The organism is Barnesiella sp. An55 (assembly GCF_002161555.1).
GTDB classification, from domain to species: domain Bacteria; phylum Bacteroidota; class Bacteroidia; order Bacteroidales; family Barnesiellaceae; genus Barnesiella; species Barnesiella merdipullorum.
This window is the reverse complement of record NZ_NFHZ01000014.1, coordinates 57,672-108,270: the sequence shown is the minus strand read 5'-3', so window position 1 is coordinate 108,270 and position 50,599 is coordinate 57,672. Positions and strand designations below refer to the sequence as shown.

Sequence of the window (50,599 nt, the reverse complement as noted above, 5' to 3'; positions counted from 1 at the left end):
TTTCGGTGATCATAGCGATTATTGTTTGTAATTCTTTGTAATTCAGTACTATAAAGATACAACAATTTTCGCTAATCACCAAATTTACAAACACTTACAATTCGTCGAACTCACGTTAATTAAATAAAAGTGTCTTATGTATTTATATGTTTTTCATTTTTTATTTGCCCCATAAAAATATGTGTTACAAATAACCTTTGCAACAAAAATTATCCTACTTATATAATATATAACCCTTATGCGATAAATTTCCCTAGTGAAAAAATAAATTTATTTTGCGATTTTTTTTTTTGTAAAAAATGGGGGGTAATTACTTAATAGATTTTATTGCAATGTAGAATCATTTATTTTATAAATGAAAGATGTTTTAGTGATAAAAAATATAAATTAATTTATATTTTGTTTATATCTTTGGCTTTTGCAAGTGAGGTTGAACCATTAATCTGATCTATATTATGGTAACTGATTTAATTAAGAGTGTAGCCGATAGGATGGAGTTTATTCGTTCATCTGACGACTTCTATTATGCCAAGGCTCAAGAAGAGTGGATGGCTTGGAAATCAACAAATATTTCACCTGATTTACTCAATAATCTTTTGGAATTGGCATCGAACTATGATTCGTTTTGTGCAAGTACTGATAGCCAAGTTGTAGCAATTCGGAATCAAATATTTCGTATGGTGGCTTATTGTGATTCTAAGGCAAAGGATAAAAATGAGTTGAATCAATATCCCGACAAGAGAACAATTGCGCGTTCGGGTATTCGTCAAAATTTATGGATTAGACTCTTGTTGGAGTATAAGAAGAAGGGAGAGGCCTCGATGACAGAGGGCTTTGGAAACTTTGTTAAGTACATGGAAGACCCTTATGATAATTTCCCTATTTTGAAAGAGGAGCATAAGCGATTGGCTTTTTGTTTCTTCGTTGGAAAGCCATATAGTCCTCAGATGTTTACGTCTGAGATGAAACGGGTGTTTAGACCTTTTTCTCTGTGTAAAAATCCGATTAACGAAACCGTGTGTATAATGGCGATGATTTATGCTTTGGAAGAAGAGTGGAATAAACAGGAGATTCAAGGCATTTTTGTTCATGATAATACCGGCTGGCAGGATAATGCTGTAGTCGATTCTGCAGGAAGGGGTATTTGCTTGTGGTGGCATAAATTACCGAAGAGAAAAGAGATAATGGCATCGCTGCGAAGTATAGTGGATGATCAGCGTACGTTTGATTTCTATTTTGTACAAAACAATCAGGCAGTCTATAAAGCTACGATTGTCGATTTTTCTATGCGAGAAGAGTATGATTCTAAATATCCCGATTGGGCCAAACAAAATCCTGCATGGATTAAAGAGCGATTTGACGATTATGAAGATAATGATGGAGCTAGAAAAGCCTCGGTTGTGTTTTTGGCCTCGAAATTCGAGCGATTGACGCATCAAATACCCATAAAGAATTTTGTCTTGTTTCAAAACATGAATTATTTGGTGCGTGGCGGTGTTGCAGCCTATACGAATATTTTGACCAATACTGAGTTAAAACAACAAGATATGATAGATGAATATTGCCAGTTAATTGAAAAGAATAAAAATTTGATATTGACGGGTGCTCCGGGCACTGGCAAAACTTATTTGGCTAAACAGATAGCCAAGCGATTGATTGGTGTAGAATCGGATGAGGAGCTTATAAGTAGTGGACAGTATGAGTTTGTACAGTTCCATCCCTCTTATGATTATACCGATTTTGTAGAGGGGTTACGCCCCACCGCTCCCGATGAGCACGGTAATGTAGGATTTGAGTTGCGCGATGGAATATTTAAGCAATTCTGTCAGCGGGCAGCCAAAAATTGTATTGATAGCGAAAAGAGTCGGGGTGATATTTCATTTGAGAGATTGTTTGAACAGAAATACAATAGTCTCATAGAAGCCATTCAAAACGAAGAGGTTGATAGGCTGCCGATTAAGACTCCCAACAAATATGCCGAAATTGGTGATGTTTCGGATAATGGTAATATTTTGTTTAAGACTACTACTGGGCTTTTGAGCCAGAATAGAGTGTCATTCAATCGATTACGGATGTTAGCCGATCGATATAAAACCTTAGGCGAATTGAATGATATGGCCAATATAAATCAAAGCATCAGAGAAGTGATAGGCGGTTGTAACTCTACGTGGTATTGGGCCGTGTTGCATTATATATATAGTGTGTATGGAGATATGTCGGTCAATGATATGGATGAAGAGCCGGTAACTCTTAAAAATTATGTGTTTGTAATCGATGAAATCAATCGGGGAGAAGTATCTAAAATCTTTGGAGAACTGTTTTTCTCGATTGAGGTAGGGTATCGAGGTAAGAAAGGCGGTGTAAATACCCAGTATGCCAATATGCATGAAACCGATGAAAAATTCTATGTTCCCCAGAATGTCTATATAATTGGAACCATGAACGATATAGACCGCAGCGTGGAGAGTTTCGATTTTGCCATGCGCAGGCGCTTTATATGGCGAGAGGTTACGGCCGAGGAGAGTGCCAGGAATATGAATCTGCCTCAAGAAGTGGTGGATAGGATGGAAAGACTGAATGCTGCGATTTCGGAAATCGAAGGGCTGAACTCGTCGTATCATGTTGGCGGAGCTTATTTCCTGTCCCTTCAGGATAATTGTAATTTAGGTTTTGTCGAAATATGGAATTATCGATTGGAACCTTTGCTGAAAGAGTATATGCGGGGTATGCCTAATATACAGGAGAATTTGGCCCAATTGAAACTTGCATATGAATCTGAATCCAACAACAGATAATAATCAGGGTAATTATTTGGTACCCGAATGCGATGAGCATCTTGAAAATCTTCGGGCGATAGGGAATTGTAGTGTGGCGGAATTGTGTAAGCACAATCCCGATTTCCTTGTATTTCCACAATCGTTTAGTATATATCATGATGATATAGAGAATAACTCTATATTCTCGTTGCAGGATGGGGTTTTGACCACTCGTAATATGATGGGGTTTGTGGGGCGGAATGAAACGCAGTTGACCATATCGTCTCGCTTTTCCAAGGAGGAAAAGAACGACTACTTTTTGCACTATATGTTGCAACGTGTATTTTCGATTAACATATTCAAGTTTGACCAGACTCCCGAGAAAGAAAATATTTGGGATTTCCTGTTGTATCTGTTTCCATTCTTTCTTAAGAAGGCATACTCGCAGGGAATTTATAAAACCTATTTGAGAAATAGATATAACGATTCCCATCTGAAGGGAAGTCTCGATGTAAATCGTCATCTTCGATTGAATATCCCTTTTTGCGGGCGTGTAGCCTATTCAGTGAGGGAATACAGTTATGATAATCCGGTTACACAGTTAATCAGGCATACTATTGAGCATATAAAATCACACCCTTTTGGTAGCGGCATCTTATCGTCGGATAGTGAAATACGGGATATTGTTGAGAAGATATATTCAATAACTCAAGCTACATATAACAGGAATAATCGTCGGCGGGTTATTGTCGATAACTTGAAGACTGTATCTCATCCCTATTTTACCGAATATCGATCGTTACAAAAAATCTGTTTGAGAATTTTGAATCGAGAGAAACTTACATTTGGAATGCAATCCGATCTGGTCTATGGGTTATTATTTGATGGAGCCTGGCTTTGGGAAGAGTATTTGAATACAATTCTTGCACGTGATTTTATCCATCCAGAAAATAAGACAGGAAAACATCGAGAGTATCTATTTGAGAATTCTCAATCGATATTTCCCGATTTTATAAGTAAACATCCTCCCATGATTGTGGGTGATGCCAAATATATACCTTTGGAAAGAACTTCATGTACGGAGAACTCGGAGCGGGCCTTGAATCTCTATTATAAGACGATTACCTATATGTATCGTTTTAGTTCGAACTGCGGACTGTTGCTGTTCCCGCATCCCGATACGTTATTTGAAAAAGAACTGAAGATAAAGAATACGAAGGGAGTCTTGAAAGAAGTAGGTTTGGCTATACCCCAGCATGCCAATAGCTTTAAGGAGTTTCAGTCTTGTATGTGCCGGAACGAAGAAGAGTTTCGCAGAAGCATTACGAATTGGAACCCCGACAAGTGAATAAAAAGAATAAAGGCCCGCTTCGATGAAGCGGGCCTTCGCAGCGTTGGCGGAAGGAGGGGGATTCGAACCCCCGGTACCCATTCGAGTACGTCAGTTTAGCAAACTGGTGGTTTCAGCCACTCACCCATCCTTCCAAGATGGTGCCGTGTTGAACGGCGTTTTTCCAAACGCAGCGCAAAGATAAGTCGAATATTTGAAACCGCAAATTTTTTCGCACTATTTTATTTCGTGAATATTCTGTATTTTTGTCGTCCCTATGGATTTTATTCACGTAGTATGACCTGTTGTTTATGGCAAATGTAAAGAAAAAGAGAAGGATAGGAATATGGATTGGGGCTTTGGCCATTGTGGCCGTGTTGGCGGTGATAACTTTGTTCATGACTCATCGATATGTATATGACACGGTGGTGGAGAAACAGTCGATGGTGTATGTGCACCGGCAATGGAATTCGGCTCAGCTCGACAGTGCCTTGCTGGAGGTATTGGGCGATAAACAGGTGGTGAATCGGGTAGAGCGGCTGCTCTCGTATTTCGATTTCGATGCGACCGCTCGCGAGGGGGTCTATCGGCTGGAGCCTGGGATGAGTGTATGGCGGGTGGCCTTGAAGTTGGCCCGGGGTAGTCAGACTCCGGTGCGGGTTACCTTTAACAATGTGCGCACCATCGACCAAATGGCCGAACGTATTGCCGAGCAGTTGTGTTTCTCGAAAGCCGATTTGTTGACTGCCTTGCAAAACGATAGTGCCTGTGCGGCCATGGGTTTTACACAGGCCACGTTGCCGGCGTTGTTCCTGCCCGATACGTATGAGTTTTATTGGACGGTGACTCCTCAAGCTTTTGTGCAAAAGATGGAGCGGGAGTATCGTCGCTACTGGCAGGACAAGCGTGAACAGCAGGCCGAGGCGTTGGGGTTGACCCCGATCGAGGTGGCTACACTGGCGTCGATTGTGGAGGAGGAGACCAACAAGCCCGATGAGATGGGCATGGTGGCCGGGCTCTATATGAATAGGTTGCGCAAGGGGATGCCTTTGCAGGCCGACCCTACGGTGAAGTTTGCCTGTGGCGATTTTGCGTTGCAGCGCATCCTCAAGAAACACCTTGCCGTCGAGTCACCCTACAATACCTATCGAGTGACGGGGTTGCCCCCGGGTCCTATACGCATTGCGTCGAAGCAGGTCATCGATGCGGTGCTGAATCATCGGCCCAACGATTACCTCTATATGTGTGCCCGCGAGGATTTCTCGGGCTATCACAACTTTGCCGTTACGCTGGCCGAACACCAGCGCAATGCCGCGCGTTACCAGCGGGAGTTGAACCGGCGGGGAATACGCTGAACGTTTGACAAGCGTTGGTTACTCGAATGGTCTAAAATAATAAAGCCTCGTCTCACGACGGGGCTTTATTACTTGAAATATATCAAAAACAAGAAAGAGGATAATGTTTATTACAGAAAATAAACAAAGGATAATATAATACCAATGAAACACACAAAAAACAAGAATATTATCGTATAAATCAAACTCTTTTGAATTTGGTTCCCAACCTTTCTCCATCGGGTAGCGACGCTTCGCTTTCCCGGGGTGGAGGGGCTCTTTGGGGGCCGCTTTCGATAATAAAACAATGCTGGGGGGAGAAATGTTTCGGCTGTCGCCTGTTTTAACTCTCATTAACTATTTACGCTTTGTTCGGTAGTGGGCAGGGCCGAGGCTTCGGGCTCGTCGTCGATCCAGATAGCCAGTGTAAGCCAATACAATAGCAGGACGATAGCAATGGCCACGCCTATTGTCGTCCAGATTTTTTGTCGTTTTTGTCGTTTGTTTTCCATACGTAGCTGTTACTCGGTTGGTTTTGGTAGAGTAACAGTCGCAGAGGGATAAAGTTCGCTGCCTCAGAAGGGTAAATTTTCGTTCTTGCCGGAGGTGAGGAAGTCGGTATTGCCGGGCAGAGGAGCGGCAGAAGCCTCTCCTGCGGGGGCGGCATTGAACTTCGAGGTGACCGGTGCGCTGAGGTCGGAGAGTCGGGTATCCTCGTCGTAGTTCTGGAAGCGAGCCAGGTAGGAGACGAACTTGAGGTTGATTGTATCGGTGGCACCGTTACGGTGCTTGGCGATGATAAATTCGGCCAGGCCCTCGATGCTGTTTCCGTTGGCATCTTCTTTGGAACGGGTGTAGTACTCGGGGCGGTGAATGAAGCAGACCATATCGGCATCCTGCTCGATGGCTCCCGATTCACGCAGGTCGGAGAGTTGCGGCCGCTTGCTCTCTTTGCTGTCCTTGTCGTTGCCTCGCGACTCGACGCTACGGTTCAACTGCGACAGGGCGATGATGGGTATCTGTAACTCTTTGGCCAACTGCTTGAGCGACCGTGATATGGTGCTCACCTCTTGCTCTCGGCTGCCGAATGACATGCCGCTGGCGTTCATCAACTGCAGGTAGTCGATGATGATGATTTTGATGCCGTGCTCGCGTACCAGCCGGCGGGCTTTGGTTCGCAGCTCGAATACCGACAGGCTGGGGGTATCGTCGATATAGATGGGGGCATTTTGCAGGATCTCGATACGCGACATGAGGCGCTCCCACTCGATGGGGCTCAACTGTCCGCTCTTGATTTTGTCGCCCGGGATATCGCAGGTGTTGATGATAAGACGGTTTACGAGCTGGACATTCGACATCTCGAGCGAGAAGATGGCTACCGGGGTGTTGTAGTTGACGGCCATGTTTTTGGCCATGGAGAGAACGAAGGCCGTCTTACCCATGGCCGGTCGGGCAGCGATGATAATCAGGTCGGAGTTCTGCCAACCCGAGGTGATTTTGTCGATGCCGTGGAATCCGGTTTGCAGACCGCTCAAACCGTCGGTACGGTTGGCGGCTACCTGTATCTGTTTGATGGCCTCGCTGATGACAGGGGCAATTTGCACCACATCTTTCTTGAGGTTGCGTTGTGAAATCTCAAAGAGTTTCCCCTCGGCCTCCTGCATGAGGTCGTCCACATCGTTGGTCTCGTCGAAGGCCTTGTTGAGGATTTCGCTCGAGAACTCAATCAGTTCGCGGGCCAGGTATTTCTGGGCCACGATGCGGGCGTGATACTCGATGTGAGCGGCCGAAGCCACACGCCCCGTCAGCTCCGAGATACGCAGGGCACCACCCACCTCGTCGAGTTTGCCGTCGAGGCGCAGCTGCTCGGTGACGGTGAGCATGTCGATAGGGCGTTGCTGGGCACCCAGTTTGGCTATGGCACTGTAAATCGTTTGGTTGTTGGGCTCGTAGAAACATTCGGGTTTCAGGATATCGCACACGGTAGTGTAGGCATCCTTCTCGAGCATGAGGGCCCCCAGTACGGCCTCTTCGAGCTCGGTGTCCTGAGGTTGCAACTTGCCTTGTTCCGAAACTTTCGGGGCATAGGTTTTCTTTTGTCGGCTTGTATAATTTCTGCGAGGTTCCATATTATCTCCTTTGGGGGTACAAAGATAGCGAAAGGTGAGAGCAGAGACAAACGGAAAACGAAGTTTTCGACGTTTGACTATGCCGAACCGCCTCCTTTCTTCTGGAAAGATAGCGAAAGGTGAGAGCAGAGACAAACGGAAAACGAAGTTTTCGACGTTTGACTATGCCGAACCGCCTCCTTTCTTCTGGAAAGACAGTGAAAGGAGAGAGCAGAGACAAACGGAAAACGAAGGACTTTTCCCCTTGCCCCGCCGGGAGACAAGGTTTCGCCTTGCCTCGGGCATTCCCCTGTTGGCTTTTGTAATTTGTAAGCGGTGAAAATTTTTATTCTTTGGGGGTAGTAGGGTTGGCTATGTGGAGGAGAATGGTTAATTTCGCCAAGAATCTCGAAAAACAGACAAGACCATGATACGGTTTCCCAATGCCAAAATCAACCTGGGGTTGCGCATCGTTTCGCGTCGCCCCGACGGGTATCACAATCTCGAAACGGTCTTTTATCCCATACAGCTGCAAGATGCGCTGGAGTTGGTGCCGACGTCCGACCAGGCTACGAGTCTCACGCTGTCGGGAATTGTCATCGACGGCGACAGCCGCGACAACCTGGTGATGAAGGCGTGGCGTCGGTTGAGCGAGCGATTCGACTTGCCGCCGGTGTCGATACACCTGCACAAGGCGATACCCTTCGGGGCCGGACTGGGCGGTGGGTCGGCCGATGCCGCCTTTCTGCTCTCGATGGTGCGCGACTATTTCCACCTGCCGCTGAGCGACGAGGAGCTCGACCGCGAGGCGGCCGCTTTGGGAGCCGACTGTCCCTTCTTTCTTCACAACAAGCCGTTGCTGGCCAAGGGAATAGGCGACGAGTTCGAGCCGGTAGCTCTCTCTCTGAAGGGGTACCGGCTGGTGCTGGTGAAGCCGGCCGTGGCGGTGCCTACGGCGGTGGCCTATTCGCTGGTGACTCCCGCCGAGCCCGATGAGCCGGTGAGCGTGACCATCGCGCGGCCGGTAACCGAGTGGCGAGACCGTTTGGTGAACGATTTCGAAAAGAGTGTCTTTGCCCGATTCCCCGAGGTGAAGGCTATCAAAGAGGGACTCTATGAGGCGGGGGCTGTCTATGCCTCCATGTCGGGGTCGGGGTCGTCGGTTTTCGGACTCTTCGACCAGGATGTCGATGTAGCCGACCGCTATCGCGACTGTTTCGTGTGGAGCGGCGAGTGCGAGGTGTGACGAGCAACCGAGGAGGAGCCCGATAGAATTCAATGCTTATGATGGATGTAGTAATAGCGAAAATCAATGCGTCGTATCCGCTTTCGGCCGAGACGGAGCAACTCCTAAGGGAGAGTGTGACCGAGTGCCGGTTTCCCAAGCGGTACCAATTGGTGCGGGCCGGTGTTTATTGCAAATATGCCTATTTTATCGAGCAGGGTATGACCCGTTCGTTCTGGCTGGTCAACGGCGAAGAGATTACCACCTCGTTTTCGTGCGAGGGAGGCATCGTCTTCAGCATGGACGAACTCTACTACGACAAGGTGAGCGAGGAGTATGTCGAGACTCTCGAGGAGGTGTTGGCCTATCGCATTGCCTTGTCGAGGTTGCGCGAGCTGTTTCAGACCAATATCGAGCTGGCCAACTGGGGGCGCATCATTCACCAGGACGAGTACCGTCGGCTGCACCGCTCGCACAAGGAGCGGCTCACGCTGTCGGCCCGTGAGCGTTACGAAGCCTTCCAGCAACAGTTTCCGCAGGTGTGCCAGCGGGCTCAGTTGGGCTATATAGCCTCCTATCTGGGTATTACCCTCTCGACCCTCAGCCGGTTGCGCCGGGTAAAAAAGTAGGACGTCGCGTCGCGTTTTTGATGTAGGACAAATTTCGCCTTGGCCAAGTGCTGTACCTTTGTCGTTGCCGTGCACGGGTTACAGGAAACAACACATTTATTTATCGTAAAATCATTATCATGCAAAATATCTCTTCATCGGCCTTCTCCGATACCAAGCCTCACTATGAGTTGCTCGACGGGTTGCGGGGAGTGGCGGCCCTCCTGGTCGTGTGGTATCACGTGTTCGAGGGGTATGCCTTTGCCGGAGGCACGCTCATCGAGAGTATCAACCATGGCTATCTGGCAGTCGATTTCTTTTTCATTCTCTCGGGGTTTGTTATCGGTTATGCCTATGACGACCGCTGGGGCAGGAGCCTGACGATGAAAAACTTTTTCAAGCGCCGGCTCATTCGCCTTCATCCCATGGTGGTAATGGGGGCGGTACTGGGAGCCATCACCTTTTGCCTGCAGGGACAGGTGCAGTGGGACGGTACTCATGTGGCCACCTCGATGGTGATGCTGGCTCTGTTGTGCGCCCTGTTTTTTATACCGGCTGTTCCCGGTGCCGGTTACGAGGTGCGGGGCAATGGCGAGATGTTCCCCTTGAACGGGCCCAGTTGGTCGCTCTTTTTTGAATACATAGGCAACCTGCTCTATGCGCTGGCCTTGCGCCGACTCTCGACGCGACTCCTTACCGTAGTCGTGGTGCTGCTGGGGGTGGCTCTGGCCGGTTTTGCCCTGTTCGATGTGTCGAGCTATGGCAATATCGGGGTGGGGTGGACGCTCGACCCGGTCAACTTCGTGGGCGGTCTGTTGCGTATGCTCTTCCCCTTCTCGATGGGGCTGTTGATTTCCCGCCGCTTCAAACCGGTGCGGGTGAGAGGTGCCTTTTGGATTTGCTCGCTCGTGTTGCTGGTGCTGTTTCATGTGCCCTATCTGCCCGGTAACGAGACCATTTGTTTGAACGGTCTGTTCGAGGCTATCTGCATCGTCATGATATTTCCCGGGCTTATCGTGCTGGGAGCTTCGGGCTCTACTACCGACACTTTTTCTACCCGGGTATGCAAGTTCCTGGGCGATATCTCTTATCCGCTCTACATTACCCACTACGCTTTCATGTATCTGTTTTATGCTTGGCTCATCGAGAAGGGCTACTTTACATTCGGCGAAACCTGGCAGGTGGTCCTGTGCGTGTATGTGTGGAATGTGGTAGTGGCCTACCTCTGCTTGAAACTCTATGACGAGCCGGTGCGCCGCTGGCTGAGTCGCCGTTTTTTGAACAAACGCAAATAATGCTTATCTTTGGCTGGAAATAGGGCTCGTTCCGACCCGTGAAAAACATTAGAAACCCAAAAATATGATAAAGTGTAGCAAAGTATTGACCGCATGGGCTGTCGCAATGTTGGCCTGCGGTAGTGTGTGGGCTCAGGAGGCCGAGTTCGATTTGTCGAGCCAGCGTTCCGAGTCGCAAGATGTGTTGGCCGTCCCCGGTAAGAAACTCGATCACGGCGGTATCGTGGTGAATCCCACGCCGCAACAGATGACCCTCGACCGGGCTCACACGCTCGACCTCTCGAAGGGGGTCAACCTGAAGGACTTGCAAGGCAAGTTTTCGGCCGATGTGCCGTTCCTTACTCTGAATAAGAAGGGGGTGAAACTCTCGGTCGATTTTGGAGAGAAACCGGCGGCCCGGCATGGTGTGAAACAGGTGGCAGGTGCCTACCGGTTGGAGGTCAACAAAAAGGGTATCACCATTGTGGGGTATGACGAGCGGGGAGCCTTCTATGGCTTGCAGACCCTGCGTCAGCTGGTCGAGAGCCCGGCTGTGACCAACGGCCATCTGCCCTATGTCGAGATTGACGATTATCCCGACCTGAAATACCGTGGTGTGGTCGAGGGCTTCTATGGTACTCCCTGGTCGCACGAGGTGCGCATGTCGCTGATCGATTTCTATGGTAAGTTCAAGATGAACAGTTACCTCTATGGCCCCAAAGACGATCCCTATCACAGTTGCCCCAATTGGCGCTTGCCCTATCCCGAGAAGGAGGCCGAACAGATTAAGGCGCTCATCGAGGCGTGCCGCCGCAACCGGGTCGATTTCGTTTGGGCCATTCACCCGGGGCAGGATATCAAATGGAACGAAGAAGACTACCAGAATCTGGTGAATAAATTCAACTGGATGTACGATTTGGGCGTGCGTGCCTTTGCCCTCTTCTTCGACGATATATCGGGCGAGGGTACCAATCCCGTGAAGCAGACCGAGTTGCTCAATCGCTTGACGACCGATTTCGTCAAGGCCAAAGGCGATGTGGCCTACCTCACGGTTTGTCCTACCGACTATTCCAAACTGTGGGCCAACCCCACACCGCAGGGTCCCCTGGCTATTTATGGCCAAACGCTCGACCCCTCGGTCGAGGTCTTCTGGACCGGCGACGTAGTGTGCAGCGACCTCACACCCGAGACGATGGAGTGGGTCAACAGCCGCATTAAACGGCCGGCCTACTTCTGGTGGAACTATCCTGTGAACGACTATGTGCGTCACGTCATTCTGCAAGGTCCCGTTTATGGTCTTGACACTACTCTCACGGCCAATGACCTTTGCGGTATTGCCAGCAACCCCATGGAGCATGGCGAGGCCTCGAAACTGGCCCTCTATGGCGTGGCCGACTATACCTGGAACGTGGCCGATTATAACCCCATCGACAACTGGGAGCGTGGCTTGGGCGTGATGATGCCCGAAGCTCGCGAGGCCTACCGTACTTTTGCCATTCACTCGTGCGACACCGAGAACGGTTACCGTCGCGACGAGTCGTGGGAGACCCGCACCTTCCATCTGGCCGACTGGGACGATGCGGCAGCCGATGCCCTGTGGCAAGAGTTTGACCGGGTAGAGAAGGCTCCCGCTACCATAGAGAGCAACTGTGCCAACCGGGGGCTGGTCAAGGAGCTGACCCCCTGGCTCAAGGAGTTTGAGAAGTTGGGCGCGCGGGGTAAACGGGCCATTGAGTTGGCTCGTCTCTACCGCACCGGCAACGACGACGAGACATTCTGGAATAGTTATGTAGAGAACCTCATGAGCCGCGACGACCGCGCTGCCTACGAAGCTCACAAGAGCGGCACCATGAAACTGCAACCTTTCTATGAGAATATCATGGACGATATGGCCCACGGTTTCCTGGCTCGGATATGGGGCGAGATACCGATCTATTACAAAGGCATCGGGACCTTCAGCACGATTAAGACACCCCAGGCCAAGCTCATGCTCGACCACGATACTGCCACCTATTATACCTCGGGGATTGCTCAGAAAGCGGGCGACTGGATAGGTCTCGACCTGGGTAAAGTCGAGGCGGTGACCGAGGTCTCTATTCTGCAAGGCCGCAACTCGGTCGATGATGTCGATTACTTCGATCATGCCGTAGTGGAATATTCGGCCGATGGTAAAACCTGGACACCCCTCACCGGAGAGCTGAAGCAACAGTATGTCATTGATTGGCAGGGCGAGCCGGTACAGGCCCGGTACATTCGGTTGAAACGGCTCGAGTCGGCTCGTACCAACTATGCATCGGTGCGCTCGTTCGAGGTGAATCCGCCCCGTGCCGAACGGTTGGGCTTCGCCCTGGAGGCCGATAATCTGCAACAGGCCCTCTATCTCTTCGACGGACAACTGGCAACGAGCTATCACAACACGGCTACAATCTCCTTTGGAGCGAAACCCGGGGTGAGCGAATATATCGTGTTGATGAATAAACAGAAGGATAACAAGCCCCTGGCTATGAAGGTGACGCAGCTGGATGCCAAAGGTTCCATTGTCGATAGTCGTGAGGTGACGGGCCCCTTCGGTAAGATAGAGGTGAAGCCCAATGTCACCCGGATAAGCCTTGCTGGCGACGCCGAAATCTTCGAAATCGTACCGGTTGCGAAATAGAAAACAGGCAGAGGATTAAAGATAGTGGAGGGGCGGCCTTGTTAAGGTCGCCCCTTTGTCTTGTCGAAGCACGACTCCCGAGGTGACAACAGCCGGGGACGATAGTGACAAAAATACAGTCATCCCTGGTTTGGCAGTGTTTTTGATACTATATAAATGCTTGTTGAAGATCATTCTTCGAGGAGGCAGAATATGAATCGTAAAAAAAGAAAAACTAAAGATATGGCTGAAGAAAAAGAACGCGAGAAATCGCAAGTAATTGAGGACGAGGCTCCTGAAAAAGACGAGAAGGAGGCCTGTGAGCAACAGCCCCAAGATGCGGAGACGGGCGAACCCGCAGCCGAAGGGGGTGAAGCCGATGAGGCTGCCAAATTGTCAGCCGAGCTGGATACGTTGAAAGCGACCATCGAGAAGATGCAGAAAGATTATCTGCTGCTCATGGCCGAGTTTGATAACTTCCGTAAACGGACATTGCGCGAGAAAGCCGATTTGATTAAAAACGGCAATGAAAATTGCATGAAGGCGATTCTGCCGGTAATCGACGATTTCGAACGAGGATTGGCCGCTGTGGAAGAGAGTAACGACTTGAACGGCGTGAAAGAGGGTATGAACTTGATATACAATAAATTCAAATCATTCCTCGAGCAGAACGGCGTGAAAGAGATTCCTACGAAAGATGCCGATTTCGATACCGAGTATCACGAGGCCGTGACCACATTCCCGGCTCCCGACCCTGCCCAGAAAGGCAAGGTAATCGATACCGTTCAAAAGGGCTATACACTTAACGACAAGGTTATCCGATTCGCCAAAGTAGTCGTGGGAGAATAAAACAGAGAGGGATAGAGAGCAATGGAAAAGAGAGATTATTATGAAGTGCTGGGCGTCGCCAAAAATGCGACACCCGAAGAGATAAAGAAGGCATACCGTAAAAAGGCTATTCAATATCACCCCGATAAGAATCCCGGTAATAAAGAGGCCGAAGAGAAATTCAAAGAGGCAGCCGAGGCCTACGAGGTGCTGAGCGATCCCGACAAACGGGCTCGTTACGACCAGTTCGGGCATCAAGGTTTGGGCGGTTCTGCCGGCGGCGGTTTCAGCGGTGGCGGTATGTCCATGGAAGATATTTTCTCGCATTTCGGCGATATCTTCGGAGGCAGTTTCGGTGGCTTCGAAGGCTTTGGCGGAGGCAGCAGCAGTTCGCGTGGCGGCCGTCGTCATGTCAACAAGGGCTCCGATTTGCGTGTGAAAGTAAAACTCTCCCTTAAGGAGATTGCTACCGGAGTCGAGAAGAAAATCAAGGTGCCCAAATATGTAAGCTGTTCCTACTGTAAAGGAACGGGTGCCGAGAACGGTACGGCCTATACCACTTGTTCGAAGTGTAACGGTTCGGGCGTGGTGACTCGGGTTCAACAGACATTCCTCGGGGCCATGCAATCGACCACCACTTGCCCCGATTGTGGAGGCGAGGGGCGCATCATTACCAAGAAATGTCCGCACTGTGCAGGCGAAGGTATCGTGCGCGAAGAGGAGGTAATCACCATCAACATCCCGGCCGGTGTATCGGAGGGCATGCAGCTCTCAATGGCCGGTAAGGGTAATGCCGCCCGTCACGGTGGTGTGAACGGCGACCTGCTCATCCTCATCGAAGAGGAGCCGCATCCCGACTTGGTTCGTGATGAGAACGACTTGATTTATAATCTGTTGCTCGACTTGCCTACGGCTGTGCTGGGTGGCTCGGTCGAAGTTCCCACGCTCGACGGAAAAGCTCGTATCAAGGTAGAACCGGGAACCCAACCCGGCAAGATTTTCCGCTTGCGGGGTAAAGGATTGCCCTCGGTCAACCGTTATGGTGTGGGCGACTTGATTGTGAACGTGTCGGTCTATATCCCCGAGAACCTCAATGCTGCCGAGAAGAAACACTTCGAGGAGTTGAAGACTTCGCCCAACATGCAGCCTACGCTCACGACCAAGCAGCGTATATTCAGCAAATTGCGTCACATGTTTGAGTAATAACAGAGTTAACACATAGGATATAATCAAAAGGAACCGTCTGGTGCATCGTCAAGGATGTAGCGGACGGTTTTTTTGTACTCGGTCAATTCGTTCTCGATACGGGGATGGCTTACCCTTGAAAAGATCACGGCCGTTTATCGGCAGGGTTGGGTGATGGCTCGATAGATGATGCGGGTAATCTGGGCAATGAGGTCGGCATTGGTGGCGTCGCTCTCGCGGGAGTCTTTGACAAAGACAGTCAGGTAGCATACTCGGCCATCGGGCAGAACGATAAAGCCGGCGTCGTTGTCGGCAATCGTCACTCCGTCGGTCACCTTTCCCGAGCTGCCGGTCTTGTGTCCCAGCGTGATATCAGAAGGTAGTCCGGCCCGTATCTTATTGGTGCCGGTCGAGATCTCGACAAGGGTCGAGCAGATGAAACGGGTATGCTCCTCGTTCAGCAAAGCGCCATCGTGAATCTTTTGCAACAACTGCACGACCGACGAGGGGTGGCCCCAGTTGCGATAACAGGCCGGTATATTGGCATGCATCGAGGCCTCGGTTTCGGTGAGGTCGTAGCCGGTGATACCCGCCCGGTCGATACAACTTTTTACTGCATCGATGCCGCCGGCACGGGCGATGAGCAGGTCGCAGGCGTTGTTGTCGCTCAAGGCGAGGGCGTAGTGTAGCAGTTGGGCATAGGAGATGTCGAAACACCCCGAAGGGTAGCGGTCGAGTAGCGGGCTGTAGGTATCGCGGCGCATCTGAGTAGAGTCGATGTGCAGTATCTCGTCGAGTCGGGTACCGTCGGCTTCCATGCGTTGCAGGACTGCCACGGCTACATGCAGTTTGAACACACTCATGAGCGGGTAGCGCACCGTGTCGTTGAAGGCAAAGTTTTGTCCGTTGATCGAGCAGGCTACCCCCACGGTTGCCGACTTGTCTTGCAAGAGCTGTTCGATGCGATGCGAGACGGTAGCCGACGCCTCGGGCAAGAGGGCGTGTGCCGGCAATATGGAGGAAAAGAGGAGTAGGAGAGTTGCCGAAAGAATTTGACGAGTAAGCATGATGTTAGGAGGTTTGTTTCTTTTATATCTCAAAGGTAGATATAAAAAGCGAGAGCAGAGTTCGAAAGGCTTCAATTTTAAACGGTCGTTCAATAAAAAGTGCGAGTAAGTTTGGTTCCCTCCCCCCGATTGTATTACTTTTGTTTCCATGTCACTACCCGTCTATTTTGCACCGTTGCAAGGTTATACCGATGCGGTTTACCGTGCTGCCCATGCCTCGCTCTTCGGTGGGGTCGAGGCCTATTACATGCCATTCGTACGACTCGAAAAGGAGGAGCTCCGGCGTAAAGATTTGCGCGATATCGAGCCCGAAGCCAATCGGGGTGTGGCGGTTGTGCCGCAGTTGATTGCCTCGCTTCCCGATGAATTGTGTCGTCTGGTCGATGGCATAGCGGCCTGCGGTTATCGACGCATCGATATCAATTTGGGATGTCCGTTCCCGCTGTTGGCTCGCCGACACAAAGGGTCGGGCATATTGCCTTATCCCGATGAGGTAGAGCGGTTGTTGTGTCCGCTCGAGCGATACGGAGATATTGATTTCTCGGTAAAGATGCGGTTGGGGTGGGAGTGCCCCGACGAATCGCTGCGGCTGTTGCCCATCCTTGAGGGTGGACCTGTGCGGCAGATTACCCTCCACGCCCGGCTGGGAAGGCAGCAATACAAGGGCAATCCCGATATTGATTCCTTTGCCCGGTTTTACGAGGCGTGTCACCTCCCATTGGTCTATAATGGCGATCTTGTTGCGGTGGAAGAGATGGTGGCAATCGAAGCGCGTTTCCCCCGGTTGGCCGGTTTGATGGTGGGGCGCGGGTTGTTGGCCCGTCCCTGGCTGGCCGAGGCTTATGCTTATGGGGGCGACCCCGGGCCTCTACGCTACGAGCGGGTGGCTCGGCTGCACGAGCAGGTATTCACCGGCTATGCCCGGGTGCTGCAGGGGGCTCACCAGTTGCTTGCGCGCATGGCTGCGTTTTGGGAATACTTGTTGCCCGATGTCGATAAGCGCATGAAGAAACGGGTGTTGAAGGCTCGTTCGCCCGAGGCTTATACCGAGGCTGTGCGGGCGCTCTTTTTTTCTTTGCAAGAAAAGGGGTAGGGGTGTAGGGGTGTAGGGATTTTCCCTGTTAAACGCGTTATGATAATAGCGTGTGGTGAGATTCGTCCGGCAGAGTCTGAAACTTCTGTGATTCTATTTGCTTTTTTGGTGAATTTTACCTATATTTGGATTATGGGATGCGGCTGGCAGTGCCAAACTGGAAAACCACGTTTTCATTTGCCTCTGCTCTCGCCTTTCGCTATGTTTGGATAACTACCTAAAATACCCCTATTATGGAAAAAGAGATTGTGTTGTATCGTACGTTCGACTCGTCGGTCGAAGCGAATATCGTGAAAGACGTGTTGGAGACCAACGGAGTTCCCTGTTTCTTGTCGAACGAAATCTTCTCCAGCGTATTGCCGTTGACCAACTCGGAGGTAGGAGCCATTCGGCTGAATGTCTTTGCCGACGATGTGGCCAAAGCCGATACCATCTTGAGTAACACGACGACTCTCTCCGAAGAGAAGGAGTGAGAGGAGAGACTGACCTCGGTCATTGCTCTCGAGCCTTGTGTGCGATGAGGGTCGAGGGTGCTATCTCTATTTTTTGAGTGCTGCGAAGTTACCCGACGAGAATACGGGCGGAGCATTGTGCGTGCCTTGCGTGGTCTCGCTTCCTTGAGTTGTGAATGGAGCGAGGCTTTGTTTTATCTTGAACCCGGTGAACACGACGAGTATCGACATGAGGGGACTCAGCAGATTGAAGAAGCAGTAGGGTAGATAGGTGAGTGTTCCCACTCCCAACACGGTGGCCTGAGTCATGCCGCAGGAGTTCCAGGGAATAAGTACCGAGGTGACCGTGACCGAATCTTCTACGGTGCGGCTGAGCAGTCGGCTCTCCATCCCGCGGTTGTGATACAACTCCTTGAACAGATTTCCCGTGAGTATAATCGACAGATACTGGTCGGCGGTGCAGGCGTTGAAAAAGAGCCCAGCCCCTACGGTCGAACACACGGCGCTTTTGGGTTTTTTGACAAACCGAACGAAGAGGTTGGTGATGCTGCGTATCATGTGACTGGCCGACATCACTCCACCGAAACACATGGCGCAGATGATGAGCCAGATGGTATCCATCATGCCCCGCATGCCTCGGGTGGCTACCAGGGCATCGATTTCGGGGTGCCCCGTCGATAGAGCGGTACTGCCGAATACCGAGGTCATCAGCCCCTTAAAACCGGTGGCGAAGTCGAGGCTCTCGCTTGAGGCGATTTGCAGCAGAATGTGGGGCTGGAATATCAGAATACAGATACCTGCTATCACCGACGAAATGAAAAGGGTGATGATAGTGGGGAGCTTGGCCAGAATAAGAACTCCCGTGATGAGGGGAACCAGCAGCAACCAGGGCGAGAGATTGAATTTCTGAGCCAGCGTGTCGGCAAAGAGGGCACTTTGCGCACTGTCGGTATGGCTCATCGAGAGCCCGGCCACGGTAAAGATAATGAGAGTGATGACCATCGAAGGTACGGTGGTAATCAGCATGTAGCGTATGTGGGTAAACAGCTTGGTGCCTGTGGTGGACGAGGCGAGTACCGTGGTGTCGGAGAGGGGTGAGATTTTGTCGCCGAAGTAGGCCCCCGAAATGATGGCTCCGGCAATCCATCCGGCATCGAATCCCATGGCTTTGCCTATTCCCAGCAGAGCAACTCCTATGGTGGCGATGGTCGTCCACGAACTACCCGTTATAATCGAGACAATGGCGCAGATGATGCAGCACGAGGCCAGGAAGAATCGGGGCGACAGAATGTTCAACCCGTAGGAGATAAGCGTGGGGACCACCCCGCTGAGCATCCAGGTACCCGAGATGGCACCGATGAGCAGCAGGATGATGATGGCCGGTGTTACCTTCTTGATGTTTTTGGCCATACCTTCCTCGAGTACACTCCACTTGTAGTTGTAGCCTCCCATGGCAATGGCCACACACACGGCCGAGGCGACAAGCAGCGACACCTGGCTGCCGCCCAGCAGGGCGTCGCTCCCAAAGGTGGGGATGACCATGGCCAGTAGCCCTACGAGTACGACCAAGGGAATGAGTGCAATAAGTGGAGCAGGTATTTTGGTTTTTTCGTCCATGATGATTCTGTTGTAATTTGACCCTGCAAATGTAATAATAATGCAGATATACCCCCACTAAATTCCGCTAAATTTGAATAAATAAACGCATTTTATCGAATTATAGAATAAATATTCATATTTAAGATGCATAAAGAAGCCGGATAGAAATCGAATGTTTCTATCCGGCTGAGTCGTATGAACAGGTATTTTAGAAGTGGAGCATTACCCCGGCCGAGAAGCTGCGCATTTGGGGTGCCCGGCTCTGTTGCATGATGTTGAAGGGCGACAGTTTCACATAGAAACCAAACGTGCCATATCCGCCTTGAGCCATAATATCGAGGTTGATGGGGTTGGGCTTGATGTTTTTCTCGAATAGTTTTACCTTGTTGCCGTCTGTTTTATAGATAGTCTTTGTGCTGCTGTAGGTTTTGATGCCGATAACCGGGCCCAGCGAGAAGAATATCGGGCCGTGCAGGAACTTATGAGTTTGCCATTCGACGAGCAGAGGCACGGTGAGATCGACGGTCTTCAGGCGAGAGAAGTCGAGGTCGGCACCTTCGGGGCAAGGCACGATGCTGATCTTTCCGTCTTGTTTGACGAAGTAGCGGTTTTCGTTCATGACATAGTTGCGCCAGTCGATACCCAGTCCGGTAACAAAACCCCAGTTATTACTGTGGATTGGGGTGTAAATCGTGATGAAGTTCCAGAATATCTCGAACGACCCCGAGAAGTCGAGCGAAATGCCGTTGGGGTTGTTGAGGAATCGCAAGCCGTTGCCCATGCCGTTGCAGAATCCGAACCCGACTCCCGACCAGTGCGGGTCGAAGCGTTTGCGTTTCTCTTTTTTCTTCCCGGTGATGAGGTCCGAGAAGGGGAACGATACCGATTCGGATAGCTCCCACGAGGTTTGTCGCTTGCCGTCGATAAAGCGCGACTCGTAGAATTTAGTGTAGGGCTTCTCTCCCTCATATACCGAGACCGAGACGATATCGGCCGAGTCTTTGATGAGAATCTCTTTTTGGTTAAAGATGACTGTCGTGTCGCACTCGGCAGCCCCAAGGGGCAGGGCGAGTAACATGGTGGGCAAAAGTGCAAGGATAGGTTTCATATAGTTGTTTGTTTTTATTGTTTCTTGTTGATAAACAGGTTGATAAGCCGGTCGAGCTGGGTGCGACCTTCGAGATAGATGAGCGTGGCGTCGCCGGGCGACAGCTTGCGGAAGAGGATAAAGCGGTTTTCACCCCCCGGCGAGGCTGGTGGCAGTTGGTAATACCCGGCTATGGTATTGTCGCCCGATTTTACCGTTTCGCTGTTTTCGGCTTTGGAACTATCGACGCGCACGGCCGCTTCGAACAGGGCCACATCGTCGGGGCGGTCGGTGATGGTGAGGCTGTGGAAGAGCAAAAGGTTATAGGGTTTCAGCTTCTTGCCTTTGATAAGTACGACCACTGCCTGCTTATCGTGGTTGTACTGCCCCGAAAAGAGGGGAGCGACGGCCAGCCCCTTTTGAGCCATAGACACAGGTATATACCCGAGGAGCAGGCAACCGATGAGAAGTATTCTGTAAAACGGTTTCATCATGACAAACGTTTTAAGGTTGGTTTTCAAGAGGTGAGAATATGGCATCGAGCTGGCTCTCTACGGTCACGTCGTCGGTCGAGGCAAATTGCGATACCGATTGTCGCATCTGCTCGATTACCACCTCGGGGTCGGTCTGTTTTTCGCCATAGACATAGGCGACACAGGTGTTTCGGGGGACAGTCATATAGGCGATGCTCCCACCCAGTACAAGGGCGATACAGGCGGCTGCACTCATCCAGGTGTGCAGTGCGACACGACGACTCTTGTGCATCGGTGGGCGTGGCGTGGCGATGCGTCGGCCGGTCTCGGTAAACGAAAGCACGGCCCGGGTGTCGTTGTAGCGGTCGCCCGACTCTTTCGAAAAGAGGTAGCGGCGCAGTTCCTCCTCTTCGCGCAGCGAAGTCTCACCGGCGTAGTATCGCTCGATAAGTTGCTCCCAGTCGTGGGGGGTGCGAGGGTGGAGTTTCGATGGTTTACCGGTCATGGTTATTCAGTTTTTTTATATTGTTCACGAATGGTTTTCCGAGCTCTCGACAGGTTCATGCGCACGGCTGTCGGTTGCATGTGCAGTTGCGAGGCAATCTCGTCGATTTCGAGTCCGCGAAAGTCGCGCATCTCGAGAATGGTCCGTTGGTTCTCGGTGAGTTCCTGGTCGATGAGCCGTTTCACCGCAGCGAATCGTTCGCTCACGGCATCGCTTTCGACCGTCGTTTCTTCGTCGCAGAGATCGTAACTTTCGGGGTCATACTCGGTAAATCGCGATTTCTGCCGCACCCGGTCGATACAGAGGTTTCGGGTGGTAGTGACGGTCAGAGCCGACGCCTCCCTCTCGTCCTTGATTTTACCCCGCAGGGGCCACAGGCGGCAAAAGGCGTCCTGGACGGCATCGGTGGCGTCGTCTTCGTCTTGAAGAATCCGACGCGACATTGAGAGCAGATTGTCTCGCAGACGGGTAAAGGCCGATAGCAGCGGTTCCTGTTTCATGAGCGGGTCGTAGGACGGGGTTCGTTTCTCTTTCTATTTCTGTAAAAGTAACGAACGACTATCGGCTTTGTAACAAAAAAAGTGGGAAATATTTTTGACCTTCGGGTAAGCCGTTTGACTTGCAGTTCGTTAGAAGTCGAATCGTAAACCGCCTTGCAGGTTGATGTTGAAGGGCTTTTCTTTGCGGATGGTCGATACTTGCGATCCGTCGTCGAAATAATAGACAATGCCCGGCTCGGCATAGAGGTTGACGTGGGGTGCCAGTTTGAGGGTGATTCCCACTGCAGCCGATACCGACCATTGCAGCGGGTCGATGCTCAGGGTTTCGTCTTGCGAGAGTGCCGCCTGGGGGGCTACATCGTAGCGGGCCGACAACTCGCCATACACGCACTTTTCGACCATGCCCCCCCCGGCCAGGTAGAGGTTGAAGTAGCGCTTACGCAGGAAATTCCAGTTGAGCTTCAGGGGGATACCCAAGTAATGCAGTTGTTGTTTCTGCGTATAGTAGGTGGCGTCGCCGGCCGTGAGGTCAGAGGCCAGGTAGGTATATACCACCCCCGTTTCGAGGGCGAGTACCGGGTTGAGCGACTTCTGTACCGTAATACCCACCGATACGGGGAAATGGTGTTTCACATCGGTGGTAGGCTGGGCATTGAGGTTTTGCAGCATCACGTGCTGGTAGGGCGAGGCCTCCTTCTCGTTTACCGGGTTGCTGCCGGCACTTGCGGGGAGACTGGCCATATCGGCTGCAGCATAGGGTGCCAGATTGCCGAATCCGTTGCGGTTGTCGGCTGCGGTAATCAAGCTGTTGCCCAGCGAAAGGCCCACGGTCCAACCCTCTTGGGCACGATGGCTCGATTCTCTGCGAGGGTAAGTCGTTGTGCCGGTCTCGTTGGCCGACAGGCTGTATCGTTGCTCCCGTTCTCGGGTGCGGGGCGCGGTGGGGTGTGGCTGAGATTCCTCGGTTGGGTTGACCGACTTGGGGGCTTCATCCTTTGAGGGAACCTTTTCCGACGAGTCGGTTGGCTCATCCACGAGAGCTGCCTCGCTGGGTTTGCTGGTCGGGATATTGACTTGAGTGGGAGCATATTCGGGGCTGTCGTCAGAGTCGGCAACGGGGGTGGTGTGGTGTTCGGTTTGAGCATATAACGGTTGCTCTGTGGAGGCAAGAGCCGGCTTGTCGTCGGCTGCCGGTTGTGGGGCAACCGTCGGCTGGCTGGTGTGAGCGGTCTGGAGCCGGACTTCGTGCGAAGGGACTCCCGGCGACAGGTATTGCAACCCTACAAAAGTGCCCACCAGAACGGCAATGCAGGCGGCAGCAGCCCACAAAACGGCTCTTCGCCCCACCCGCATACGGGGGGCGAGCTCTTCGTTCAGCTTCTCCCACACTTGGGGTGGGGGTGTGACCGAATAGTCGTCGAGCTGTTTCTGCCAGCTTTCTCTCCAGTCTTTGTTTTTATTCGTCTCCATGTTTCGACAAATACTCCTTTATTCTGTTCATCAGCAAGGTTCGGGCCCGAAATAGTTGCGACGAAGAGCTCTTCTCGTTGATGTGCAGCAGTCGGGCTATCTCCTTATGCGATTTGTTCTCAAAGGTGAAGAGGTTGAAAACCGTGCGATACCCGTCGGGCAGCTCCGAGATGAAACGGAGCAGAACCTCGGGCGCAATCTCCTGTACGAGGCTGTCGTCGAGCGAGTCGGGGTCGGCCACTTCGGGAGCCTCGTCGAGATCGAGGTCGATGTGTTGCGCCTGTTTTCTCGCCTCTTCCAATGCCGTGTTTACCATGATGCGGCACAACCAGGCCTTTAAAGAACCCTCACCCCGGTAGTCGAACTTGTCGAACGAGGTGAATACCTTGAGGAATCCATCGTGAAGCAGGTCTTCGGCCGCCTCGCGATTGCCGGCATAGCGAATACAGAGGGCAAACAGCTGTCCGGCATATCGCCGGTAGAGTTCGGCTTGCGCCGCAGGCTCTTTCTGCTTGCACCCTCTTACCAGCTCTGCTTCGTTCATGGTGTGAATTCCTATCATATAATAAATGCAACGATGTAAAAATACTGCATGGAAGGTGATAGAAAAATTGTTTTTCACTCTTTAACAATCGCCGATGCAGTATTTACCCTCAAGGCCCGTTTATCTCATAAAAACAGATAAATCTAAAAACCGAAAGATATGAAGATGAAACACATTTTATGGGCCGGATTGCTGGGCGCGTTGCTGTCGTGCGGCCTGGCATCGTGTAACAACGATGAGGATTACTATTATGTTCCCTACTCCTATGCGATAGGCGATATGGTGGTCGAAGAGGGTTCCGATCCCTATATCCAGATGGACGACAAAAAGACGCTCTTCCCCTCGAATGGCGACCGTCTGCCGAGTTATCTGAAAAAGAACGGACAGCGGGTGATTGTCAACTTTACCTTCCTCGACGAGCACCGCGAAGGGTATGACTACTATATTCTTGTCAACGATATCGACTCGGTGCTGGTCAAGAATATTATACCCATCACTCCCGAGACAACCGACAGTATAGGCAACGATCCCATCAACGTGATGGGCATGTGGTCGAGCGACAAGTATCTGACCCTGCAGTTCGAGATGCGTGGCGCCGGGCAGGAGAAGCACATGATTAATCTCGTGCGCGACTATTCGCTGGCATCGGCTCCCGACAGTGAGGGGTATCTTCATTTGAAATTCCGTCATAACCGCATGAACGATCTCGACGTGGATCGTTATTTGTGGGGGGTAGCCTCTTTCCGGTTGGACGATATCTATGCCGAGTTTCCCGACCTGAAGGGGTTGAAGATTGATGTGCGCACCTCGCATGGTAACGAGACTTACACCTGTGATTTCGACGACAGTTCCAGTGACGGCAATGCCGGGCGATCATCGTCCCAGACCCATGAGCAGAACGTGGCTGCTATGTATGTAAAGTGATTTAATGCTAAGTAAATAATTGCCGGGGGCAGGACTTAAGGTCCTGCTCCCGGTTTTTTATGCGACGATATCGGTTTGTCGTTTGCAATCACGCTGAGGCTTGGCGGATAGGCCAATCGGGCCGACGTCTATTTCATGTGGAGGGCCTTCATGAAGCGGTCGATTACCTCTACATTCCCGGTGTGTTTCCCGTCGTCTTCGCTTATCTTGCAAGTGTCGTTATAGAACGACCACGACTCGGTAATCTTTGCGGCAATGAGCTTGATTACGATATTCATGGGCTTCACCCCGTCGAAGTCGTTGGTGAAGTGAGTGCCTATGCCGAATGAGGGTTGGCAGTAATCCCGGGCATATTGCTGTATCTTGATGGCCTGCTGGGTATTCAAGGCGTTGCTGAAGATAATCTGTTTGCTCTTGGGGTCGATACCCAGCGAGCGATATTTCTCTACAATCTTCATCAGTTGCTCGTAGTTGTCGCCGCTGTCGATGCGCAACCCCTTGAAGAGGTTGGCAAAGTCTTCCGAGAAGTTGAGGCTGAAGATGTCCCACCCGAAGCTGTCGTAGAGGAACGTACCCAAGGCTCCCCTGAAGGTGTTGCGCCAGTAGTTCATGGCAATGTGGTTGGCCATTTGCGGGCCATACATGCCGCCAATGGCACAGATAAACTCGTGGGCCATGGTGCCTATCGGCAGCAAATCGTGCTTCATGGCCAGATAGACGTTGCTGGTGCCCACGAAGCGTCCCGGCCATTCTTGGCTGTGGTCGCACTCTTTCATGGCGCGTACCACGGTATCTTCGCTTTCGAACGAGGCCCGGCGACGGGTACCGAAATCGCTGAATACACAACCGGCTTCCAGCAGTTGCTTGCCCTTGGCGTAGGTCTTTTGGTAGTATGCCGGGTAGTCGAAACAGGAGTCTTGCCCGGTCATGGTGTAATAGAGTTCCGAGATGATGGCCAGCAGTTTCACTTCCAGCAGGATGGTGTTGGCCCACGACCCTTCGATATCGACATGCAGGTGACCTTCGTCGTCCTGGTGTACCTTCACCCATTTGTGATTATAGCGAAACCCTTTCAGATAGGTATAGAACCAGGTGGGTATGTAGCGGCACTGACGTTTCATGAAATCGATCTCGTCGTCGGTGATGGTGACCGAGTCCAGCATCTCTATCTGTTCGCTCAAGGCTTGGGCAAAACCGGTGGGGTAGATGGTATTGTCACGGTCGGTGAAGGTATATTTTACCTGTGCCCTCGGGAAGTTGTCGATTACGGCGCAGCACATGGTAAACTTGTACAGGTCATCGTCTGTAAAATGGGTGATGATTTGTTTCATGTCGAAATGGTTTTAGGGCTACAATCGAATGTCCAATATACAGATAGCGAAGGGTCGGGCAGAGACAAACGGGGAATTGGGTTCTTCGGGTTTGGTCATACCGAACCGCTTTCTATCTTTTACAAAGATGTAAAAAAAATGTCTAATATGGGCAATGTGCGGGAGGATATTTGCCGGATTGTCCCGATATCGGGGGGTGAACAGGATACAAAAAAGCCATCTTCTCTACATGTGAAGATGGCTTTTTGTTGTCCGGGAAGGATTCGAACCCTCACAGGCGGAACCAGAATCCGAAGTGCTACCATTACACCACCGGACAAGCTTTGTTTTGCGACTGCAAAGTTGCAATTTTATTTTTATATGACCATCGTTTGGCCGGTAATTTTTCCAGGGATTAAGATTTTTTTACACTCTGGTATTTCAGAGGCAGGGCCGATTCTATGGCTTGGTACGACTCCTGCATCAGACGTTCGAGGTCATGCCCCTCATTTGCATCGGGATAGATGGGCGGGTGTATGGTGAGAACGATTTTGCCGGGCTTGAAGTTGTAGGTGGTGCGAGGCATCACGGCGAAGGCGCCATCGATGGTAAGGGGCACTACGGGAAGCGAAAATTCTACGGCAAGCTGGTAGGCTCCCCGTTTGAAGGGCCGCATGGCACCTGTCCAGGTGCGGGCTCCCTCGGGGAACACGACGAGCGACATGCCGCCCTGCAAGGTGGCTTCGGCCTTTTGCAGGGTCTCTTTGACCCCGCTGGGGGTGGATTTATCGACAAAGATGTGGCCGGCGGCGGCGCAGGCGCTTCCCACGAAGGGGATGTGGCGCAGGCTCTTTTTCATCATCCATTTGAAGTTGTGGTTGAGGTATCCGTAGATGAGGAATATGTCGTAGGCTCCCTGGTGGTTGGCCACGAACACATAGGAGGTGTTGGGGTCGATGTTTTCGCGGCCGTGCACCTCGATGCGCACGAGCGAGAAAATGCACACCAGCCGCGACCAGATGTGGGCCGGGTAGTATCCCCACACGTTGCCGTTACCCAGCCGGCAGCCTATGAGGGTGATGAGTGCGGTGAGCAGGGTGAGTATGAACAGGATGGGGATGGCGATGAGCCACTGGTATAGGAATGTAAGGATGCGTAACATGTTTGTCTCTTTTGGTTTGATTGCAAAGATAATGTTCCCTGGTGGAGAAACAAATTTTAAGATGAATTCTTTATGGAAGAGCCGTCTTTTTGTGGTTGTCGAGGAAGGGTATATAGATGAGGAAAGGCGGCTTTTGGGGGCCGCCTTTCCAGGGATGAGTATCGTATTATTTCGTTTTGGCTTCTACGTCGGGAGCGATGAGCTTGTAACCCTTGCCGTGGATATTGATGATCTCGATCGAGGGATCGTCTTTGAGGTGTTTACGCAGTTTGGTAATGTAAACATCCATGCTTCGTGCGTTGAAGTAATTGTCGTCGATCCAGATGGTCTTGAGGGCAAAGTTACGCTCGAGTATCTCGTTGACGTGGGCGCACAGGAGGCTGAGCAACTCCGACTCTTTGGTGGTGAGTTTGGTGCTCTTGTCGTCGATGGCGAGAACCTGTTTCTGGGTGTCGAAGGTGAAGCGGCCAATCTTGTACATGGTCACCTCTTTGCCCTTCTTGCCTTTTACGCGACGCAGGATGGCTTCGATACGGAACACGAGCTCCTCCATGCTGAAGGGTTTGGTAATGTAGTCGTCGGCTCCGATCTTGAATCCTTCGAGAATATCTTCCTTGAGCGATTTTGCAGTCAAGAATATGATGGGGACTTCTCCGTTTACGGTACGAATTTCTTGAGCCAGCGTGAATCCGTCTTTTTTAGGCATCATCACGTCGAGTACGCACAGGTCGTATTTGCCTTTGAGGAAAGCCTTGTAACCGCTCTCTCCGTCGGAGAAGAGGTCGGCGGCATAGCCTTTGGCTTGCAAATACTCTCTTAACAACATGCCAAGATTTTCATCATCTTCGCATAGTAGAATACGCAATCTTTCTTCCATAGTCATTTGTTTTTTATTAGTGGTAGTGTAATTATAAATGTCGAACCCTGGTTGATTTCGCTCTCTACGCGGATGTCGCCCTTGAGGTCGGTGATGATTTTGTGGACGTAGGCGAGGCCCAGTCCGAATCCTTTCACGTCGTGGCGGTTGCCGGTAGATACGCGATAGAACTTGTCGAATATCTTTTTCAGATCTTCCCGTTTGATACCTATACCATTGTCGCGAATCGATATCTCTACCTTGTCGCCGATGGTGCGGGTGCGGATGAAGAGCGAGAGGGGCTCCTCTTCGCGGCGGTACTTCACGGCGTTGTCGAGCAGGTTGAATATGACGTTGGTAAAGTGCATCTCATCGACCGATACAATGGCGTCTTCGGCCTCGAGATCGGCGTCGATTACACCGCCATACTTCTCGACCTTGAGTTTAAAGGTACTCATCACGCTTGTGACAATGTCGTTGACATCGACGTTATGCAGTTTCATGAGTGTCTTTTGCCGGTCAAACATCGACATCTGCAACACCTTCTCGACCTGGAACCGCAGGCGCTTGGTCTCGTCGTTGATCACGCCCGATATGTGTTGGAACAGGGCCGGGCTCTTCGAGACCGAGGGGTCGTTGAGCATTTGTGCGGCCAGCGATATGGTCGATATGGGGGTCTTGAACTCGTGGGTCATGTTGTTGATAAAGTCGTTCTTCATCTCGGTGAGCTTCTTTTGACGGAAGGCAGTGATGATGGTGAAGAGGAAGGTTACCAACAGAATGAGGGTGAAGGCAAACGAGGGGATCATGAACTTGACCGAACTCGATATGTAGTTCCGTTTGGTGGGGAAATAGACCTTCAGGTAGTTGATACGGGCCGGCGGATCGTTGGGGAAGATGGCCTGTGTGAAGAGGTTCCCCTCGATCTTGGGATCGTATTGGTTGGAGCTGTACAGAATCTTTTCGTTCTTGTTGTAGATGGCAAACTGGAACGGCAGGTTGAGGCCGTTGTTCTCAAACTCCGACTTCAGGTAGGTTTCCAGTTTGTTGATATCGATGCGCTCCAGCACGGGCCGTGTGCTGGCTTTGCTGAGCATGTTGAGTATCACTTCGTTCAACAGCCCCTTCTGGTAGAGGTATTGTCCCTTGCGAGCCTCCTGCATGTTGCGATAGGTGCTGATGAGGGTATTGTGGTCTTGGGGACGGGGTGTAGCCGGGGTAATGATGGTACTCGTCTGCTCCCGGAATGAGAAGTTGGCTACCGTCCCGTCGGGCGATACGATGGAAAACTGGTGATGCGAAGTGATGTCTTGCTGGTCGGTTTGCCGGCTGTAGGACGAGAGCATCTTCTTCTCCTCCTCTTCCAGATATTCGTCCAGATAACGTTGGGTCTCGTCCAGTTCGAGGCTTGTCGATACGGCATACAGGCTCCTCTTTACGGCTTCGGTAAATTGCTCGTTTCTCATTTTTATCATATTCTCCATATACATGATTTGTATGTAGAGCAAACCGATAAACGTGAGAGCCATGATGATGGCCAGTAGCCAGATTGTTGACTTTTTCATTGTGGTTGCCTCTCTATCTTTTTCCTGTTGAGCGAGTGTGAGTGTCTATTTTTTTTACATCGTTTGTAAAATTTATTACATAAACACTCAATCCGCTATTTTTGTTTTATTTTATGAAAACCTATAACTGTTTATTGTTAACAATTTCTGCAAATTTAACAAATAAATGTTTATATGCAAAAAAGCCACTGGGAAAAACCAGTGGCTTTTTGATTATTTAACAGAGTGGGGCTTATTCGTCGGTTTGTTCGGCTTCGTAAGCCTTGAGCAGTTTCTCTTGAACGTCAGAGGGTACGAGCTCGTAAGAGGCAAATTTCATCGAGAAAGAGGAGCGCCCGCCGGTAATTGAACTGAGGGCGGTCGAGTAGGATGACATCTCTTTCAAAGGAACTTTGGCTGTAATCTTTTCGAAACCCTTTTCGCTCGACATACCCATGATGATGGCCCGGCGTCCTTGTAGGTCGCTCATCACGTCGCCCATGACATCCGACGGGGTGAGTACCTCCACGTCATAAACCGGTTCGAGAATCTTGGGCCCGGCGTTGCGGAAGGCTTCGCTGAAAGCGTTGCGGCCGGCCAGGCGGAAGGAGATTTCGTTCGAGTCAACCGGGTGCATCTTACCGTCGTAAATGCATACTCTCACGTCGCGGGCATATGAACCGGTGAGGGGGCCTTGCTCCATGCGGTCCATCAGACCTTTGACGATGGCCGGGATAAAGCGGGCATCGATGGCACCACCCACGATACAGTTGCAAACGACCAGCTTGCCGCCCCATTCGAGGTCGATGGTTTGGGTGTCGCGCACGTTCATGCGGTACTCCTGGTTGTTGAACTTGTAGGTGTCGGGGGCAGGCATCCCTTCGTAGTAGGGCTCGACGATGAGGTGTACCTCGCCAAACTGTCCGGCACCGCCCGACTGTTTCTTGTGGCGGTAGTCGGCCCGGGCAGCCTTGGTAATGGTCTCGCGGTAGGGGATGCGGGGCTCGATGAACTCGACGGGGAGTTTGTCGTTGTTTTCGATACGCCATTTGAGGGTGCGCAGGTGGAATTCGCCCTGTCCCGATACGATGGTTTGTTTCAACTCTTTCGACTGTTCGATTTGCCAGGTGGGATCCTCCTCGTGCATGCGGGTGAGAATTTCGCTCAGCTTCTCGGCATCCGATTCATTGACGGGTTTGATGGCACGTTGGTACTTGGGTGCCGGGTATTTGATGAAGTCGAAGTGATACTCGCAGCCTTTGGCATCGAGAGTGTTTCCGGTGCGTACATCCTTGAGCTTGACCGATGCGCCTATATCGCCGGCTACCAGCTCCTCGACCGGGGTGCGTATCTGGCCGCACACGCAGAAGAGTTGGGCCAATCGCTCGCGGCCGTCGCCACGATCTACATTCACAAGGTCGTCGCCCTGATGCACGGTACCCGACATGACTTTGAAGTAGGATACCTCGCCAATGTGAGGCTCGACCGTGGTCTTGAAGCAGAAGAGGCTTGTGGGGCCGTTGGCGTCGGGAGCAACCTCTTCGCCTGCGGTGTTGACGGGTTTGGGCATCTCCGATACGAAGGGAACCACGTTGCCGAGGAACTCCATCATGCGGCGCACACCCATGTCGCGCAGGGCGCTCACGCAGAATACCGGGTAGATGCTGCGGGTTACCAATCCCTTGCGGATACCTTCGCGCATCTCGTCTTCGGTCAAGGAGCCTTGCTCGAAGAATTTCTCCATCAGAGTCTCGTCGTTTTCGGCGGCGGCCTCTACCAGTTTTTGGTTCAGCTCCCGGGCTTTTTCCATTTCGCTCTCGGGAATTTCAGATATAGTGGGCTTGCCGCCTTCGGGCGACCAGCTGTACATTTTCATGAGCAGTACGTCGATCATGGCGTTGAACGACGGCCCGCAACTGAGCGGGTATTGCACTTGAACGATTCGGTTGCCGAATGTCTCGCGCATCTGGTGGATTACGTTTTCGTAATCGGCTTTTTCGCCGTCGAGTTGGTTCATGGCGAAAAGAATGGGTTTGTTCAGGCTTTCGGCGGTACGGAAGATGTTTTGAGTTCCTACCTCGACTCCATACTGCGAGTCGATGACGATAACTCCCGTATCCGTTACATTGAGGGCGGTGATAGCGCTACCCACGAAGTCGTCGGCTCCCGGGCAATCTATTACGTTGAGTTTCTTTCCTAAAAATTCGGCATAAAAAACTGTGGAAAATACCGAGTAGCCATACTCTTTTTCCACAGGGAAATAGTCCGATACGGTGTTCTTTCCTTCGACAGTCCCGCGGCGTTTTATTACGCCACACTCGTAGAGCATAGCTTCTGCGAGGGTGGTCTTACCCGAGCCTTTACTACCCAAGAGGGCAATGTTTTTGATTTCGTGAGATTGGTAAACTTTCATGATATTAAAGTTTTTAATAAAACAAGAACGCTTGTGGCGTTTGAAACAAAGCGTTCGCAAATTAGAAATTATATTTCGAAAAAGCAACGACGAGAACTATGTTACAAAACATTGTTTGTGAATCGAAGTTTTGTATTTTTGTATCCCGATGGCTGGCATCTATATCCATATTCCGTTTTGTGCGAGTCGCTGTGTCTATTGCGATTTCTTCTCTTCGACCGATTCGTCGTGGCGCGGGCGCTATGTCGAGGCGGTGTGTCGCGAGCTGGAACTGCGCCGGGCCGAGTTGGGGAGTGAGCCGGTATCGACTGTCTATCTGGGCGGTGGCACTCCCTCGACACTCTCGACGGCCGAGCGCGCCCGGTTGTTCGCCGCTCTCTCGACGGTGGTCGATTGGGGGGCGTGCAGCGAGGTGACCCTCGAGGCAAACCCCGACGATGTGACTCCGCAGTTTATTGCCTCGTTGAAAGAGACACCGGTCAACCGCCTGAGTATGGGGGTACAGAGTTTCTCCGATGCCGACTTGGCTTTCCTGCGTCGGCGGCATACGGCCCGGGGGGCTGTCGAGGCCGTGGAGCGTTGCCAGGCCGCCGGTTACGACAATATCAGTATTGACCTTATTTATGGATTGCCGGGCCAGACTCTTGAGGCCTGGCAGGCCAATCTGCAACAGGCCGTGGCACTGGGTGTGCCTCACCTCTCGGCCTACAATCTCATCTACGAAGAGGGCACCCCTTTGTGGCGCATGCGTGAGCGGGGTGAGGTGAGGGAGTGCGACGAGGAGTTGTCGTTGCAGATGTTCGATTGCTTGATCGATCGGTTGGCTGCTGCCCGATATGAACACTACGAAATCTCCAATTTTGCCCGTGACGGCCGCTATGCCCGGCACAATACCTCATATTGGACCGGGGTGCCCTATCTGGGGCTGGGAGCCGCGGCTCACAGTTACGACGGTCGGGTGCGGCGCATCAATCCCGCTTCGCTGTCTCGCTATGTGATGGCTATCGAGGCAGGGCGTGTGGCCTTTGACGAGGAGCTTGAGAGTAGCGACAGTCTGTACAACGAGCGCATACTCACCTCGTTGCGCACCTGCTGGGGGCTCGACTTGAATCGGTTGCGGGCCGACTTTGGTGAGGCTCGCCTGCGCTACTGTCTCGAACAGGCACAGCCACACTTGCGTGCCGGCCGGCTTTCGCTCGACAATGGCGTGCTGCGCATCACGCGTGCGGGGCTCTTTACTTCCGACGATGTGATGAGCGACCTCTTCTGGGTCGATTAGCTCTTGTCCGACAGTGCTTACAGTTTCAGTTTATAGGCCAGCGAGAACAGGGTGTTGAGCTGCTGGGGAGCCGTGCTGATGAGATGTTCTTCCCGAATTTTACACTCAATCGAATTTTTGTTGTCGATGCGATATTCGACCCCGGCGTCGTACCATACCCGGTCGAACTCACCGGCTTTGTTGCCGTTGAGCATGAGGAATATGTCGGCATGGAAGAAAGGAGTCCATCGGCTGTTTGGAATGGCATAGCTGAAGAGCAGCTTGTTGCGCCACTTGTTCACCGGCTTGTCGCTCCCGATGGTATAGGTCGATTCGAAGCGCGAGTTGAGCGACAGTGACCATCGGTCGATGGGGTAGGAGAAGGTCGCCCCCAGGTGGTACCGATGGCGGTTCTTGTAGGTGCCCGGGGGAGTCTGTTGGTTCATATAATAGTAGAGCACGTTCAGCTTCAGGTACTTCGGGATAGCCGTGTAGGATACCGTGAAGATGGGCATATACCGCTCGTAGTATTTGCCCAAAGTCCATACGTTTTGTTGCAGTTGCAGGTTCACCCGGTCGATCTGTTTCGACACGGTGAAGTTCCACATCGTACCCACTTCGCTGCTGTATTCCCGGGCGTGAGCCGCCGGGATAGCGCAGGCCAGGAGCAGGGCCGAGGCGATGAGTGATTTGTAGGAAAACCGTTTCATGCTTATTCGTGATGATAAGGTTCGTTGTTGAGAATGGTCATGGCACGATAGAGCTGCTCGGTGAAGATGAGTCGTATCATCTGGTGCGAATAGGTCATCTTCGATAACGATATCTTTTCGTGGGCTGCCTGGTAAACGCGGTTGGAGAATCCGTAGGGCCCCCCGATGACGAAGACCAGCCGTTTGGCCACGTTGGCCATCTTCTTTTCGAGATACGAGGCAAACTGCATCGAGGTGAACTCCTTGCCGTGCTCGTCGAGCAACACGATATAATCGCCGGGCAGGAGCGACTTCAAGATGAGGTCGGCCTCCCGCTCCTTCTGCTGGTCGGTACTGAGGCTTTTGGTATTGCGCAGTTCGGGGATGACAATCATCTCGAACGGCACGTAATGAGCGAGCCGTTTGCTGTACTCCTCGATACCTTGAACGAAGTACGGTTCCACCGTTTTCCCCACGACCAGTAGCGATATTTTCATGCCGTTTTATAAATTTTCTGCAAAATTAGTATAAACAAAGAGTAAAATCAAACTTGTTTTGCTCTTTCCCTTGTGTTATCTTTGCGGTTGTTTAAAAAATATAAAAACAGAAAGATATGAAAACTACCGAGCAGTTGGTCGATGAGTTGATCGACCTGGCGTTTGCCGAGGATATAGGCGACGGCGACCACACGACCTTGTGTTGTATTCCCGCAACGGCCATGGGAAAATCGAAATTGCTGATTAAGGAACCCGGTGTATTGGCCGGTGTAGAGGTAGCCCGCGAGATATTCCACCGCTTCGACCCCGAGTTGAAGATGACCGTCTATATCGAGGACGGAGCCGAGGTGAAACCCGGCGATGTCGCCTTTGTCGTCGAGGGCCGTGTGCAATCGCTTTTGCAAACCGAGCGCCTCATGCTCAACGTGATGCAGCGCATGAGCGGTATCGCTACCATGACCCGCCGTTATGTGAAACGGCTCGAGGGGCTGCACACCCGCATACTCGACACCCGCAAGACCACGCCGGGCATGCGCATGCTCGAGAAGGCGGCCGTGAAGATTGGCGGCGGGGTAAACCACCGCATCGGCCTCTTCGACATGATTCTGCTCAAAGACAACCACGTCGATTTTGCCGGTGGTATCGAGAACGCCATCACCCGTTGTCACGAGTATCTGAAGGAGAAAGGCAAAGACCTGAAAATCGAAATCGAGGTGCGCAACCTCGACGAACTGCGCGAGGTAATGCGCGTGGGTGGTGTCGATCGCATCATGCTCGACAACTTTTCGCCCGAGCTCACCCGCGAGGCTGTGAAGATTGTCGATGGCAAATACGAGACCGAGTCGTCGGGCGGTATCACCTACGACACCATTCGCGACTATGCTGAGTGTGGCGTCGATTTCATCTCGGTGGGAGCACTCACCCACTCGGTCAAGGGGCTCGACATGAGCTTCAAGGCTTGTTGACGAATCATTATATTAATAAATAAAGAGCGCCCCGAAAGTTTAACCAGACCTTCGGGGCGTTGCTGTTTTTGCCTGGGGCTACCACACTTGATGCGGTTTCCAGGTCGGCCTGGTTTTGTAAAAAAAAATTGTACTCTTTTTCCTCTCTCTACTCCGCGTACCGGCGTGGAACGACAATTCTCATGCGCGACGAGGTGCCGGCAAGTCCTTTTGACGGTGACAGGAACCACGGAAATGTTACTATGTATTTGGTTCTTTATATGTCTGATTATTAAATATTTATATTCATAAAATCCGACTCTCTGTGAAATGCTATATTAAAAACTAGGCCCAAAAAGGGCTATGGCCTTTCGGGTGGAATTACAGATATTTGCAGCAGAAATAAACACTTATTAGTAATAATATTATTAATCTTAAACTCTAAACGTTATGTATTGTAAAAAATGTGGAGCTGCAATTGACGATGATGCGGTTGCTTGTCCGAAATGTGGAAGCCTTACGGGTGTTAATGGTGGCGCCCAGCCGGGTGCCAGTGAGAAGAGTCGTTTGGTAGCTTTTCTCCTGTGCTTCTTTTTTGGTGGCTTGGGTGTTCATCGGTTCTATGTAGGAAAAATAGGAACGGCCGTGGCCATGTTGTTCACGCTCGGTGGATTGGGCATCTGGACCTTCATCGACTGGATTATGATATTGGCCGGTAAGTTCACCGACAAAGAGGGCCGGATTTTGGCAAACTGGTAAAACTTTGTGATTGCATCCGGAAATATATATGAAATTCGGGTGGTGTTTCAATCCATCCCTAAAAAGAACATAAAGAACAAAAATATAAATAACCATTTAAATTAAACGCAACTATTATGAAAAAGAGTCTTTTTGTATTTGGACTTGCCGCTATTGTGGCTGTGATGGCATCCTGTTCGGGATCTGATGGTTCCAAAATTAAACCCACAGATACTAAATTCCTTTCGGGAACCGTGTCAAAATGTTTGGTTGTAGCAGATCAACCTGCCGAGCTGAGCATCGTAGAAGATGAAGATAGTACTAAGTACATCCGCCTCAAGGTTACCTTGCAGATGGTAAGAAGTGGTCTTAAGAATGTGGACCCCAATGATATTGACTTTGAGGATGTTTATAGAGGAGCTGAGATTAATCTTTTAGATGAAAATGAAACAGCTCTTTTCAACTTGGGTGTAAGAGACGACAATAGGCTAAAACTGAAGAACCTCCTTACAGGAGATGAGGGGAGTACAGCCGATATAATTTTTGAATGTTTATATGACGAAGCTGAGGACGCTAAAGACTTTGAAAAAGTTACTCAGTTTACTCCTTATGAAGCTGCCAATATAGTTATAGAAAACGAAGATGGCGAGGAGATTGAATGGGATGGCAGTTCTGACTTTTCCAGCGACGCAGCAGTTTCCAGCGATAGCGGTTCAGAAGACTGGGATGCTCTGTTGGATTCCTATGAAGAGTATGTCGATTCGTATGTTTCGATGTTGCAGAAAGCAAGTGCCGGTGATATGTCGGCCATGACCGAGTCTGCCAGCTTCTTACAGAAGTCGCAAGAACTTACCAAAAAGTTGTCGAGTGCAACCAGTGGAATGTCTGTATCTCAGGTAAACCGCTACAATCAGATTAACCAGAAGATGCTTCAGGCCGCACAAAATATGCACTAATCTTTTTGTCCTTCATTAGAGCAGCTAACTTCAACATACAATAACAGCTATTCTTATTCAGGGGGCTGTTGTTCCATGGGTGATATAATTCATGTCACACAAGTCAAGGCGAACTCCAAACTCGGGTTTGGGGTTCGTTTTGTTTGTATATCAGGGTTTCAACTGATTGATGACTCGTATAATCGAGTCGCGTTGTGCGGGAGGTAAGGTGTTGATGGAAGGCAGCGAGGAGTGCAGCGAATCGATGGTGTTGTGTTGGCGCAAATAGACTGCGAATGCCGCATCGGTCTCTTCGGCGACCGACCCGTCGGGCAAGGGTGGATATTTGCGGGTGATGGATTTCAGGTAGGGGGTCATGAAGTAGTAATATGCCCCGGCATAGACAATAGCCAACTCTTTGTATTTCTGCTTTTTCATTCGGGTGATGGCCCGTTCATAGGGCGGATTCATCTCTTTTTCGAATTGCTCGATCAGTTTTTTCCGGCGTTGCAGCTTTTGGGCCAGTTTGGTTTGTTCGGTTTCCTGAGTGTAGGATACGACTTTTTCCTCGATGCGTTGGTCGGTTTGCAGGGAATCCCGTTGGGTTTGTGCTTCAATCTTATCGGTCGTTTTTTGATATACCGAGTCCATGCTTTGTGCTATGCGTCGTTCCATTTGCACGGTTTCGTTGTGGCGATAGACAATCGATGCGGCGATGAACAAGGCAACGACAATCGATGCGGCAACCGATGCCACCAGGAGGGGGCGGCGATTCCGGCGCTTGATAAGTACACGCAGGGCCTGTATGTTTTGTGGGCGTTCCGAGGGGTTTTGTCGGCTGCATCTGCGTGCAACTTCCCCATATTTGCGGCCTCCGAAAATGAGGTTTATCAGACGGCCCAGCGTGAAAATGTCGGATGTGGTTCCGGCCGATCCCGAGCCGTTGAGAATTTCGGGGGCGGTATATCCGTCGGAGCCCCCGATATAACCTTTGTAGGCGCTGTCGGTGCTGGCCGAGAAACCGAAGTCGATGATGCGTGCCGCCTTGTTGCTGTTGACGATGATGTTGTCGGGCTTGAGGTCGTTGTGTATGATGCCTCGATGGTGCAGATAGTCCAACCCGTCGAGTATGTCGTTGAGCACGGCCTTGCGCTCTTCGAGGGTGGGGTTGGAGGCGACAAACTCGTCGAGTGTCAGTCCGTCGATATATTCCATGACCAGGGCCGGCCCCACGGGGGTGTGGGGGTTGAACTCCAAGGTGCTGACAACACAGGGATGGTTGAGGTTGCAGGCCAGTTCATACTCCCGGCGGAGGATTTCGATCAGCATCGAATCGTTGGTGACCGGGGTTTTGAGGATGATGTATTTTGACCCTTTCTGCGCCTGGTAAATGCGGAACATGCGTCCCTCGCTGATAATTCCGAGGACTGTTATGGAACTGTTGGATGGTGCCGTTTCTATGGATGTAGGTGCGGAATATATTCTCATGATACTCTACTTTCAGAGCAAATATAATAGTAAAAGACGAGTGGAGAATAAAATATTGGAACTTGTTGCCGATATTTTTTTCTTCCGCACGGTATTCTATCCAATATAACGAGGGGGAGATCCGGACGCCGCCGCACACGATGCGGTATCTGGCAAATGGGATCATGAGTGTCTGAAAGGGGCGGCAATATTCCAGCCTGCGACTCTGCGATTAGAGTTTTTCGAGAATGGTGAGTCCGTTGTCGAGTCCCATGGCGTATCGCTGGCACAGCTCTCCGCCATGTACAAGATTATCGACAAACAGGGGGTAATGTTTCAGCAGGATGCTACATTCGAAGCTGTCGCCGTTTTGCAGGGTAGAGTTCTTGCAATCGATGGCCTTGAAGGTGCGTCCGCCTTGAAATTCGATGATGCACACGCGGTCGGGCAGCCATCCAATGCGTAGCCTGTTGCCGGGAACAAGTTCCTCGACCCGGATGGCGTGATGACTCTTTATGATGTCCGATTCGGGCCCGGAGAGTTGTTTTAAATGGCTGCAGAATGCCTCCCAATGATTGAAGCCGATGTAGCGGCAGAGTACGTCGAGAGTGCGGGTATAGGTGGTACTATATCCTTTGATACTACCCCAAAGGCGGCGCAGGGTATTGTCGGCCAAATGTTCGTTGGTGACACGTTCAATTTCCGCACCGAAAAGGGTAAAGTCGGAGCGGCTTTCTATCTTGTGACCGAAACGCTTTTCTGCAGCTATCTTCAAGGCTGCTATCTGTGGTAAATCTGTTTGTACTGCCATAGTAATTACGAAGATATACAATAATCTTGACAGACACTAATAAAGAACCAAAAAGAGCCGGTGAATTTTAACTTCTCAACGTGTAACCCTGTGAGATAATAGATTGATTGCGTGTATATTGCGATTCTATTTATTACTATTTCATTTTATTAAGTATCCCTTAAAAAACATTTATTCCAGTCTCTCCTGAATATCGCTTCATACGAGTAATATCCCTGATTTGACTGGCCGGAATCGCGGCAGAAAAGGTGGCTCCCGAACAGGTATTGGCTCTATACACTCGAGGCTGTACTCTCATGACGAGTACAGCCTCGGGCGATTTTATTTGTCTTTTGGTTTACAGGTTTCAATTGTTGAGCACCACGCGGAATGTCATGTCGCTGGGTTGCTGTTGGGCAAAGTCGCTGTATTGCACATAGAAAGCTACGCTGCCCGGCATGTAGTCGTAGGTGTAGGTCTCGGTCCAGAGCATCTCCTGGCCGCTTTGGGCATCGGTGCTGCCCCGGTGTACGGTGTAGGGCAGGGGGGTGATGACCTCGTCGTTGGTGCCCGGCGACTGTACCAGATAGCCCAGCACATAGCCGTTGAGGTAGAGGTCGTCGGTGATATCGGCATTTTGGAATATATACATGTAGTAGGTGTTGAGACCGTCTTCCGAGGTCACAAGCTCCCAGTCGCTCGACTTCACGGTGTAGGTGTAGTATTTCCAATACATGCCTTCGCCGGGGACGCCTTGCGGCCCTTGCGGCCCCATGGGACCTTCGCAGGAGAATAGAGTCAAGCTTATGATAAGCAGCAATAAAAGTTTTTTCATCTCTTACTCGAATTAACTGTTTGTGTAATGGGAGAAACGGAGACTGCGACACCCCTTGTCATCGGGGGCTGCACGAGTCGCAACTTCCTGTTTCTTGTACAAATATAACAAGGAGTTGTAAAAAACGGTTCTGTTTTGGTATAATTTTATTTTTTTAATGAACCGGCTTGTGGTTTTGCGCGTTTGTCGTGAATGTTTTAAGGTGTTGGTATCATGAAGTTTAATTTGAAATTTGGATAGCCTTGCCGAATGTGAGTTTTATTAAAAATACCGATTTGTTATAAAATGCTTATGTTCATGCCACAGGTGTCGAATAATTTGTACCTTTGTCGCGGAGAGACAAAGATAGCACGTCCCCCACAGGGCGTTGCTTCATCGGGTTCTGTTTTATGCAGGAGTTAATTGCGAAATTAGAATAGACTATGACAGATCGTACTTCCCCATTGATTCTCGGTTCCGAGCCTATCGGCAAGCTGTTGGTACAGTATTCGGTGCCGGCCATTATCGCGATGACCGTCACATCGCTCTACAATATCATCGACAGTATCTTTATCGGGCATGGGGTAGGAGCGCTGGCCATTGCCGGTTTGGCCATTACCTTCCCGCTGATGAACCTGGTGGTTGCCTTCTGTACGCTGGTGGGTATTGGCGGGGCCACCATCAGTTCGATATTCCTGGGACAGGGCGACCGGGTGCGGGCGACCGAGGTGGTGCACAACGTGCTGTTCATGTGCATTGTCAATGCGATTTGTTTCGGCGGGCTGACCTTCCTGTTTCTCGATCCCATCCTGCTCTTCTTCGGGGCCAGTCACGACACGCTGCCCTATGCCCGTGACTTCATGCAGGTGATTCTGCTGGGCACCCCCATTACCTATGTGTTCATTGGATTGAACAATGTGATGCGAGCCACGGGATATCCGCGCAAGGCGATGCTCTCGTCGTTGCTTACGGTGGGTTGCAACGTGATATTGGCGCCTATCTTTATCTTCACGTTGGGATGGGGCATACGGGGTGCGGCATTGGCTACGTTAGCCTCACAGACGGTGGCCATGGTGTGGGTACTTGCCCACTTTTCCAATAAGAACAGTTTTGTACACTTCGACCGGCGCTATGCTCGGCTGAAGGCTCATGTGGTAGGCAAGATTTTCTCGATAGGCATGTCGCCTTTCCTCATGAACGTGTGTGCTTGTGTGGTGGTAATCTTTATCAACAATGCCTTGCAGCGCACGGGTGGCGACTTGGCTATCGGTGCCTATGGTATCGTGAACCGCACGCTCATGCTCTTTGTGATGATTGTAATGGGTATTACCCAGGGTATGCAGCCTATTGTGGGCTACAACTTCGGTGCCCGGCAGTATGACCGGGTGCGCAAGACGTTGCGCTACGGTATCACGGCCGGGGTGTCGATAATGACTGTGGGTTTTGTCTTGAGCGAGCTCTTTCCCCATGCCATTGTGGCACTCTTTACCACCAGCGAAGAGCTGGTCGATTTGTCGGTGGTGGGGTTGCGCATCAGTTGTGCCATGTTCCCCTTTGTGGGTTGCCAGATTGTTATCTCCAACTTTTTCCAGTCGATAGGTCGGGCTCCGGTATCGATATTCCTTTCGTTGTCGCGGCAGCTGCTGTTCCTGTTGCCGTTGTTGCTGATTCTGCCCAATTACTGGTCTACCAGCGGGGTGTGGTGGAGCATGCCGATATCCGATTTCATCGCATTCGTGATTGCTGTTGTGGCGCTGTTGATTCATCAGCGTTCGATTCGCAGAAAGTATCAAAGTGTTCAATCTTAAAAATATGGAGCTATGAAAAAGAGATTAACCATTGCGCTGGTTGCGCACGATAATCGCAAGGCCGATATGGTGGAGTGGGTAAAACACAATGCCGAACTGTTGTCGCACCATCATCTGGTATGTACGGGTACGACGGGCCGTTTGGTCAAGGAGGCTTTCGAAGAACTGCATATCCCGGCCGATGTGACCTGCATGAATTCGGGTCCGTTGGGTGGCGATGCCGAGATTGCCGCATTGGTGGTGCGCCATCAAATCGACCTGGCCATCTTCCTCATCGACGACCTCAATCCGCAGCCGCACGAGGCCGATATACAGATGCTGCTGCGTCAGTGCCGGGTACACAATGTGCCTATTGCCTGCAACCGGTACAGTGCCGACCTGATGATTACGAGCACGTTGTGGGACGATGATACCTATGTACCCACCGAGCCGAAATATATCTATTTCAAACGTTGATGTTTGCCCCGTCGCTCCCCCGCGGGGAGAGGCGGACGTGTAGTAGCGCGGTCTGTACCGAGGGTGTACGGGCCGCGCTCGCGGCGTTGTAGAATGCGGGGCGTGCTGAATTAACGTGAGTTCGAAATAATTTAGAAGAGCACCAACTATCCGTCATCAACAAAATCGATATCCACCGATGGCTTTTTAGGGAAGAAACAGTAAGCAGCGATAGCCGAGAGAATGTTGACAATGAAGTTGTTGAAAGAGCGGAGCCTGGAATGCTCTATCATTTTATATAGAGCGAAATTATTATGAAGCATACAATTGGTTAATCATAATATGTTATCTTTGCTACAAGCCAAAAGAACCTGTCATGAAGCTGGATAGAGTAAAGCAAGCACCACCAACCCGCACTTGGATAATCGTACAATATATATCTGTCATTATAGTATCGGCAGCAATTATCTTATTGTGGGTTGACAAATTAGTAGGAATTCTGATTGTTGCATTTGCTTTCCTACTTGTCATACCGGCATTTGTTATCTCTGTTATATCCGTTTTCACATCATTGAGGTTCAATACCAGGCACAAAAGAATATTCCTGGCATGGCATGTCGCCAATATTCTGGCAATATTGCTATGGATTTTTAACCCCAACGACCGATGCGATGCCCATATAATGGAAAGGCACTATGTCAAATACCATGCACAAATGGAAGACCTCTATCACAAAATCCGTCAACAACTGGAACCGGGACGCAGCATCTATATCGAATTTGAGAAAGGAAAAGTATCTGCTTTCAGTGTATTTACTGATGACAAACAGGGCTGCAACAACTGGGACCCGAGCGAAGAAAAGATTGATTCTTTACTCATGATATCGGGTCTTGACAGAACGGATCTGAATGATATAAAGAACACCTTGGATGACATTCATAGCATTTCAATAGCAGTTTCAACATCTTCTGACGAGCCCTACGAAATCGGCTTCCGGCGCATCCTTCTGGATAAATACGATTTCATTATCTATCCCTATGCCCTGTCACAAGAAGAGCAGGAACGTGTAGAGGCAGATCCGGGTAACATTCGGTACTCTCCGCGCGTTGTATTTAGATACAACACAGGCGCTATCGGCAATTGGAACTTTCCGGGTAAGGAAGAATATTTGCAGTCAAGAAAAATCAGGTAAGTTGAAAAGCAATCTTTGAAAGTCATTAAAAGAGTAAAATGGATAAGTCTCAATAGTGGGAGCAATCTCATTTGCTTTGCAAATTGTTTTTGACCATAACACTTATATTATCAAGATAATATATATTAGGCAGGACTTTCTTTAATAATAAGATAAATATATTGATTCTGATTTCGAACTCACGTTGAATTACCCCTCGATTTCGCTCAGTTCGAGCCAGCGCAGGGTCTTCTCGTCGAGCAGGTCGTTGACCTCGGGCAGCCGTTTCGATTTTTCGGTAAGCTCGTCTACCCCGAGGGTGCCGCTGCACAGGGCGGTTTCGATGCTCTTCTTCTCCTCTTCGAGTGCGGCAATCTCCGTTTCGAGTTGCTCGAGCTCCTTTTTCTCCTTGAACGAGAGGCGCCGGCGGCTGTTCTCGGCCGTGGATCGTTTTTCGGGGGCCGCCTTTTTGCTTTCCTGGCGGGCGCGTTCGGCCTGTTCGTTGCGGGCCTTCTGCTCCTGAGCCTCGCGCCATTCGCGATAGTCGGTATAGTTGCCGGGAAAGTCTTTTATCTCGCCGTTTCCCTTGAACACCAGCAGGTGGTCAACCACCTTGTCCATGAAGTAGCGGTCGTGCGAGACGACAATGACACACCCTTTGAAATTGCGCAGGTACTCCTCGAGCACATTGAGGGTGACGATATCGAGGTCGTTGGTGGGCTCGTCGAGCACCAGGAAATTGGGGTTGCTGATGAGCACCGTGCACAGGTAGAGCCGGCGACGCTCGCCCCCGCTCAGTTTATAGATGTAGTTGTGCTGGGTCTCGGGGGTGAAGAGAAAGTGCTGCAGGAATTGCGAGGCCGACAGCTTGCGTCCGTCGCCCAGCGAAATCTCTTCGGCGATGTCGCGCACGGCGTCGATTACCTTCATCTGGTCGTTGAACTGCATGCCCTCCTGGCTGTAATAGCCGAATTTGACGGTCTCGCCTATGTCGAAATGTCCGCGGTCGGGTTTCACCTGCCCGATGAGCATCTTGATGAAGGTCGATTTCCCCGTACCGTTGTTGCCCACGATACCCATCTTTTCGTAGCGAGCAAAGGTGTAGTCGAAGTTCTCGAGAATCTTCAGGTCGCCAAAGCTCTTGGAGATGCCCTTGGCCTCGAAAATCTTGGACCCGATATACGACGATTTCACCTCGAGACGCACTTGCCCCACGGCCTTCTCGCGACGGGCCTTCTCCTGCAGGTCGGCAAAGGCATCGATGCGGTATTTGGCTTTGGTGCCCCGAGCCTGCGGCTGGCGACGAATCCACTCCAGTTCGGTGCGCATGAGGTTGCGGGCGCGGTCTATCTCGGCATTGTGTATCTCGATGCGCTCCTCGCGTTTCTCGAGGTAGTAGCTGTAATTGCCCTTGTAGCTGTAGAGGGTGCGGTCGTCTATCTCGACAATCTGGTTGCACACCCGGTCGAGGAAATAGCGGTCGTGGGTGATCATGAGCAGCGTTGTGTTGGAGCGGCGCAGAAACTCTTCGAGCCACTCGGTCATATCGATGTCGAGGTGGTTGGTAGGCTCGTCGAGGATGAGGAGATCGGGCTCGGTAATGAGCACATTGGCCAAGGCCAGCCGCTTCAGTTGGCCTCCCGAGAGTTCTCGCACCGGTTGCTCGAAATTGTTGATTTTGAGTTGCGAGAGTATCTGCTTGGCTCGCTGTTCATAGTCCCAGGCTTTGGCATGTTCCATGCGGTCGAGCAGTTCTTGCAGTCGGGTAGGGTCGTTGGCTTGCAAAGCCCGTTCATACTCGGCGATGAGGCGCACCGTCTCATTGTCGGATTGGAAACAGGCCTCGATGACCGAGAGATGCGGCTCATACGACGGCGACTGTTCCAGGTATCCCACCCGCAGCCCGTTGCGGTAGGTAATCTGCCCGTTGTCATAGTCTTCCTTGCCGGCCAGGATATTGAGCAATGTCGTTTTGCCGGCCCCGTTTTTGGCGATGAGCCCTATGCGGTCGCCCTCGCCTATACCCAGCGAAATGTTTTCAAACAGGATGCGGTCGCCAAACGACTTGGTGAGGTTCTCTATCTGTAAGTAACTGATCATAGACTCGTGTTAAGTAGCCATCAAATTTACGACAAAAGTATAGATTGGGCAAGTAGAGGGCTGAGTTGAGGTGAAAAGATTATTCCTTTTCTTTCGCTTTTAATACGTTAGGGCATCGTCTGTCCCTCTCTTGGACCGTTGGTAAGAGACGGGTTGAGTGTCGAGACTGAAATCGATTTCGAATGAAAAAACGATTTTATGCAAAAAAATAATGATAAAAAAGAGTTGTATTTAAGAATAAAGTTTTATCTTTGCAAAGTTTGATTGTGCTCAGAGACGCAATCGTCATGAGCGCTACCAATCTTGTTATCCTATCTATCTACCTGAAACACAAAAAAACACACAACGCCGACATTATCCGTTATTGCAAGACCGTGAAGCATTTGGTCGGAAATGCAGAGTCTTGCGGGAAAAATGCTCCTCCTTTTTTATTTATCATATATGAGTACCTTGCCATTGCTGTGGCATGGTTGTAAATGCTGTTGCCTTCGCCGGGCTGCTGACTCCTTTTGCTCTTGTAGCCACATGGCAAGTGGGAATTGACAGGGCGAGATAAGCCAATCCATATTCAAATGCCGCTGAAAGGTTTTCCCTATTAAACAACTTCGTCTGTCATAATGTTAGCTTTTGAGATAAATTTTAAGCCTAATAATCATTTTTGACTCAAAAATGATAAAATATTGTTTTATTTTTCTACATTTGTAGTGGGACTTTGATGAATTTTCGATAATCATTATAAAAATAGTCAGTATGAGAAAAACTTTACTTTTTTGAAACGGATAGCGGCTACGCTGGTTGTGGGACTGTTGTGCCTGCCTCTACAAGCACAAGAGATGGAGCTCCTTTATGAGGAGTCTTTCGATGATGCTACCCATTATACCGATAGTGTCATATCTGGTTTGCCCAACGGTTGGGCTGCAGTTGGAGCCACTTCTTTCTCGGCACAACCGGCCATCGACTATGGAAAAGTTGCCGATACGGGCGATAAGGTTATCGTCTCGGGATATCCCCAGACGAGCAATCGCCAGGATGTAGCCTTCTCGCCCATGTTTGAGATGAAGGCCAATACCGATTACCGGATACGGGTAAAATACATGATGCCCGGTCTGTCGTCCCGCACTTCGGAGATGAAGATCACCGTGGGCATGGGGCAGGATTATGAGAATCACCTCTCCTACGTGTATGGCGATCGCGATAAGGCCATAGACCAATGGACCTTGGCCGAGGTTATCTATACCCCGTCGCAGGACGGTCAGTATTGTGTAGGATTGTGGAACAGTTCCACCTTGTCGTCGTCGGGCGATGTCTATTACGATACCTTCTCGATCGAAGAGATTGCCTCCGAACCCGAGCCCGCCTGGGAAGCCACGCTGCCCTACAAGGAGACCTTCGACGACTCTACCCACTATGCCGTCGATGCCGTGCTGCCCAACGGATGGGTGTCGAACACCGATAACGCTTTCCAAACCGTCAATGCTAACGAGTGGGGGTATGTGCCCAACTCGGGCGAAAATCTGCTCGTGGCAAATCCCAGTTATTCGTCGGGTCGCCAGGATGTCACCTTCACCCCGATGCTGGAGATGGAAGCCGGCATTACCTACAACGTGTCGTTCTATCTCAACCTGATGGAGCTGTCGCGCAAGCCCAGTTTCAAGTTCACGGTAGGGAACGGTCAGACGGTAGAGGCTCAAACCACCGTATTGAAGAGCTATGAAGATACCTCCACTTCGGGATGGGAAAAGGTAGAGGTGGCCTTCACGCCCACCGAAACGGGCGAATACTGTTTTGCCTTCTGGGCCTGCTCGGCTCTCTCGATGGACGGCTTTATGCTGATTGACGACTTTGAAATCGCGTCGGACGAAATCGTGGAACCCGGATGGACCCCCTCGATTCCCTATATAGAGACCTTCGATGGCGACCATTACGATGGGGTGTCATATCTGCCTATTGGTTGGTTGGCTACTGGTGACGAACCGTTTATCACGGCCTCGTTGAGGTCGAAGCCTGCCCTTTCGGGGTCGTATTATTTGGTAGCTCCGTCATCGGCATTGGGTGAGCGCCATGACATAGCCTATACCCCGATGATGGAGATGGAGGCCGGTGTCGAATATACGGCTTCGTTCTACCTCTATCTGCCGGGCGGTGACAATCCCGCCACCTTCAGATTTACGGTCGGGCGCGAACAGGCCTACGATATGCAAGACGAGTTGTATAGCGTAACCGACCGTTTCATGACCGACTGGGAATTGGTAACAGTAACTTATACGCCCGAGACTACCGGCGAATACTGTTTCGCGTTCTGGGCCAACTCCGAACTGGCCAGCGACGGCTATTACTGCATTGAGGACTTCTCGTTGAGGAAATCGAGCGATGTGCTTCCTCCCACGGGAACCATCTATATGTCAACTACGTTGAACTCGCTTATCGACGGGCGTCCGCTGTTGTTCCCCGGTATGCCTTACAAGATGATAAACCAGGTCGATGGCGCCGACAGTTACGAATGGTCGGTAACGGGTACGGCCCAAGTTGCCGATCCCACTGCTCGCGAGCCCTATGTATCGTTCACACAGTCGGGTAGCTATACCATTAAGCTGGTAGCCACCAACAAGGGCGGAAGCAGCGAGTTCACTTGCTCGCTCTCCTGCACTGTAATTGACGAGGGCGGTTTCCCCACAGGGGCTGTATCGACCGTCAATGATGCACTTGATAAGGTCTATCAACAGGCCGACCTCCCGGCTTATCGCGAGGATGGGTCGGTGCAGACTCAAGATACCTATGAGGTATTGTTCCACTATGTAGCCGGTGTCAACCGCTACTATCGGGCAATAGCCGAGCGCTTCGAGATGCCAATCGACCAAAAGGTCGAAGTCTCGTCGGTAACCTTCAACCTCATGGCTTATGGCATCTATATCAACACGGGGCAAGAGGACGACTCCGATAAGAATGTCAAGCTGGTGTTCTACCCCGAAAAAGATGGGAAGCCCGATCTGGAGCATCCCTTCTACGAAGAGACAGCCAATATTGTCGATAAATTCGGCGACATGGGCATCTATCTTTCGAAGAGAATCGGTTGGACCCTGGCTACCCCGGCCGAGTTGACGGGAACTTTCTATGTGGCACTGGAGTTTGATGAGCTGATGATGGATCTCGACAAGGAGTGGACCGTAGGGTCGTTCTTCGGAGGCGATACCCGGGTTCATGCCAATGGCCAAACAACTCTCTATGTGAAACCCGATGTGGCTATCGAGGGTAGCGACTTTGTGCCCGACGGCGAGTATTGTCGTGCCGATCTCTTCTCGCCCGAGTTGAAAGGGTACAGTTTCGCCGTCATGCCGTGGATCGAGATGAAAGAGATTTCGGCCGTTTCGGCCACCGAGTCGTCTGTTCGTTTCTACGCTTCGGTCGATGGTTCTACCCTCAAGGTCGATGGGTTGAACGCCGGTGATGTAGTGAACATCTACTCGATGTCGGGGACGTTGATGGCCTCGGTCAAAGCCGACGATACCACCATGTACCTGCCGATAGCCGATTGGGCCAAGGGAGTTTATATCATCGCAACCAACAGCCGAAGTGTGAAATTCGTAAAATAAATTGATCTGAGATGAATATGCGTATAAAGCTATTATGCGTAGTTTGTCTGATGAATATCTTTTGGAATATGCCGGTATCTTCGATGCCGGCATTTCCGGGAGATATTTCCTATGTTCAGCCAGACGGTACGATTGTGAAGTATAAGTTGAAGGGTGATGAGCATCATCACTGGATGGAGTCGATTGACGGTCACATCCTGAAAAAAGCCGATAACGGGTTCCTGGTCTATGCACAAGAGGCCGATGAACAGATTGTGGCCTCGTCGGTTCCCTATACCGGCAACGATGCCCAGGCGGCCCGCAAGGTAAACTTGCTCAATAGGCAAGCCTTGATGCGAATCGAGCGGGCCGAGGTCGCTCCTACGTTGCAGCTGGAGGGTACATTCCCTTTGACCGGGCAACGCAAGCTGCTGATGCTGCTCGTGAATTTTGCCGACACCCAGGTTACCTTCAGTCGCGACGATTTCGATGCCATGATGAATAGCGCGAATTATCGGAGCACAGGAAGTTTCAGAGATTTTTATCTCGAGAACTCCTACGGTCAACTCGATGTGGAGACAACGGTCGTGGGCTGGATTCAACTGTCGAAGAACAAAAACATGTATAGCACCGAGAATATGACCGAACTCATCAGAGAGGCGTTGTCGAAGGTGCAGGACGAAATCGATTTCTCTCAGTTCGACAACGACGGCGATGGCGAACTCGACGGACTTTCCATTATCCACCAGGGTACCGGCCAGGAGGTGACCGGCAGTACTGGCGACATCTGGTCGCATAGCAGTGAGGTGTACGATACGTGGGTCGATAACATACGGGTGCGCACCTATACCATTCAGCCCGAGTTGCTCTTCGATGTCCCCATGCTTTCGATGATGACCGTCGGGGTCTTTTGCCATGAGTTTGGACACAACCTGGGGGCTCCCGATTATTATGATGTAGATTACGAGCAGAACGGCTCGTACGAGGGTACCGGCGAGTGGGATTTGATGGCCGGCGGTGCTTGGGGAACTTATGGACAAAGAGGCGATTCGCCCTGCCATTACAACATGTGGCAGAAGATACAGTTTGGTTGGGTGACCCC

At 50.9% G+C, this 50,599-nt stretch carries 42 protein-coding genes, 2 tRNA genes and 1 pseudogene (1 of these 45 running past the window's edge); 21 read left to right on the top strand and 24 right to left on the bottom strand.

Annotated features, from left to right (window positions below):
• Positions 1-455: 455 nt before the first annotated feature.
• Both B5G10_RS12785 and B5G10_RS09635 read left to right on the top strand, forming a co-directional pair.
• A complete protein-coding gene (locus B5G10_RS12785) occupies positions 456-2,795 on the top strand; it encodes an AAA family ATPase (RefSeq protein ID WP_206396564.1) in 2,340 nt (779 codons plus the stop codon).
• Positions 2,770-4,104: a hypothetical protein gene (locus B5G10_RS09635; RefSeq protein WP_206396563.1), complete on the top strand. Its 1,335-nt coding sequence runs from the start codon at positions 2,770-2,772 to the stop codon at positions 4,102-4,104. The genes B5G10_RS12785 and B5G10_RS09635 overlap by 26 nt, the downstream gene beginning before the upstream one ends.
• A gap of 47 nt (positions 4,105-4,151) precedes the next feature.
• On the opposite strand, the gene B5G10_RS09630 is transcribed toward B5G10_RS09635, so the two are convergent.
• A tRNA-Ser gene (locus B5G10_RS09630) sits at positions 4,152-4,241 on the bottom strand.
• Between the two features lie 156 nt (positions 4,242-4,397).
• On the opposite strand from B5G10_RS09630, the gene mltG reads away from it, so the two are divergent.
• Entirely contained in the window at positions 4,398-5,441 is a 1,044-nt protein-coding gene (gene mltG / locus B5G10_RS09625; protein ID WP_087424526.1) for an endolytic transglycosylase MltG, read from the top strand.
• A 332-nt stretch (positions 5,442-5,773) separates the two neighbouring features.
• On the opposite strand, the gene B5G10_RS12750 is transcribed toward mltG, so the two are convergent.
• The gene (locus B5G10_RS12750; protein WP_164470662.1) at positions 5,774-5,932 is read right to left on the bottom strand and encodes a hypothetical protein; all 159 of its coding nucleotides are present in this window, start codon (positions 5,930-5,932) and stop codon (positions 5,774-5,776) included.
• 63 nt (positions 5,933-5,995) lie between these two features.
• On the bottom strand, positions 5,996-7,549 hold the full coding sequence (gene dnaB, locus B5G10_RS09615) for a replicative DNA helicase (RefSeq protein WP_087424524.1): 1,554 nt from the start codon (positions 7,547-7,549) through the stop codon (positions 5,996-5,998).
• Between the two features lie 406 nt (positions 7,550-7,955).
• Here dnaB and ispE point away from each other — a divergent pair, with 406 nt between their 5' ends.
• The 6 genes from ispE (at position 7,956) to dnaJ (ending at position 15,301) form a co-directional block, all read left to right on the top strand.
• Complete coding sequence (gene ispE / locus B5G10_RS09605) at positions 7,956-8,774, top strand: 4-(cytidine 5'-diphospho)-2-C-methyl-D-erythritol kinase (protein WP_087424522.1); 819 nt, start codon at positions 7,956-7,958, stop codon at positions 8,772-8,774.
• Positions 8,775-8,815: 41 nt separating this feature from the next.
• Entirely contained in the window at positions 8,816-9,382 is a 567-nt protein-coding gene (locus B5G10_RS09600; protein WP_206396565.1) for a Crp/Fnr family transcriptional regulator, read from the top strand.
• A gap of 119 nt (positions 9,383-9,501) precedes the next feature.
• Positions 9,502-10,656, top strand: a complete 1,155-nt coding sequence (locus B5G10_RS09595; protein WP_087424520.1) for an acyltransferase — start codon at positions 9,502-9,504, stop codon at positions 10,654-10,656.
• A gap of 64 nt (positions 10,657-10,720) precedes the next feature.
• Entirely contained in the window at positions 10,721-13,291 is a 2,571-nt protein-coding gene (locus tag B5G10_RS09590; protein WP_087424519.1) for a beta-N-acetylglucosaminidase domain-containing protein, read from the top strand.
• Between the two features lie 222 nt (positions 13,292-13,513).
• Positions 13,514-14,119, top strand: a complete 606-nt coding sequence (locus B5G10_RS09585) for a nucleotide exchange factor GrpE (protein WP_087424518.1) — start codon at positions 13,514-13,516, stop codon at positions 14,117-14,119.
• 21 nt (positions 14,120-14,140) lie between these two features.
• Positions 14,141-15,301, top strand: coding sequence for a molecular chaperone DnaJ (gene dnaJ, locus B5G10_RS09580; RefSeq protein ID WP_087424517.1), 1,161 nt, complete (start codon positions 14,141-14,143; stop codon positions 15,299-15,301).
• Between the two features lie 137 nt (positions 15,302-15,438).
• Here dnaJ and bla read toward each other — a convergent pair whose 3' ends face one another.
• A complete protein-coding gene (gene bla / locus B5G10_RS09575; RefSeq protein ID WP_158098809.1) occupies positions 15,439-16,350 on the bottom strand; it encodes a class A beta-lactamase in 912 nt (303 codons plus the stop codon).
• A gap of 148 nt (positions 16,351-16,498) precedes the next feature.
• Between bla and B5G10_RS09570 the strand changes: the two genes are divergently transcribed.
• Positions 16,499-17,443, top strand: a complete 945-nt coding sequence (locus tag B5G10_RS09570; protein WP_087424515.1) for a tRNA-dihydrouridine synthase family protein — start codon at positions 16,499-16,501, stop codon at positions 17,441-17,443.
• Positions 17,444-17,676: 233 nt separating this feature from the next.
• Positions 17,677-17,916 carry a DUF2007 domain-containing protein gene (locus B5G10_RS09565; RefSeq protein WP_087424514.1) on the top strand — a complete coding sequence of 80 codons (240 nt, stop codon included), beginning with the start codon at positions 17,677-17,679 and terminating at the stop codon, positions 17,914-17,916.
• A gap of 66 nt (positions 17,917-17,982) precedes the next feature.
• Here the strand turns inward: B5G10_RS09565 and B5G10_RS09560 are convergent, their stop codons facing one another.
• The 7 genes from B5G10_RS09560 to B5G10_RS09530 form a co-directional block, all read right to left on the bottom strand.
• Entirely contained in the window at positions 17,983-19,512 is a 1,530-nt protein-coding gene (locus B5G10_RS09560) for a Na+/H+ antiporter NhaC family protein (RefSeq protein WP_087424513.1), read from the bottom strand.
• Between the two features lie 190 nt (positions 19,513-19,702).
• A complete protein-coding gene (locus B5G10_RS09555; RefSeq protein ID WP_087424512.1) occupies positions 19,703-20,602 on the bottom strand; it encodes a hypothetical protein in 900 nt (299 codons plus the stop codon).
• 14 nt (positions 20,603-20,616) lie between these two features.
• Positions 20,617-21,075: a DUF6108 family protein gene (locus tag B5G10_RS09550; RefSeq protein WP_087424511.1), complete on the bottom strand. Its 459-nt coding sequence runs from the start codon at positions 21,073-21,075 to the stop codon at positions 20,617-20,619.
• Positions 21,076-21,085: 10 nt separating this feature from the next.
• Positions 21,086-21,559, bottom strand: coding sequence for a hypothetical protein (locus B5G10_RS09545; protein ID WP_087424510.1), 474 nt, complete (start codon positions 21,557-21,559; stop codon positions 21,086-21,088).
• Positions 21,560-21,561: 2 nt separating this feature from the next.
• Complete coding sequence (locus B5G10_RS09540) at positions 21,562-22,059, bottom strand: sigma-70 family RNA polymerase sigma factor (RefSeq protein ID WP_087424509.1); 498 nt, start codon at positions 22,057-22,059, stop codon at positions 21,562-21,564.
• Positions 22,060-22,188: 129 nt separating this feature from the next.
• Positions 22,189-23,529, bottom strand: a complete 1,341-nt coding sequence (locus tag B5G10_RS09535; protein WP_087424508.1) for an outer membrane beta-barrel protein — start codon at positions 23,527-23,529, stop codon at positions 22,189-22,191.
• Positions 23,516-24,073 (bottom strand): sigma-70 family RNA polymerase sigma factor, encoded by a 558-nt coding sequence (locus tag B5G10_RS09530; protein WP_087424507.1) that lies wholly within the window; start codon positions 24,071-24,073, stop codon positions 23,516-23,518. The genes B5G10_RS09535 and B5G10_RS09530 overlap by 14 nt, the downstream gene beginning before the upstream one ends.
• Before the next feature lie 159 nt (positions 24,074-24,232).
• Here B5G10_RS09530 and B5G10_RS09525 point away from each other — a divergent pair, with 159 nt between their 5' ends.
• A complete protein-coding gene (locus tag B5G10_RS09525) occupies positions 24,233-24,997 on the top strand; it encodes a NigD-like protein (RefSeq protein ID WP_087424506.1) in 765 nt (254 codons plus the stop codon).
• 128 nt (positions 24,998-25,125) lie between these two features.
• On the opposite strand, the gene pncB is transcribed toward B5G10_RS09525, so the two are convergent.
• The 6 genes from pncB to B5G10_RS09495 all read right to left on the bottom strand — a co-directional run bounded on the left by pncB (position 25,126) and on the right by B5G10_RS09495 (position 32,282).
• Positions 25,126-26,328 carry a nicotinate phosphoribosyltransferase gene (gene pncB / locus B5G10_RS09520; protein WP_087424505.1) on the bottom strand — a complete coding sequence of 401 codons (1,203 nt, stop codon included), beginning with the start codon at positions 26,326-26,328 and terminating at the stop codon, positions 25,126-25,128.
• Between the two features lie 248 nt (positions 26,329-26,576).
• Positions 26,577-26,647: transfer RNA gene (locus B5G10_RS09515), tRNA-Gln, on the bottom strand.
• A gap of 75 nt (positions 26,648-26,722) precedes the next feature.
• Positions 26,723-27,469, bottom strand: coding sequence for a lysophospholipid acyltransferase family protein (locus tag B5G10_RS09510; protein WP_087424504.1), 747 nt, complete (start codon positions 27,467-27,469; stop codon positions 26,723-26,725).
• A 166-nt stretch (positions 27,470-27,635) separates the two neighbouring features.
• The gene (locus B5G10_RS09505) at positions 27,636-28,346 is read right to left on the bottom strand and encodes a response regulator transcription factor (protein ID WP_008861620.1); all 711 of its coding nucleotides are present in this window, start codon (positions 28,344-28,346) and stop codon (positions 27,636-27,638) included.
• Positions 28,347-28,348: 2 nt separating this feature from the next.
• On the bottom strand, positions 28,349-29,890 hold the full coding sequence (locus tag B5G10_RS09500; protein WP_087424503.1) for a HAMP domain-containing sensor histidine kinase: 1,542 nt from the start codon (positions 29,888-29,890) through the stop codon (positions 28,349-28,351).
• 232 nt (positions 29,891-30,122) lie between these two features.
• On the bottom strand, positions 30,123-32,282 hold the full coding sequence (locus B5G10_RS09495) for an elongation factor G (RefSeq protein WP_087424502.1): 2,160 nt from the start codon (positions 32,280-32,282) through the stop codon (positions 30,123-30,125).
• A gap of 148 nt (positions 32,283-32,430) precedes the next feature.
• Here B5G10_RS09495 and hemW point away from each other — a divergent pair, with 148 nt between their 5' ends.
• Positions 32,431-33,561: a radical SAM family heme chaperone HemW gene (gene hemW / locus B5G10_RS09490; RefSeq protein WP_087424501.1), complete on the top strand. Its 1,131-nt coding sequence runs from the start codon at positions 32,431-32,433 to the stop codon at positions 33,559-33,561.
• A 17-nt stretch (positions 33,562-33,578) separates the two neighbouring features.
• Here hemW and B5G10_RS09485 read toward each other — a convergent pair whose 3' ends face one another.
• Positions 33,579-34,250, bottom strand: coding sequence for a DUF2490 domain-containing protein (locus tag B5G10_RS09485; protein WP_087424500.1), 672 nt, complete (start codon positions 34,248-34,250; stop codon positions 33,579-33,581).
• Between the two features lie 2 nt (positions 34,251-34,252).
• Entirely contained in the window at positions 34,253-34,726 is a 474-nt protein-coding gene (gene rlmH, locus B5G10_RS09480) for a 23S rRNA (pseudouridine(1915)-N(3))-methyltransferase RlmH (protein ID WP_087424499.1), read from the bottom strand.
• A 116-nt stretch (positions 34,727-34,842) separates the two neighbouring features.
• Between rlmH and nadC the strand changes: the two genes are divergently transcribed.
• The 3 genes from nadC to B5G10_RS09465 all read left to right on the top strand — a co-directional run bounded on the left by nadC (position 34,843) and on the right by B5G10_RS09465 (position 37,364).
• Positions 34,843-35,691 carry a carboxylating nicotinate-nucleotide diphosphorylase gene (gene nadC, locus B5G10_RS09475; RefSeq protein WP_087424498.1) on the top strand — a complete coding sequence of 283 codons (849 nt, stop codon included), beginning with the start codon at positions 34,843-34,845 and terminating at the stop codon, positions 35,689-35,691.
• A gap of 429 nt (positions 35,692-36,120) precedes the next feature.
• On the top strand, positions 36,121-36,429 hold the full coding sequence (locus B5G10_RS09470; RefSeq protein WP_087424497.1) for a TM2 domain-containing protein: 309 nt from the start codon (positions 36,121-36,123) through the stop codon (positions 36,427-36,429).
• 116 nt (positions 36,430-36,545) lie between these two features.
• The gene (locus tag B5G10_RS09465) at positions 36,546-37,364 is read left to right on the top strand and encodes a hypothetical protein (protein ID WP_087424496.1); all 819 of its coding nucleotides are present in this window, start codon (positions 36,546-36,548) and stop codon (positions 37,362-37,364) included.
• 150 nt (positions 37,365-37,514) lie between these two features.
• Here the strand turns inward: B5G10_RS09465 and B5G10_RS09460 are convergent, their stop codons facing one another.
• The 3 genes from B5G10_RS09460 to B5G10_RS09450 form a co-directional block, all read right to left on the bottom strand.
• Positions 37,515-38,831, bottom strand: a complete 1,317-nt coding sequence (locus B5G10_RS09460) for a protein kinase (protein WP_087424495.1) — start codon at positions 38,829-38,831, stop codon at positions 37,515-37,517.
• A 211-nt stretch (positions 38,832-39,042) separates the two neighbouring features.
• Positions 39,043-39,621 carry a hypothetical protein gene (locus B5G10_RS09455; RefSeq protein ID WP_143241116.1) on the bottom strand — a complete coding sequence of 193 codons (579 nt, stop codon included), beginning with the start codon at positions 39,619-39,621 and terminating at the stop codon, positions 39,043-39,045.
• Between the two features lie 346 nt (positions 39,622-39,967).
• Positions 39,968-40,435, bottom strand: coding sequence for a hypothetical protein (locus tag B5G10_RS09450; protein ID WP_143241115.1), 468 nt, complete (start codon positions 40,433-40,435; stop codon positions 39,968-39,970).
• 422 nt (positions 40,436-40,857) lie between these two features.
• On the opposite strand from B5G10_RS09450, the gene B5G10_RS09445 reads away from it, so the two are divergent.
• Together B5G10_RS09445 and B5G10_RS09440 are read left to right on the top strand one after the other, a co-directional pair.
• Positions 40,858-42,222 (top strand): MATE family efflux transporter, encoded by a 1,365-nt coding sequence (locus B5G10_RS09445; protein WP_087424492.1) that lies wholly within the window; start codon positions 40,858-40,860, stop codon positions 42,220-42,222.
• 12 nt (positions 42,223-42,234) lie between these two features.
• A complete protein-coding gene (locus tag B5G10_RS09440) occupies positions 42,235-42,678 on the top strand; it encodes a methylglyoxal synthase (protein WP_087424491.1) in 444 nt (147 codons plus the stop codon).
• A 146-nt stretch (positions 42,679-42,824) separates the two neighbouring features.
• Here B5G10_RS09440 and B5G10_RS12860 read toward each other — a convergent pair.
• A pseudogene (locus B5G10_RS12860) lies at positions 42,825-42,947 on the bottom strand (IS982 family transposase); the annotation flags it as partial.
• 86 nt (positions 42,948-43,033) lie between these two features.
• Here B5G10_RS12860 and B5G10_RS09435 point away from each other — a divergent pair.
• The gene (locus B5G10_RS09435; protein WP_087424490.1) at positions 43,034-43,849 is read left to right on the top strand and encodes a hypothetical protein; all 816 of its coding nucleotides are present in this window, start codon (positions 43,034-43,036) and stop codon (positions 43,847-43,849) included.
• A gap of 189 nt (positions 43,850-44,038) precedes the next feature.
• Here the strand turns inward: B5G10_RS09435 and B5G10_RS09430 are convergent, their stop codons facing one another.
• Positions 44,039-45,928, bottom strand: a complete 1,890-nt coding sequence (locus tag B5G10_RS09430) for an ABC-F family ATP-binding cassette domain-containing protein (RefSeq protein WP_087424489.1) — start codon at positions 45,926-45,928, stop codon at positions 44,039-44,041.
• 770 nt (positions 45,929-46,698) lie between these two features.
• Between B5G10_RS09430 and B5G10_RS09420 the strand changes: the two genes are divergently transcribed.
• Together B5G10_RS09420 and B5G10_RS09415 are read left to right on the top strand one after the other, a co-directional pair.
• Positions 46,699-49,518: a carbohydrate binding domain-containing protein gene (locus B5G10_RS09420; protein WP_087424487.1), complete on the top strand. Its 2,820-nt coding sequence runs from the start codon at positions 46,699-46,701 to the stop codon at positions 49,516-49,518.
• Between the two features lie 11 nt (positions 49,519-49,529).
• Positions 49,530-50,599, top strand: the 5' portion of a protein-coding gene (locus tag B5G10_RS09415; protein ID WP_087424486.1) for a M6 family metalloprotease domain-containing protein. The gene runs 1,744 nt beyond the window's last position; the window shows 1,070 of its 2,814 coding nt (coding positions 1-1,070); its start codon is at positions 49,530-49,532; its stop codon lies beyond the right edge, outside the window.

Excerpts from the sequence above, each read along its gene's own strand:
- B5G10_RS12785 (WP_206396564.1), top strand. The coding sequence starts at position 456 with ATGGTAACTGATTTAATTAAGAGTGTAGCCGATAGGATGGAGTTTATT.
- B5G10_RS09635 (WP_206396563.1), top strand. The coding sequence starts at position 2,770 with ATGAATCTGAATCCAACAACAGATAATAATCAGGGTAATTATTTGGTA.
- mltG (WP_087424526.1), top strand. The coding sequence starts at position 4,398 with ATGGCAAATGTAAAGAAAAAGAGAAGGATAGGAATATGGATTGGGGCT.
- B5G10_RS12750 (WP_164470662.1), bottom strand. The coding sequence starts at position 5,932 with ATGGAAAACAAACGACAAAAACGACAAAAAATCTGGACGACAATAGGC.
- dnaB (WP_087424524.1), bottom strand. The coding sequence starts at position 7,549 with ATGGAACCTCGCAGAAATTATACAAGCCGACAAAAGAAAACCTATGCC.
- ispE (WP_087424522.1), top strand. The coding sequence starts at position 7,956 with ATGATACGGTTTCCCAATGCCAAAATCAACCTGGGGTTGCGCATCGTT.
- B5G10_RS09600 (WP_206396565.1), top strand. The coding sequence starts at position 8,816 with ATGGATGTAGTAATAGCGAAAATCAATGCGTCGTATCCGCTTTCGGCC.
- B5G10_RS09595 (WP_087424520.1), top strand. The coding sequence starts at position 9,502 with ATGCAAAATATCTCTTCATCGGCCTTCTCCGATACCAAGCCTCACTAT.
- B5G10_RS09590 (WP_087424519.1), top strand. The coding sequence starts at position 10,721 with ATGATAAAGTGTAGCAAAGTATTGACCGCATGGGCTGTCGCAATGTTG.
- B5G10_RS09585 (WP_087424518.1), top strand. The coding sequence starts at position 13,514 with ATGGCTGAAGAAAAAGAACGCGAGAAATCGCAAGTAATTGAGGACGAG.
- dnaJ (WP_087424517.1), top strand. The coding sequence starts at position 14,141 with ATGGAAAAGAGAGATTATTATGAAGTGCTGGGCGTCGCCAAAAATGCG.
- bla (WP_158098809.1), bottom strand. The coding sequence starts at position 16,350 with ATGCTTACTCGTCAAATTCTTTCGGCAACTCTCCTACTCCTCTTTTCC.
- B5G10_RS09570 (WP_087424515.1), top strand. The coding sequence starts at position 16,499 with ATGTCACTACCCGTCTATTTTGCACCGTTGCAAGGTTATACCGATGCG.
- B5G10_RS09565 (WP_087424514.1), top strand. The coding sequence starts at position 17,677 with ATGGAAAAAGAGATTGTGTTGTATCGTACGTTCGACTCGTCGGTCGAA.
- B5G10_RS09560 (WP_087424513.1), bottom strand. The coding sequence starts at position 19,512 with ATGGACGAAAAAACCAAAATACCTGCTCCACTTATTGCACTCATTCCC.
- B5G10_RS09555 (WP_087424512.1), bottom strand. The coding sequence starts at position 20,602 with ATGAAACCTATCCTTGCACTTTTGCCCACCATGTTACTCGCCCTGCCC.
- B5G10_RS09550 (WP_087424511.1), bottom strand. The coding sequence starts at position 21,075 with ATGATGAAACCGTTTTACAGAATACTTCTCATCGGTTGCCTGCTCCTC.
- B5G10_RS09545 (WP_087424510.1), bottom strand. The coding sequence starts at position 21,559 with ATGACCGGTAAACCATCGAAACTCCACCCTCGCACCCCCCACGACTGG.
- B5G10_RS09540 (WP_087424509.1), bottom strand. The coding sequence starts at position 22,059 with ATGAAACAGGAACCGCTGCTATCGGCCTTTACCCGTCTGCGAGACAAT.
- B5G10_RS09535 (WP_087424508.1), bottom strand. The coding sequence starts at position 23,529 with ATGGAGACGAATAAAAACAAAGACTGGAGAGAAAGCTGGCAGAAACAG.
- B5G10_RS09530 (WP_087424507.1), bottom strand. The coding sequence starts at position 24,073 with ATGAACGAAGCAGAGCTGGTAAGAGGGTGCAAGCAGAAAGAGCCTGCG.
- B5G10_RS09525 (WP_087424506.1), top strand. The coding sequence starts at position 24,233 with ATGAAGATGAAACACATTTTATGGGCCGGATTGCTGGGCGCGTTGCTG.
- pncB (WP_087424505.1), bottom strand. The coding sequence starts at position 26,328 with ATGAAACAAATCATCACCCATTTTACAGACGATGACCTGTACAAGTTT.
- B5G10_RS09510 (WP_087424504.1), bottom strand. The coding sequence starts at position 27,469 with ATGTTACGCATCCTTACATTCCTATACCAGTGGCTCATCGCCATCCCC.
- B5G10_RS09505 (WP_008861620.1), bottom strand. The coding sequence starts at position 28,346 with ATGGAAGAAAGATTGCGTATTCTACTATGCGAAGATGATGAAAATCTT.
- B5G10_RS09500 (WP_087424503.1), bottom strand. The coding sequence starts at position 29,890 with ATGAAAAAGTCAACAATCTGGCTACTGGCCATCATCATGGCTCTCACG.
- B5G10_RS09495 (WP_087424502.1), bottom strand. The coding sequence starts at position 32,282 with ATGAAAGTTTACCAATCTCACGAAATCAAAAACATTGCCCTCTTGGGT.
- hemW (WP_087424501.1), top strand. The coding sequence starts at position 32,431 with ATGGCTGGCATCTATATCCATATTCCGTTTTGTGCGAGTCGCTGTGTC.
- B5G10_RS09485 (WP_087424500.1), bottom strand. The coding sequence starts at position 34,250 with ATGAAACGGTTTTCCTACAAATCACTCATCGCCTCGGCCCTGCTCCTG.
- rlmH (WP_087424499.1), bottom strand. The coding sequence starts at position 34,726 with ATGAAAATATCGCTACTGGTCGTGGGGAAAACGGTGGAACCGTACTTC.
- nadC (WP_087424498.1), top strand. The coding sequence starts at position 34,843 with ATGAAAACTACCGAGCAGTTGGTCGATGAGTTGATCGACCTGGCGTTT.
- B5G10_RS09470 (WP_087424497.1), top strand. The coding sequence starts at position 36,121 with ATGTATTGTAAAAAATGTGGAGCTGCAATTGACGATGATGCGGTTGCT.
- B5G10_RS09465 (WP_087424496.1), top strand. The coding sequence starts at position 36,546 with ATGAAAAAGAGTCTTTTTGTATTTGGACTTGCCGCTATTGTGGCTGTG.
- B5G10_RS09460 (WP_087424495.1), bottom strand. The coding sequence starts at position 38,831 with ATGAGAATATATTCCGCACCTACATCCATAGAAACGGCACCATCCAAC.
- B5G10_RS09455 (WP_143241116.1), bottom strand. The coding sequence starts at position 39,621 with ATGGCAGTACAAACAGATTTACCACAGATAGCAGCCTTGAAGATAGCT.
- B5G10_RS09450 (WP_143241115.1), bottom strand. The coding sequence starts at position 40,435 with ATGAAAAAACTTTTATTGCTGCTTATCATAAGCTTGACTCTATTCTCC.
- B5G10_RS09445 (WP_087424492.1), top strand. The coding sequence starts at position 40,858 with ATGACAGATCGTACTTCCCCATTGATTCTCGGTTCCGAGCCTATCGGC.
- B5G10_RS09440 (WP_087424491.1), top strand. The coding sequence starts at position 42,235 with ATGAAAAAGAGATTAACCATTGCGCTGGTTGCGCACGATAATCGCAAG.
- B5G10_RS09435 (WP_087424490.1), top strand. The coding sequence starts at position 43,034 with ATGAAGCTGGATAGAGTAAAGCAAGCACCACCAACCCGCACTTGGATA.
- B5G10_RS09430 (WP_087424489.1), bottom strand. The coding sequence starts at position 45,928 with ATGATCAGTTACTTACAGATAGAGAACCTCACCAAGTCGTTTGGCGAC.